The following is a 57,671-nucleotide window of genomic DNA, read 5'->3' on the forward strand; positions in this document are numbered from 1 at the left end:
AAGCTGAGGCATATCATAGAGAAATCGGAAGAATGTTAAGTCCAGAGAAAATTCAATACGTTTTTACGTATGGTAAGCTTTCAATGATGATAGCGGAAGAAGCAAAGAAGAACTATCCTAAAAATCAAGTGCAATCATTTCAAAATAAAGATGGAGTAGCAGCGAAGATTTTAGAAATAATAAATGAAAAGGATATTGTATTATTGAAAGGCTCTCGGGGAATGGCTTTAGAGGAGATTGTGCAAAGATGGATGTGAAAAATCAGAACATATTGAAAAAAAGGCTTGCGTTTTATAAAACAAAGAGATAGAATACTCTGTAAATATAAAAAGTGATGATCAGGAAAAGTACATGATGCAAGGGTCTACAGAGAGCAATCGGTTGCTGGGAAGATTGCGATACCGCATGATGGAAGGACACCTGTGAGTGTTGCTTTGAACGTGATAATTAGTAAAAGCAAACGGTACCTACCGTTATCAGGACTAAGATGGTCAGTATGACAATTTGGGTGGTACCGCGGAAAAAATCCGTCCCTATTTATAGGGGCGGATTTTTGTATTCTTTGAAAGGGGGTGAGTGACCGTGGATGATGACGATGACAACAATAATGTAAATAAATATAAAACTATTGGAGGGAAATATAATGGGTCAAATAATGAAGCGTTCACTCACGCGAGAATGTACAGAGCGTAGCGGGAAGGTTGTATTACTACAAGGATGGGTAAAAAAAATCCGTCATCTTGGCAATGTTAGTTTCTTATTATTAAGGGACCGAACGGGAGTTATTCAATGTGTATTAGAAAACGAGTTAGCTGGATATAAAGTAGATGTTGAAAGTGTCGTTCAAGTTGTTGGTGAAATAGTAGAGACAACGAAAACAGAATTAGGTGTTGAACTACTTGCACATGAAGTAAAAGTATTGAATGGTGCAGAATCACTTCCATTTGAAATAAATAAAAAGAAGCTACAAGTCGGCTTAGATCAACTGTTGAATGAGCGGGTATTATCATTAAGACATGAACGAATCGCGGCGATTTTTAAAGTGAAATCTACACTCGTTCAAAGCTTTAGTGAATTTCTAGTAGAGAACGATTTCACACGTATATTTACTCCGAAAATTGTCTCACAAGGGGCAGAAGGAGGAGCGAATGTTTTTAAGCTTCCATATTTCCAAAGAGAAGCGTATTTAGCTCAATCACCACAGTTTTATAAACAAATGATGGTAGCGGGAGGACTCGAACGTGTTTTTGAAATTGCTCCTGTGTACCGGGCTGAACATCATAACTCTTCACGACATTTAAATGAATATATATCGTTAGACGTAGAGGTTGGATTTATTCATGATTTTCATGAAGTGATGCAATTAGAAACAGATGTGTTACGCTATATGTTTAAACAAGTAGGAAAAAAATGCGAGAAAGAACTACAACTATTACAAATAACAGTACCTGTCATTGCAGAAATTCCTAAAATCACATTATCAGAGGCACAAGAAATTTTAAAAATGAAGTATCGAAAAGAATCCCCTGTAGGGGATTTAGATACAGAAGGTGAAAAGTTACTAGGGAAATATGTAAAGGAAACATATAATAGTGAATTTGTTTTCATTACGCATTATCCGAAAGAAGCGAGACCAATGTATACGATGCCGAATAAAGAGAATCCATCTATTACTGATTCATTTGACTTATTATATAAAGGATTAGAAATAACATCAGGGGCACAGAGAATTCATCATTATGATATGTTACTTGCTTCTTTTAAAGAAAAAGGGTTAAACCCAGAGAAATTTCAATCCTATTTGAATACATTTCGTTACGGATGTCCACCACATGGCGGATTCGGAATTGGATTAGAAAGAGTTGTGTATAAATTTTTAGAATTAACAAACGTACGAGAGGCGAGCGCTTTTCCGAGAGATTGTACGCGCCTTATACCATAAAAAAGAATCTTCGCGATAATCGCGAAGATTCTTTTTTACTGTTCTTTCATTTTTACATTTTGTTTGAAGAGGGAAAGATATTTTCTCTTTCTTTCTCTTTTGTCTTTTGATAATACACTTAATAAAAGTGAGTTATCGATATGAACCATTTCATTTTTTAGTGCATTTTGCATTCCGGATAACATCATGTATACAGCTAAAATAACGATAGTGAAAAATAAAACGGGACCGAATGCTATCCAAGGTAAAACATATAAAAACTGATGATTGTGACTAAGTAAAACAAGTGTACCAGCAACGTTAAATGAAATGGTTTGAAATAGTGCTAAATGCAGTAATAAAACTAAAGTTTGCAGCATTTGTTGATTAATCCAAATGAAAATTTTTGGCGTAAGAAAGGGTTTTAAATGGATCTTACAAATGTGAAAAAACCCACCTCCTAATGTTTTAGAACTTGTCACAAATTCATTTTGTAGCAATAAACGAATTTCATTACTGAAAAGTTGTACTAAATTAGGTACACTAATAAAAATCAAAACTGAAATCATATAAGAAAGCCAAAGGTGTTCTTCATCTGGAGATACAAGCATTACAGGTGATAATAAAAAAATTGCTAATAAGGTAGTAGGGACGTATTGGAATGTTTCAAATAGAATATCTAAAAAGCGTACGTATCGATAAAAGTATGCATGAAGAACACCGAATATAAGTGAAAAGACGATCCGGAAAAAACTAATAATCACTGCATAAAATATTGGCGTTTTTGCATCATAAAGAGTCCAGATTAAAACGTCATTCCCCTCTTTATCAACACCGAGAGGATGAGAAAAAGAGGGCGGTGCTGGAGCAGTACTAACTAGTTTATCGTCAATGTATTGAAAAGCAGGACCAGGTTGGATTTTTCCTGAGTCCATTTTTTCTTTAGTAATATAACTTGCAACAATAATAGTTACTAAAATAAAAAGACCGATTAAAAATCGTATATTAAAAACTACCTTTTTAAACAAGTAAATCCCTTCTTCCTGGTAAAATACGTTTTAATAGTTCAAAGGAGAGATAAAATGGAATCGTTAAAAGTAAAATGCTGATTGTAACAATTTCCGGTGTTTGATGCATAATTAAAAATTTAAACAATCCATATGAGTTAAATAAATACTCAAGTACAATCATATTGGAAATCATAAATAAAAAAATAGATTTAGCATTATAAAAAATAGATAATAGAGCGTTGATGAGTATGTGTTTATATAAAATGTAAAACGGTTTTAATCCTTTTGCGACTGCAACATTAACATAATCCTTTTGTAGCTCATCTTTATAATTTAGTAGACTGATTTTGTATAAGAAAATAATCGGCAAAATGCTTAATGTTAATATGGGTAACAAATATGTTTTTTCTTGCATTGTAGGAAAAGGTACCGTAACGAGAAAATTTGTATTTTTATAAATCCAAATGACAAATAGCTGTACACAAACGACGAAAAATAAGTCTGGCAACGCCTCTAGTACGTGCAAAATTTTAAGAATAATAGTTTGAATGTGTTTTGGAAAGTAAAATGTAAGAATTGTAAAAGTAGTAGAGAGGAGTACGGCAATAAGAAAAGCGCAAATCATAATAATTAATGTATGGTTATATGATTCTAGTAAGTATGGAAATAGGTCTCGATCCGGTGATTGAATCCCTGCATTGCTGATTTTGTAAGTAATTGTTGTAGGGTGAAATAAAGAAGAGATTACATTTAATATCGAATCTAAATAGTTATTCAAATTAAATTGTAAAGTTGGTGTTGGTTGCATTGCTAGTGAATTTGATGAATTTGGAGATTTACCAAAAAACAATTGTGGTAAAGAACAAATCGCAATAATACCAAAGATGATGAAAAATGAGCGGATAATAAAAAAACATCCATTCTTTAAATATGACATAATGTATTTTCTCCTTACAATTTATATTTGTAAATATTTTCTATAAGGCTTTATAAAAATCCTTTTCGACAAAAAAGTAATATATATCTTGACAGTAACAAATATAACCGATATACTTCATATTAATTTCAAAAGAAAATATATTCTAAATATTAAAATGTGTTGAATAGGAGTAGTAAGGTCATGTATTTGTGCAGAGAGCTATGGGTTGGTGCGACATAGTCAAATGACATCCTGAACTCGCCTAGGAGCAGTAAGGTGGAACGGAATCACATTCTTAGTAAATCTTAACGGTTAACCTTCGATATTAGGTTTGTAATCAAACGATTACTACTAAGGTGGATTCATAATGGAATCAATAAGGGTGGTACCGCGTTAAGTAAATGGCTTAGCGTCTCTTTATATAAAGAGATGCTAGGCCATTTTTTATTATATAGAGGAAGAAATGGAGGGTTTATTTGGATTGGTATATTAAATTTAATTATTTATATAAAAAGATTTAATTAGGAGGAAAATGGGATGAAACAGACGGAGCAATGGACTTCGAAATTAGGTTTTATAATGGCAGCAGCAGGATCAGCAATTGGACTTGGCGCAATATGGAAGTTTCCTTATATCGCTGGGAAGAGCGGGGGAGGAGCATTCTTTTTAATTTTTATATTATTTACTGTATTAATTGGACTACCGCTACTTATAGCTGAATTTATGATTGGACGCAGTACACAGAAACAAGCAGTTGGAGCATTTAAAAGTATTGCACCAAATACAGGATGGCACTGGATTGGACGTCTTGGCGTTGGAACTTGTTTTATATTACTTTCGTTTTATAGTGTTGTAGGTGGCTGGGTATTAATCTATTTATTCAGGGGAGTAACAGGACAGCTTATTACTCCGGGACAAAATTACAGTACATTATTCACTGAAACAATTGGAAATCCAATTTGGGCTATTCTTGGTCATTTTGCTTTTATGTTTATTACGATATGGGTTGTATCAAAAGGTGTACAAAATGGGATTGAAAAAGCAAGTAAATACATGTTACCAGCGTTGTTCGTTTTATTTGTAGCTCTTATTATTCGTTCATTAACACTTGATGATGCGATGAAAGGTGTGAAGTTTTTCTTACAACCAGATTTCTCAAAGATTACTTCAGAAAGTATTTTGTTCGCAATGGGACAATCATTCTTTGCGATTAGTATAGGGATTTCGATTATGGTTACGTATAGTTCCTATTTAAATAAAAAAGAAAGTTTACCAAAATCGGCAATAACAATTGTTGGATTGAATTTATTCGTTTCTTTATTTGCAGGACTTGCTATTTTCCCAGCAGTATTTTCATTAGGAATGGAGCCAACAGAAGGACCTGGATTACTATTTATCGTATTACCATCTGTATTTAGTCAAATTCCATTCGGTGGAGTATTCTTAACAGTATTTCTTGCGCTGTTTACATTTGCGACATTAACATCGGCATTTTCACTACTAGAAACGGTCGTTTCAGCATTAGCAAATGGTGAGCAAGACAGAAGAAATAAACTATCATGGATCATCGGTTTCTGCATTTTCCTAGTAGGTATACCATCCGCGTTATCATTTGGAGTATGGAGTGATATTACGATTTTTGGTAAGAATATTTTTGATGCAGTGGACTTCTTATCTAGTAATATATTAATGCCACTTGGAGCATTGTTTATCAGTATTTTCGTATCGTTTAAAATGGAGAAAAAGGTATTAGAAGCAGAATTTTACGTAGGTGGAAATTATGGAAAGAAAGTATTTACTTGTTGGGTATTTTTACTTCGATTTGTAGCTCCCCTTGCGATAGTCATCGTATTTTTAAATGTAATAGGGATTATTTAAGTTGAAATGTTATAATATTCAGTGAAAAAAGGAGGGCGAGGATGAAATTAAAATATGATTTTGCTGCAAAAGGAAAATTAATAAATATTAGAGGGAAAAAACTATATGTCGAAACACATGGGTCTCCTGAAAATAAACCGATTTTATACTTACACGGGGGACCGGGTGAAAGCTGTTATGATTTTTCATTTCATCAAGCGGAACGATTAAAAGATTCATTGTATTTAATTACGTTAGATCAAAGAGGAGTTTGTCGTTCAGAAGTAATTACTGAAGAAGAACCTTTTAGATTAAGTGATTTAATTGAAGACTGTGAGGAGCTAAGAAAAGTATTGCAAATTGAAAAATGGTCTGTAATTGGGCATTCTTTCGGTGGCTTTTTAGCGTTGTTATATGCGGTGACGTATCCGAATTCAATAGCGAAAATAATATTTGAAGGGCCGACTTTCGATTTTGCTCTAACAAGTAGAGCTTTGTTACAAAAGACAGGAACTTTATTAATAAAGTATGGAAAAGAAGAACATGCAAAAGAGTGCCTAGATTTAGCAGCTAGTAATGCTAGTTCAGAAGAGTTGTTAGAAGCTTATATAAGATTAAGTGGTGAGCTAGCGGAAAATAGAATGGAAATTTACAGTTATAAGGAAGATAAAACAGACGATAGTTTATATAGTTACGAAGAGTGGGAAGAATTTTCTAGTCGTTCGCAGATCCATTTTGTAAGATTAAAAGAAGAGGGAGAAATTTATAAGTCATTGTTATCAAAACTAAAAGAGGTAAAGAGCCCAATGCTTTTACTTGTAGGGCAACATGATGCAGTAACTTGTGAAAAACAAATTCTAACATTTAATCAAGATACTCAAAATGGTACGTATATCGTGTTTGAAGAGAGTGGTCATACACCACATTATGAGGAAGCAGACCGATTCGCTGAAACAGTCATTCATTTTTTGAAATAAAAAAAGAAAGGGTGCTTCTAATAATGAGAAGCACCCTTTTTAAATTTCTGGATAAGTAATTGTAATGTTAGGCCATTTGCTTTGCCAATTCTTTTTAATAACTCTTTTCTTGTACATATGTATACGTTCTTTCGTTTCAAGAAAATGAGGTGTGGGTTTCACTTGTAATGAAAGTACATCTTCTATTCCGCAAGGAGATGTTAATATGACATTGTTTTTCTCGTCTAATGTAACCCCAAGAGCAGTTGCTGTTTCAGGAAATTTAGAAATAGCATCAACAGAAGAAGAGTAAGGTAGCATTTTATTCACTACATGCATGCGAGCTTGATTTTTTACTGACCAAGGGATAGTGGCATCCATATTTGTCAGCTTCGTTTCTAATAATTGTTCATATGCCTCATCTTTCTGCATTGAATCATAATAAATAACATCAACGTCTGGTGTAGCCGTTCGTACTTCGTAGTTATGTAAAGTATCCCAAATTTTAGAACGAACAAATCCGGCGCAAACCCACCAATCAGGTAGTTGTAGTGATTTTGCCATTTGTAATACGTTCATCATCCACGGATCATTTTGTATGAAATGGATAATATCTTGCTCGGTTTTTATAGTCATTGATAAATTCCCCTCTATTTATAGAGTTAGTGGATTAATGCATTAGTTCAATAATCCATAAAATCCAATAAGCACCTGGTACAAATAAAAATTGTGCTAATAAGGTGCCGAGAAGTCTAGAAATCATTAGCCAACCATACATTTTACTCATTGCCTCAGCACCGTCCTCTGATTGAAGAGCGCGCTCTGTTAAAAGGGCGATACGTGGATCGAGTAATACTGTTAATAAAATAGTAGCAAAACCATTCACGAGACCAGATGCTGTACTTGCATTTGTTGCGTAATCTGGATTTAAAAAAGAAGCGTAAAGAGCTGAAAGGACACCCGCTGTATAAATTGCAGTTGCGAACATGTTAATAAGCATAATACGCTTTGGGATACCACCGATCCTTAGTCGATGAATCATTTCTAACTTTGGAAAGCGTACATATTTTTTTGTGCGCTTTAATTTTTGAATGTTATTTGTTTTCATCATTCGTATGAAAGAACCGTCTGTTTCAAAGTTTTGAATGACATATCCAAATAGCTTTGTCAAAGTTGGATAGAGTATAATTGCCAACAATGTACCGATAGAGGCAGATAATAGAACGAGCCGTATAATATGCTCTAAATTAATAGAAGAATCTAGTTTTGCTTCATCGACAATACCACCAATTAAAAAGGCTTGTAGTAAGTTAGATGTTCTTGAAATAAGCAGTACCATTCCTACGACAGATAAGGCAACGGCAATCTTTTTTAAACGGACACCAGCTAATCGAATACTATAAGAGCTTGTTTCAACTGCGTGGATAACAATTGTGAAAGCCATAATAAAAATTAACGTAATTGACATGTGTTTCACCAGTTTCTATGAAATTAATTGTAACTTTTTCACTTTATCATATCTTTTGTATTTTTGTAACTGAAAGTATGAGAGGTAGAAAAAGTAATTTTCTGAAAAAAATAAAAATGATATTATGGAAAGGATGTGGTTTGTTTAATAGAGGGGGAGCTTTTCTATGTATACATATTATAGTAATCGTGCAAGTGAATATGAAGCGGTGTACAATCGGGAAGATCCAGTAAGGCAGGCGGAACAAAAGATGCTTGAACAAAAATTAAAAGATATATGTATAGGAAGAAAAGTTCTTGAAGTTGCTTGCGGAACAGGGTATTGGACGAAGTATGTAACAGATGTAGCTGCACATATAACAGCGATTGATTATTCTGATGAAGTACTAGCGATAGCAAAGGAGAAAGAGCTTTCTAAGGAAAAGGTTACCTTTCAGAAAGGTGACGCTTTTAAACTAGAACAAATGAAAGACATCTTTCAAGGGGCATATGCAAACTTTTGGTTTTCACACATTAAAAAAGAAGAGATTACTAGTTTTTTAATACAGTTTCATCATGTATTAGAAAAAGGAGCGATAGTTTGTTTTGCAGATAATTTGTATAACGAAGGAATTGGCGGAGAGCTTATTCGTAAAGATGGAGATGTAAATACATATAAAATTCGTACACTCTCGACTGGTGAGAGGTATGAGATTATTAAAAACTATTATACGCAAGAAGAATTGCAATCTATTCTTGAACCATTTGCATTAGATTTAAATTTTCATATAGGTGAGTGTTTTTGGTGGGTTACATATAAAGTAAAATAAGTGGAGGAATGAAACATGTATAAAATATTTCTATTTGATTTAGATGGAACATTAACGGATCCGAAAGAAGGGATAATAAACTCTGTTCTATATGCGTTAGAAAAGATGGGAATTGAAGAAGGGAAAATAAGTGAGTTAGATTCATTTATTGGTCCACCGATTCAACAATCGTTTGCAGAGAGATATAATATGAGTGAAATAGAAATTGAGCAAGCTGTCGTTTATTTCCGGGAATATTTAAAGAAAAGCGGTCTATTAGAAAATAAAATATATGATGGGATTCCGACTCTATTGCAAGAATTAAAAGATGCAGGTAATCGTTTGTATGTAGCAACTTCAAAGCCCACTGTATTTGCGAAACAAGTAATAGAGCATTTTCAGTTAACACTTTTTTTTGAAGGGATTGTTGGGAGCAATTTAGATGGGACAAGGATAAAAAAGGAAGAAATAATTGCTCATATATTACAAACAAATGAAGAACTCAAAAAAGAAGAAGTTGTAATGATTGGAGATAGAAAGCACGATATAATAGGGGCTAATAATAATGAAATCGCTTCTATTGGTGTATTGTATGGTTATGGAAGTGAGAAAGAACTGAGTGAAGCTAGGGCGACTTATATAGTGAAAGATGTCGAAGAGTTGCAAAGCTTTTATTTAGAGAAAAGTATGGTAAACCTATAAAAAGAGAAACTAACAATCCCTTTATAACGTATGACGATGAAATCGTTTTTGTTTAAAGGGATTTTTCGTATGTAATCGAATAGTTATAATTAGACATTTTTAGCATAAAAAATTTGTTATAAAAAGAGGAGGAATGTCATGAAATAAAAGGATACGAGATGTTAGCAGAAGTTTAGTATTAAAAGATTGAATTTTCAGTTTAAAAGGAGGGGTATAATTGGAGCTAGTTATTATTTTATTAGCACTTAGTTTACTCATGTTTGTAGCATATAGAGGATTTTCTGTAATATTATTCGCACCGATTTTTGCATTATTTGCGGTATTTTTGACAGAGCCTAGTTATGTTTTACCTTTCTTTTCTAATATTTTTATGGAGAAAATGGTAGGGTTTATTAAACTATATTTTCCTGTTTTCTTGCTTGGAGCCATTTTTGGTAAAGTAGTAGAAATGTCAGGTATTGCTGATTCTATTGCAAAGACAATTATAGAGTTAGTTGGGGAAAAGCGTACAATTTTAGCCATTGTTTTAATGGGAGCTATTTTAACATATAGCGGTGTAAGTGTTTATGTAGTTGTATTCGCTGTATATCCGTTTGCAGCAAAATTGTTTCGACAAGCTGATATCCCAAAACGGTTAATTCCCGGTACAATCGTTCTTGGAGCAGTAACTTTTACAATGGATGCACTACCTGGATCACCACAAATTCAAAATGTAATACCTACAACCTTTTTTAAAACTGATATTTATGCAGCTCCGATACTTGGTATTGTAGGAGCAATTTTTGTTCTCACGTTAGGTTTACTATATTTAGAGAGTAGGCGAAAGAAGGCAAAAGCTGGAGGAGAAGGATACTTCGGCTTTAACGATGGAAAATCTGAAATGGCAGCATCTTTGCAATTAGAACAAAAAGATATGCCGATACTAAGTGGTATTGAAATCACAAGAGTACAGCAAGTAATTGCGTTTATACCACTTATTTTAGTAGGTGTAATGAATAAGGTTTTCACAATTATGATACCAAAGTGGTATCCAAATGGCTTTGATTTCTCAGCTATTGGTATGAAAGCATTTGGAAAAGTTGAATTAAGTGCGGTAGTTGGAATTTGGTCTGTAGAATTGGCACTTATTATAGGGATTTTATCAACGCTTTTATTATATTGGAAACGAGTAGTAACTGGACTCCAAGCTGGATTGAATACAAGTATTGGGGGAGCACTACTTGCAACAATGAATACAGGAGCTGAGTTTGGATTTGGTGGTGTTATTGCAGCACTTCCAGGCTTTGCAATTATGAGAGATAGCATCTCTGCAACTTTCACGAATCCATTAGTAAATGGAGCAGTAACAACTAATATTTTGTCTGGGATTACTGGGTCAGCATCAGGCGGAATGGGAATAGTTTTAAGTGCGATGGGAGATAAATTTATTGCTGCAGCAACGCAATATAACATTCCGTTAGAAGTGATGCATCGCATTGTATCAATGGCATCAGGAGGAATGGATACATTACCACATAATGGGGCGATTATTACTATTCTAACGGTAACAGGATTAACACATAAGCAGTCATATAAAGACATATTTGCTATTACAATTTTGAAAACGGTTGCTGTATTTTTAGTCATCGTGTTCTATACTTTAACAGGAATCTATTAATAAATAGTTAATAGATGAAAAGAAAAGATTTATCAGATTGATAATTTATATAATAAAATATTTATTAGAAATAGAAGGGGTGGAGTACTTGCAAGAAGTTGCTGAATTTCGTATGCCGAGGTCTGTATTATATGGGAGAAATTCGCTTGAAAAACTAGGGGAGCAATCAAAGAAGTTAGGGAAAAGGGCTTTCATAGTTAGTGATACAATTATGGAGAAATTAGGGTATGTTGAAAGATGTGTGAAGCAATTAAATGCGAAAGGGGTTACAGTTATTACGTATAATAAAGTGAACGCTGAACCTACAAATATACACGTATTAGAAGCGTTATCTATTTGTAAAGAAGGAAAATGTGATTTTATTATCGGTATTGGCGGGGGAAGTTGTATTGATGCTGCGAAAGCAGTAGCAGTGTTATATACAAATGGTGGAGAAATTGAAGAATATGTCCAAAATAGTATCGAAATAAAACATGATCCATTACCTCTTATTGCAATCCCAACAACTTCTGGTACTGGATCGGAAGTAACGAGTGTAGCTGTAATTACGAATAAAAAAACGGATGTGAAAATGATGATAAAGCATCCGAGCTTTACCCCGCAATTGGCGATAATAGACCCTATTTTGACAAGTTCAGTACCACCTCATATTACCGCAGCAACAGGAATAGATGCATTATGCCATGCGATTGAAGCTTATATTTCTAAAGTTTCACAACCACTAACAGATGTTCTCGCGCTTTCAGCTATTGAAAGTATAATGAAATATTTACGTTTTGCATATGAGGATGGGGATAATATGGAAGCAAGAGAAGCACTGATGATTGCTTCATTGCAAGCTGGAATTGCTTTTTCAAATGCTTCTGTTACATTAGTCCATGGTATGTCTCGTCCTGTAGGAGCATTATTCCATGTGCCACATGGAATATCGAATGCAATACTATTACCTACAGTTCTAGAGTTTACAAAAATGAATGCGGTAAAAAAGTTAGCTGAAGTAGGACGTAGCTTAAACAAAGATTTGTATTCGTATTCTGATGAAGAAGTGGCGAACTACACGATTGCTGAAATTCAGAAACTTTGCTTTGATCTTCGAATTCCTAATTTAAGAGAATACGGAATTGATGAAGGTGAATTTGAAAATGCTATTTCTAAAATGGCGAAAGATGCTATTGCAAGTGGTAGTCCAAGTAACAATCCACGAGTTCCATCTTATGATGAAATAAAAGAGCTATATCGAAAATGCTTTGATTATCAATATAAGATAACCACAAAGGTTATTTTCTGAATATTCTATAATTATTTCCGCGGAAATGAAAAAGAACTACTATAAATGTAATAGGTATAATTGGAGGAAGGTTATTATTTTTATAGGATTTAAACGTGATTAATTATGTATAAATTATATGATAAATCACGTTTTTAAAATGTTATTTTGAAGGAGGATATATGAAGTTAATAGGTCTTATTGGCGGAATGAGCTGGGAATCAACTACTGAGTATTACAAAATGATAAATGAAGAAATAAAAATGAGATTAGGTGGATTACATTCAGCAAAATGTCTTCTTTACAGCGTTGACTTTGAAGAAATTGAACGATATCAATCTGAAGGAGATTGGGATAAAGCGGGAGAGGTATTAGGAAATGCAGCATCTTCTTTGGAGAAGGGTGGCGCTGCTTTTATAATAATTTGTACAAACACGATGCATAAAGTTATTAAGCATATAAAAAATAGAATCCGTATTCCAATATTACATATTGCTGATGCAACAGCGAAGGAAATAAGACAACATAGAATTCAATCAGTTGGTCTACTTGGGACAAAATACACGATGGAGCAGGATTTCTATAAATTACGTATAGAAGAAAATGATATAAAAGTAATTGTACCAAAAGAAGAGGATAGAGAGAGAGTAAATAAAATAATATATAACGAATTATGCCTAGGAAAAATAACCCCACAATCAAGGGAGTATTTTAAAAATGTAATGGAAGATTTGGTGCAAAGAGGAGCAAAAGGCATTATATTAGGGTGTACAGAAATAGGACTATTAGTAAAACAGGAAGATGCATTAGTTCCTTTATTTGACACAGCCCGCATACATGCAGTTGAAGCTGTGAATATGTCTTTAGAAGATGAAGATAATTTTATTATGTAAACAATGACCGTGTAAGTGGAAAACATTCAGAAAATATTTTATAATGTAAGTGGTTACATTTAAGGGGGAATGCGGATGTTCTCAGTTCAACCAATCGCATTTGTACATAATGAAAGAAAGGAAATAGTAGATGATGAGTGGGGAGAAATAAGATCACTTATTACTTTAAGTGATTCGTATACAGAGGAAAGTATACAAGGGATCGAAGATTTTTCTCATATTGAAGTTATTTTCTATTTTCATAAAGTAACAGATGAACAAATTCAGTATTCTGCTAGACACCCTAGAAATAATAGTAATTTTCCAAAGGTAGGGATTTTTGCACAACGTGGAAAAAATCGTCCGAATCGACTAGGAGCGACAATTGTTAAAGTGATAAGAAGAGATGGAAAAACAATTGTTGTTGAAGGATTAGACGCAATCGATGGCACACCTATTTTGGATATAAAGCCTGTTATGAAAGAGTTTATACCGAGAGAAGAAATAAAACAGCCCGAATGGGCAACAGATATTATGAAGCAGTATTGGAAGGGGAATGGAGTAAAATGAGAATATATGAAGCAACAATTGCAGATTTAGATGGACTAGCATCTGTTTTTAATAACTATCGCGTATTTTATCGACAAGATTCCGATATTGAAGGAACAAAAGCATTTTTACGAAATCGAATTGAGCGAAAAGAATCAGTCATTTTTGTAGCGGTAGAAGACGGGGAATATATTGGTTTCACACAATTATATCCATCATTCTCATCTATTTCGATGAAAGAATTATGGATATTAAATGACTTATTTGTACAAGCGAAGAAACGCGGGGCAGGAACGGGTAAAAAGTTGCTGGAAGCTGCTAAAACGTTCGCATTAGAAAATGGTGCAAAAGGTTTAAAACTACAAACAGAAATTGATAATTTATCAGCACAGCGATTATATGCTGAAAATGGATATTTGAGAGATAATCGTTATTTCCATTATGAATTAACTTTTTAAACTAATCTATAAAAGCTCGGCCTACTCTTTTCGTAGGCTGAGCTTTTATTATTTTTCATACCTTTTGGCATTTAGGAAAAGAATAGTCAAAAGGAGAAAGTTATGAGGAAGAATTTAACTTGTCTTATCGTTGATTTAATATCCAATTCGTAGCATCTTCAAAGTTTTCTGCAATGTAATTCGGCTCAATATGTGCCCATTTATCTCGGTACGTATGTAAGGCGTCATATCCAGCGCCAGTTTGAACTAATATTGTCGTTGCATTTACTTTTGCACCAGCAACAATATCAGTCCAGCGATCACCAATTATAGCGCATTTTGTTAAATTAAGCCCATGTTTTTCCGCTGCTTGCAGGAGCATGCCTGTGCTTGGTTTGCGGCATTCACATCCTTCATCATGTTTATGAGGACAAAGGTAAATATCATCAAAACCAAACTCTATTAACTCTTTCGTAAAATCATTTACAGTCGCTTTTCCATCTGCGATACCCGGTTGATTCGTAAAAGAGAAAAGTTTTATATTTTGAGCTTTTAATTTTTGTAAAGATTCCTTCGTAAAAGGAAATAATGTGAAAGAGCCTGGATAATGTATTGTAGTATCACCTCCAATTGTTCCGTCACGATCAATGAAAATTGCTTCGATGTTGTTCATAGTTACAGCCCTTTCTATGTGTATGTAGTTTAAAAATGTTTTACAAATCGATATCCATTTACTTCATATCCTAATTTTTTATAAAAAGGATGAGCTTCTAATCTATTTGTACCACTAACTAGCCACGTCCCAATGCAATTATGCTTCTTTGCTAATTGTTCTGCATAATCCATTAAAACTTGTCCGATACCTTTTCGGCGTATTGTAGAATCTACGCTAATAATTGAAATCTCGCCATAACGCGTTACATCCTCTAAGTTCTCGCGTATACGAAATCCTAGTAATCCGAAAATAGTATTGTCTTCTTCGTAAACATATAAAAAATCAAAAGGACTCATTCTCACAAATTGCAAACGATTTTTCATATCCTCATGTGATATAAAAGAGCCTTTTAACTCTTTTGTAAGAGAACATAATGTATCTATATCATTTATGACTGCTTCACGAATTTGAAATGACATATGATCAACTCCATTTAAATTAAAAACTTCAAACATTAAATATTCTGTTAAAATGTGTTTTTTCCTGCTACCGAAACAAATATTTTAGAAATGCTATAATACTATATTAAGAGGGATATGTTATCATTTTCCTTGATTGTATTGTAAATGGAAAGAAGGGAAATGTATGCTAGAAGTGAATATCCGCTCAGCCGGATATGAAATTGGTGAAAAGACAGTTCATGATATTGCATTTGCAATTGAAAAAGGAGAGTTAGTTGCTCTTATTGGCGCAAATGGCGCAGGAAAGAGTACGACAATTAAATCGATACTCGGTTTACTTGTCAATATGGATGGTGAAATCTCGTTTGGTGAAAAGAAAAATCCATATGCATATGTACCAGAGCATCCGACGTATTATGAATATTTAACTTTATGGGAGCATATTGAATTGTTAATGGCTGCACGTGGAAATGAAGTAGGAAGCTGGGAGGATAAGGCAAAGGGATTATTACATACGTTCCGAATGGAAAAACATATACATGAATACATATCGAAGTTTTCAAAAGGTATGAAACAAAAATCGATGCTAATACTCGCGTTTTTAACGGAACCGGATTTTTATATTATTGATGAGCCTTTTATCGGTTTAGATCCAGTGGCAACTCGAGAATTTTTAAACTATTTATATAAAGAAAAAGAGCGGGGCGCAGGAATTTTACTTTGTACACACGTACTAGATACAGCTGAACGAATTTGCGAAAGGTTTTTACTCATTTCGCAAGGTACGTTAGTAGCAGATGGGCATTTAGAGGCGATACAATCGTTAGCAGAGATGCCAGGAAGCACACTGTTAGATTGTTTCGATGCAATTGTAAGGCGGGAGCAGCATGATTAAACAACAGTTTAATAAAAGGCTACGTCATGAATTGCAAAGAAAATGGAAGTCAATTCGTTCTGTAGCTGATTGGACAGTAGCGTTATATATTATTATTCCAGCACTTATATTTATGGGGATATATTATCGTTCACTTTGGATGAAGGAATTATCTATGGAAGAGACCGTTTATTTTGGATTAGGTTTACTCGCGTTTTACTTTGTTACATTTTCAAGAGGAGTTCGCTCATTTTTTGAGCAAGCAGATAGTTTATTTTTAATTTCGTACCCAAATCATATGCAAAGATTAATGAAGTTCGGCATGATATATACGTTTATTCGGATTGCAATAACGAACGTAATTGTAGTATTCATTATGCTACCGCTATTGATGAAAAGTATGGGAGCGACAATTATACAAATCGTACTATTTTGGATTTTCTTTACTGTTTTTCGATTTATGTTATCGTTGTTGATGAGATTCATAAATGTACGTGTAGGGAAACGATGGGTTTTATGGATTATAAAAAATGTTCTATTTTCTTTTGGATTAATTTTCTTTGGAATCAGTTTATTTTTCATTTATAAAAATCCACTGTTTTCCATACTCTTTATCGGTCTAGCAGCTTTACTTACTGTAGTCTTAGTAAAAGAAAAGATGAATTATAAAAATTACTTTTTTAAAGAAGTTGAGAAAGAAAAAGAAGAAAGTATGCGCTGGACGAGAGGGATTATGCAAGTTGGTGGACATGCGGCGAAACCGAGTAGTTCGAATAAAAAACCGTGGATGTTCCCTCATTCTAAAAAAATATTAGGTAAAAAAGCTGATTCACGCATTATTGAATCTTTTTTAAAAGAATTTTTGCGTACAAGTAGTGCTTTAATGTTTTATGTTCAAATTGTATTAATAAGTAGTGTAAGTATTATCGTGACTCCAAGGTGGATAACAGCTATTATTCTTGTATTTGCTTTACTTGCAATTGCTCACTATGCACGTGATTATTGGAATGAATTCACGAAGAAAATGTTCCTTCATTTATATTGTGACGAAGGAAAATTACTATTGTTAAGATGGAAGGTAAATCGTTATTTATTACTTCCAGCGATAATTATATACGGGACAGTTATACTTTCTCAGTTTTATTTATTGTCAGCAGTAATCATTGGAGTTATTTTCATATTATTAATTGGATGGATTGTATTTTTACCGTAAAAAAGAGCCGAATAGGCTCTTTTTTAGTCTGTGATGCATTGGTAAATAAAATATACTAAAACGAGAATACTTACGGCGGAGTACATGACATCTAAAGTCATCTGATCGCCTCCTCATTGTTGTTGTATATATAGTGTATGAAATCTTACAATGTCATATTCAAGTGAAAAATATGTGAACGTTAACAAATTTGTAAAGTGCAAAAATTACAATCATTTTGTATAATAGAAGAAACAACCGTTATATAAGATATAATGAGTGAAAGGGGAGGGAATATAAATGCCAAATTGGTTTAGAAAAACCTTAGTCGCATTAATTACCGTATTTACATTTGGTTTAGTGACGCCTCCTTCCATTTTGCTTGATAATGCAAAAGCGGACAAGCCTACTACAACTAGGCAACAAAATTTGGAGCAAACGTCCTATACATATGAAGAAACGAATGAAAGGTTAACCACCGATACTTTTGTTAACTATGCGATGCAAGAAGCTGAGAAGCAATCTATGCAAAAATTCGGCTCTAAAATTGGGCCTGTAATTGAAGATGAATTTAAAGATGTTGTATTACCTAAAATTGAAGAAGCAATCGCGGAACTTGCAAATGATGTGCCAGAAGAATCGTTACAATCATTAGCAATATCCCAAAGACCAGCTGGTGGGAATAATGAAAAGATTTTTCATGTATATGATACGAAAACAGGAAATGACTTACTGCGATTTCACGTGAGGAGAGATCATCCACCGCAAGATGGATATTATTTTAATTTCCACTATCATCGTTTTGATGATGGATACTCAGGACATCATGAACTAGGAAATATTTATTGGAATACGAATGTGCCGCCGAAATGGCTGTCTTAATGAAGAACAAGAGAAAATCTTGTTCTTTTTTTATGCTTATCCCGCTATTTGCGGGCAGTAAGACTCCCACCTCAAAATTTGGCGAATGCAAGGAAGTTAGGTGGGAGTAGGGCTGCCCGTAAACGCCCGATTGGTGTGGGCTAATAATCAGTAGGAAAAGTAGGTGTGTTATCTCACACCTACTTTTTAATTACCATTCTTCTTGGTTTAAGAGCTGTAAAGCTACTTTCAAGTCTACATCTTCTTGTATATGTTCAGGCGTCCAAGGGATATGTATATGCGGTTGTATACCAATTCCGGACATTCCTTCGCCTTTATCTATAATAGAAAGCCGTGAAGTAGGATAGCACAGAGCGAATGTATCAGCCCATTCCATTACTGCTAAATTAGAATAATCATTTACACCAGCGGTAGGGCGACCTATGACTTTCACTTTAGATGATTTTTTTGCTATTTCTACAAATGAATCGCCAGAGCTTGCGCATGTTACGTCTGTTAGTATTAATACTTTACTTGGCATTTTTCTTCCATGTATTTTTAAAGTCTGCATTTCTAATGGTAATCCAGAGGTATCAAATGTAACGAACCCTTTATTATAATTCTTTTTTAAATCTTGAATAAACATATCAGTAAATGATTTTGAAAGTTCGTCTAAAGAATTATAATCTTCTTGTTCGAAGTCTTTCATTCGTAAATGATAGTTTCGTTCTGTATGATTTATTTGCATTGTATCTGAAGAATCGAAGAGGGAGATTTCTTTATCTTCAAATAAATAAGGGAGTAATTTGAAAAACGCGTCATCACTTCCACCGAGATTCAATCGGACGTCTATAATTAAGTTCGGAAAAGAATCAAGCTCGTTTTTGTATGTATCTATTAATTTATTAACGGCTTCAGTATTTGTGAAGTCAGTCAAAGTAATTAAGAGTGTATCTTCATTATACTTTTCTAATGAATAGATAGGCGTGTAATTACTTCGTTTATACTTTTGTAAAGGAATAGTTTGGATTACTCCATCTCCATCTATAATTGTACAATTGGATGACTTCGATAAAACATAGTCCCATTTTTCACGCTCATATGTAGTCTCATTTAAATATTTTTTATATTTTATTAATTGATCAGGAATTTTTATGTTATCTAATGCAAGAATAGCTTGTCCTTTTTTTATACGTTTCTCTTGGTTAGCGGATGTAATGTATAGCCGATCTTCATATCGTTTAACTTGAAACCCGACACTAGTAAGTGGTTGTTCTTTAGAAGTCATTTTGAAAAACATATGATTATCTTTAAAGTCTAATAAGTAATTTCCTACAATTTCAGTAAACTGTACGGGTGTTAACGCTCCGCGTTCCTCTAATTGTTCAATCTTGTTTAAATATGGAGTAGGATCGTCCCAGCTCTTTTTATCAAGACATCCTGAATAATCGTGGTGAGTAATGGAAACAACTTCTTTAAAAATTTCTGTGTACACAACTTTACCTCCTTATAATTTAATTAGTTGAATAAAAGAATTCGGTGTTTTTTACCTATTATCCTTTATTTGGATGGAGAAAATTAAATGAAGTAGCAGCGTTTCTTTCCGATAATAAGGTGAAAATAAAATGTGGCCTAATCAATAGGAATCAATATTCGGATGAACACTAAACAATCTATGTTTACGATTCTAATAGATTTATCATGGAGGTTGTATATACTTCGAATGCAGAAATGTAATGAGAAACTTGACGTCTATTTTATAATAAAATAAGGGGGTGGACTATTGAAAGTCAGGCAAGGAAAATATGAAGAAATAAAGTTACGTGATAGAATTCCAGGAATGGTTGAATATATAGAGGAAACAATGTTTCCAACTGATTTTCACTATTATATTCCACCGCACTGGCATAGAAGTATTGAAATTAGCCTTGTAGTATTTGGAGAAATTATTTTGTGTGTGAATGGGCAAAAAAAGAAAGTATCCGCTGGCGAATTTATTTTTGTAAATAGTGGAGATGTTCACGAATTTGAAAAAGTTGAAAATACAAGTTGTGCAGTAATGATGTTAATTATTTCTTATGAATTTCTTAAAGAGGTAAATGAAGATTTTGATAAATATAGATTCAATATAAAAGAATCAGTCGTTCAGAAAACAAAACTCCAACAAATATTTTATGAATTAAAGGAGTTAGTCACAAAATCGGATGATTTAAGTTATATAAAAATTAACAGTTTGATGTATGAAATTGTTTATATTTTATTGCGTTACTGTAAAGATGTGGAGAATGTAGAAAATGATTTTCAACTTGGAAATAGACAAAAAGAGATGATTACATATATTTACGAACATTACGATGAAGAACTTAAACTGAAAGATGTAGCAAAACACTTTTTTGTAAGTGAAGAACATTTTTCTCGTATGTTCAAAAAAACCTTTGGATCAAATTTCACCTCTTTTTTAACAAGATACAGACTTTATAAAGCTTATAAGGATATTATTAGTAGTACAAATTCTATACAAGATATAGCAGTAAAACACGGATTTCCAAATGTAAAATCGTTTATTTCACAGTTTAAAGACAAATATGGATATACACCATTACAGTATAGGAAGAAAATCATATCAAAAAATGACAATAATTGAATCAAATATGAACAACAATAAAAAAACGTTCCATGTTACATTTGGTACATGGAACGTTTTTAATTTAATTATAGCAGATGAAGTAAGATTCAAAGGGGATTTATATAATCCAAATAAATGAAAGCGCTTAAAACGAGAGAGGATGAATACTGGATGACTAGAAAATATGACTTAGACCTTTTAGAAAAAATTCAAGAAAAACAAGAAACTATCAACGTACAGGGGGCAAAAGTCTTAGTAAAAAACATACCAGATTGTGATGAAAAAGGGGCTATGGATCCACGTCTTTATAAGGACACAAAGGTTCAAATGAATGTAATGAGGTTTATGCCTAAAAATATGATGAAAATGGATGCTTCTGAAAAATCAGTAAAGAATATGCGAAAACAATTTAATGGTATTAAAAGTGTTCCTATTGTCACTAAAGACATTAATATTATGCATAAAACTGTTAAAGCTGAAGATGGATTTGATATTCCGATAAGAATTTATAACAGCAGTTCTAAACGAGAGAATGCACCAATTTTATACTTTATTCATGGTGGCGGATTTATGGCAGGATCACCTGATGTGGTAGAAGAGCTTGTGAAATTGATAGTAGAGAAAACGGATATACTAGCCGTTTCTTTGGATTATCGATTAGCTCCGGAAAATCCTTTTCCAACTGGACATACAGATTGTTACACTACTTTAAAGTGGATTTATGAGAATGCTGACACATTAGGCGGTGATAAGAATAATATCTTTGTTGCTGGTGATAGTGCAGGAGGTAACTTAACACAGTATTGTACTACTAGAGACATGGAAGATGGTAGAAATCTCGTTAAGGGACAACTGCTTCTATATCCTACAATTAATATGTGTGATTATGAAGATGAATTTTACTCTTGGAGTATAGATAAATATGAAATTGCTCCTAAGTATAAAAAGGGATTAGAAAAAATGCTTAATATTATGCATTCAATGGTCGGAGGTATGTCAGAAGTACTTGGTACGCAAGAAATTAATTCTAAGTATTTAAGTCCATATGTTGATGTATCTTCAGACTATCCAAGTACATTTATTACGGTAGGAGAGCATGATTTTTTAATGATAGAATGTTTAGCGTATGCAGCTAAATTAACTAAAAAAGGAGTTGATACTGAAACAGTTCTTTATCGAGGGTTGGGGCACGCTTATGGAGATAACGTAGGTGTCTATCCTCAAAGTGAAGATTTAGCAATTGAGATGGGGAATTTTATATTAAAGCATAGTGGAAAGTAGGGGGGAGTGATGAAAAATAGAACAGTACTATTAATTTCCAGCTTCGCTATTTTACTATGTATCTTTGCATTTACAGACTTACAAATATCCAATAGTTTATATGAACCAACTAATAAGATTGCTCTTTTTTTACAGGCTATAGGAGAAATTCCAGCGATGCTTATTGCCTTATTTTCTAGTATGTATTTATTTAAAACTAGAAAAAATAAAGGTTCAAGAGGGTATTATCTATCTGGAGCTGGCTATGGAGTAATCATTCTTTTATTCGCTTTTATAGCGTCATTTATGCTAGTACACTATTTAGCCATTTCAAAAATTTTAATTCCAATTTTTATGATTTGCTCTATTGTAGTTTGTTATATGATTTCTAAATCATGGAGTAAATACGATGATGCAAGATTGAGAGACATTGCATTAATTGGATTACTAAGTGTAGTTATTGTATTAATTACATTTAATCTAATAAAATTAGGATGGGGTAGAGAACGTTATCGTCATATGATTTCTATTGGATCGTTTGAAGGATTTTCAAAATGGTTTGTACCTCAAGGAATTGCCGAGAGTGATGAGTTTATGTCGTTCCCTTCAGGCCATAGTGCCAATGCAGCGTTAATCATTTGGTTTAGCTTGTTACCAGAATATTTCGCTTCATTAAAAAGAAAAAAGATAGGTGTTTGGATTCTCATTCTTTTGTGGATGATAGTAGTGCCAATTAGTCGTATTATGGTAGGGGCTCATTTTGCTTCAGATGTTACAGTTGGAGTCGCTATTTCAGTAACTGTGTTTATGTGTTTGAAAAAAATTATTTGGAGGGATAAGAAAATTAAACGCACCAATAATCATGATATTCTTCCATATTCAGTAAAGCGATAATAAGAAAGTCATGCCTCAGGAAGGATTATTGTGAGATTATATAATAATTAATGGTTTGAGTAGTAATAAGTTGTTATTTGATGAATTAGCATACGAATATTCAATCAGATAATTAAATAAATAGTTTTAGATGGAATTTCTAATTATGAAAAAATAGAGGGAAGCGAAAGCTTCCCTCTATTAAATTTACTATTCAATTTTAGTGAATGTAAGGGGCTGAGTACTTAAAGTTGCAGGAACATGTAATTGAAGGGTCGGAAACTCACCCTTTACATTCATTTCATAAGCGAATAAAAGCCCCATCTTCATTTGGAACAAACTAATTGATGCAGAGAAGATGTCGTAATGATGGTGCTTTAGCTGAAATTCCGTATCCATAAATTGTACATGTAAGGAATTATCTTGTTGGAATACTTTTAGTATTCCATAAGCAGGGTGCTCAAAAGTTCCAGTATAAGCATCTAATGCATGGGAAGGGCTAGTTCCTTTTGTTGCTTCAGGAAGTGATTCAGTTGCCTCTTTCATCATTTCTTTCATTTTTTCACTATCTTCTACAGAACGATTATGCCAGTCGATAAATTCTAGTCCGAGAAGTTCGTCGTAAATATGCTTTGTAATATAAGTAGGAAGTAAAGTTTGTCCGGAGTTTGTAAGTACGACTATACCGATGTTTTCATTTGGTATGAATGATGCAAGTGCAGAGAATCCATCAATATTACCGCCGTGATGAATCAGTTTATAACCGCGATAAGCGCTAATAAACCAACCGAGTCCGTAGCTATTTAATGGTGATTCACTTGTTGATAACATTGGCTGATCCGGGATTGGCGTATGCGGTGTATACATTTCTTGGAGTAGTTCAGTAGAAATCAAATCATGATTTTCTGTTTTTCCTTTGTTTAAGTGAAGCAGAACCCATTTTGCCATATCTTCAATGGAAGAGTTAATACATCCAGCCGCTCCAACTGTATCGATATTTCGGAATGGAATGTCTTTCATTTCACCATTATCTTCAGCGTAAGGTAATGCGTAATCATCTGTATTTTGTGAGTCTGTAACAGAGAAGTTTGTATGCCTCATATTTAAAGGTTCTAATATATGTTCTGTAACGTATTGCTCCCATGTTTGATTCGTAATGTTTTCCACAATATAACTAATTGTTGCATACATTAAGTTGTTATATAAAAATGCAGTGCGGAACGGTGCATCAAGTGATAAATGTTTAATTTTTTCTACGATATCTTTACGAGATAAGGAAGAACTGTACCAAAGAGCATCGTGACGACTTACCCCAGTACGATGAGAAGCTAAATCTCGTCCTGTAGCTTGCGAGTTAGCGAGTATATCGGATAAAGAAAAGTTAGGTACGTAAGATTGGACAGGAGTATCCCAATTAAATTTTTTTTGCTGTGCTAATAAGCTTAATGAAAGTGTACCGAATGCTTTCGTTGCAGAACCAATTGCGAATCGTGTCTGCGGAGTAACAGCTTCTTTTTTCTCTATGTTTCGATAGCCAAAACCTTCTGAAATAATTACTTCACCATCTTTTATAACAGCTACAGCGGTACCTGGAACGTGTAAATCTTTCATCATTTTCTCAATCGTATGTTGTAACGTACTTAAAACAGGGGTTTTGATTTTAGACATGCTTCTAACCTCCAAATATAATTTTTATGTTCCGCACTATACTTTCTGTAATAGAAAAGTGAAAACCTTTTTAAATATTGAAAGTTAATAATTTTGTAAGAATTATTGAAAGTATTTTTATTAATTTAGATTATTAAATCCGATGTTTTTCATGTTATGATAAATCTCATATAAGATTGAAAGAAGGTTTTCCTACATATGAAACATGCTGAATATGAATACTTAAATTTATGCCGTCATGTAATGGAGCACGGCACTAAGAAAGAAGATCGTACGGGGACAGGTACTGTATCTGTATTTGGATATCAAATGCGTTTCGATCTAAGTGAAGGATTTCCTTTATTAACGACAAAGAGAGTCCCATTTCGCCTTGTAGCAAGTGAACTGCTTTGGTTTATGAAAGGTGATACAAACATTCGTTATTTATTACAACATAATAATAATATTTGGAATGAATGGGCGTTTAAGAGCTGGGTAGAAAGTGATGAGTATAATGGTCCAGATATGACAGATTTCGGTCTTCGCTCTCAACAAGATGAGGAATTTAAGAAGCAATACGATGAGCAAATGGAATTGTTTAAAAAGAACGTTTTAGAAGATGATGATTTTTCGAAGAAATATGGTTATTTAGGAGACGTATACGGAAAGCAGTGGCGTGCTTGGAAAACGACAGCTGGTGAGACACTTGATCAACTAAAAGATGTAATTGAAATGATTAAGAAAACACCAGATTCACGTCGTTTGATTGTATCTGCTTGGAATCCCGAAGATGTACCAAGCATGGCATTGCCACCTTGTCATACGCTATTCCAATTTTATGTAGCAGATGGAAAGCTTTCTTGTCAGTTATATCAAAGAAGCGGTGATATTTTCCTTGGAATTCCATTTAACATTGCAAGCTACTCTCTTCTAACACATTTAATTGCACATGAATGTGGTCTTGAAGTAGGAGAGTTTGTTCATACTATTGGTGATGCACATATTTATACAAATCATTTTGAACAAGTAGAAAAGCAGTTGGCACGTGAACCACGTCCGTTCCCTAAACTTACATTAAATCCAGATGTGAAATCTGTGTTTGATTTTGAAATGGATGATTTAACATTAGAAGGATATGATCCACATCCAGCAATTAAAGCACCAGTTGCAGTGTAATTGTAGAGGAGATGAAAAGATGATTGTTTCATTTATGGTGGCAATGGACGAAAATAGAGTGATTGGTAAAGATAATAAACTACCATGGCATTTGCCAAGTGAATTACAGTACGTGAAGAAAACGACGATGGGTCACCCGCTTATTATGGGAAGAAAGAACTATGAAGCGATCGGTAGACCGCTCCCAGGAAGACGTAATATTATCGTAACTCGCAATGAAGAGTATCATGTTGAAGGGTGTGAAGTTGCTCATTCTGTGGAAGAAGTGTTTGCGTTATGCAAAGATGAAGAAGAAATCTTTATTTTTGGAGGAGCGCAAATTTATGATTTATTCTTACCGTATGTGGAGAAATTGTATATTACAAAGATTCATCATGCGTTTGATGGAGATACATTCTTCCCAGAAATAGATATGACCGATTGGAAAGAAGTTTTTGTGGAGAAGGGTTTAACGGATGAAAAAAATCCATACACGTACTATTATCATATTTATGAGAAGCAACAATAAAAAAGATTGATGTGAGTATTCACATCAATCTTTTTATTTATATTACCAGATGTAACTTTATAGATGGGATTCAATAGTGCTATAATGAGAGCTAGCATGTATATAATGCTATAAATTTTTAGAAGTACGCCATGTAATAAAAGGAGGAGAATCGGTTGAGAAAAATATGGGGGATTCTTTTTCTTTGCTTAGCATTAATGCTAGTCGGATGCGGCAAAGAAGAAAAACCACAAGAAGCGTTTGATACATATGCAAAAGCGTGGAATAAACAAAAATTTGCAGATATGTACGGTCAATTATCAGAAAATGCAAAAAAGAATATCTCGAAAAAAGATTTCATAGAGAAATATGAAAAAATTTATGCAGGTATAGAAGTGAAAAACTTGAAAGTAGAAACAGGAGAAGTAAAAGAGGATAAAAAAGAGAATGGCCCTGTTCCTTTTAAAGTAAGTATGGATACAGTTGGCGGTAATGTCTCTTTTGGTTATGAAGCAAAAATGGTGAAAGAAAAAGATGGAGATAAAGAATCATGGAAAGTAGATTGGACTCCTGATTTTATTTTCCCAGGCATGACAAAAGATAGTAAAGTGCGTATGCAGACAACACAGCCAAAACGTGGTGAAGTTTACGATCGTAATGGAAAAGGTCTTGCGACGAATGGAAAAGCGTCTGAAATCGGAATGATTCCAGAAAAATTAGGAGATGCTGCTCCACAAACGAAAGAAGCAGTAGCGAAGTTGTTAAATATGTCTGTAGAAGAAATTGATCAAAAGCTAGCTGCTAAATGGGTAAAACCAAATTATCTTGTACCAATTGGGATATTGCCTGAAGGGGCAACGCAAAATGCGTACATTGATTTACCAGGTGTTTCAACAAGACCGGTAAATGTTCGTACATATCCGTTAGGAGAAGCGGCGGCGCATTTAACTGGTTATATCGGAAAAGTGAATGCGGAAGATTTAAAAACGCTTCAAAAGAAAGGGTATCAAGCAGATGATCCAGTGGGTAAAGCAGGATTAGAACAAGTATTAGAAGAAAAGTTACGTGGTAAAAAAGGTGGCCGCGTCTTCATGGAAGATGCACAAGGTAAGGAAATTAAAAATTTAGCGAAAACAGATGCTGTTGATGGAGAAAATGTAACTTTAACTATTGATAGTGCTGTTCAAGAAAAAATTTATAATGAAATGAAAGGAGAGGCTGGATCAAGTGCAGCAATTAATCCGAAGAGCGGAGAAACGATTGCACTTGTAAGTAGTCCAGCTTACGATCCTAACCTTATTGCGAGAGGGACATCGAAAGCTCAACGTGAAGCTTGGAATAATGACCCGAAAAAACCGATGACGAATCGATTTACACAATTATCAGTTCCAGGTTCTGTATTTAAGCCTATTACAGGTGCGATTGGTCTTGAAACAAAAACGATTGATCCGAAAGAAGAATTGAAAATTGAAGGATTGAACTGGACGAAAGATTCTTCTTGGGGCAATTATTATGTAACACGTGTAAAAGACGCAAATCCGATTGATTTTGATAAAGCAATGAAGTATTCGGATAATATTTATTTCGCACAAGAAGCTTTGAAAATCGGAAAAGATAAATTTATGACTGAAGCGAAGAAATTCGGATTTGATGAGAAATTGCCAATTGAGTACGGATTCCCTGCTTCTAAAATTGCAAATGATGGCATTAAAAATGATATTCAAATGGCAGATACAGGATACGGCCAAGGACAAGTCTTAATGACTCCACTTCATTTAGCCTTAACTTATGCACCAATTGTAAATGATGGAGCGATTCCGTCACCGTATCTAATTAAAACAGATAAACAACCAAAAGCTTGGAAAGAGAACGTGATTTCTAAAGGAAATCAAGATATATTGAAAACGGCTTTAACAAAAGTAATTAATGATCCAGATGGTACCGGGAAAATTGCGAAAATTGATGGTATGACTCTTGCTGGTAAAACAGGAACAGCAGAATTAAAAGTTTCAAAAGAGGCAGAAGGAAAAGAACTAGGTTGGTTCGCTGCGTTCGATTTAAATTCACCTGATATGGTCATTACAATGATGATTGAAGATGTAAAAGGTAGAGGTGGAAGTAATATTCCGGCTGAAAAAGTGAAACATGTTTTTCAAAAGTAAAATTTGATAAAAACTATCTCCATGAAATATGGAGGTAGTTTTTTATTTGGTCAGAATCTTAATATTTATATACAAAAACAATATGAAGCAATATAACTTATTAACTTACGAAAAAAAAGTTGCTATTTTTAATTGACATTAGTTAAAACTTTTTGTATTATACTTACATAAGGTAAGTTATTTACTTTAGAATTATAAATCTCAAATTAAAGACAAAATAGAAAAAGGGAGAGAATACAATGACAAAAGTACTATTTATTACAGCAAATCCAAATTCAGCAGAAGGTTCTTTCGGTATGGCAGTAGGAGAAGCTTTCATCGAAGCATATAAAAACGAACATCCACAAGACGAAGTTGTAACAATTGATTTATTCAATACAACAGTACCAGCTATTGATGCAGACGTATTTGCTGCTTGGGGTAAATTCGCAGCAGGTGAAGGATTCGAAACTTTAAGTGAAGTTCAACAACAAAAAGTTGCAGCAATGAACAATAACTTAGAAACATTTATGCATGCAGATCGTTATGTATTCGTAACTCCAATGTGGAACTTTAGCTATCCACCAGTAGTAAAAGCGTACTTAGATAACGTAGCAATCGCAGGTAAAACATTCAAATATACTGAAAATGGTCCAGTTGGCTTATTAGAAGGCAAAAAAGCGCTTCACATTCAAGCTACAGGTGGCGTGTATTCTGAAGGAGCATACGCAGCTGTAGACTTCGGTCGCAATCACTTGAAAACAGTATTAGGATTCATCGGTGTAAATGATACTGAATATATTGCAGTTGAAGGTATGAATGCAAATCCTGAAAAAGCACAAGATATTAAAGAAGCAGCGATTGCAAATGCACGTGAATTAGCAAAACGTTTCTAATATAGAAAACTTCAAAAATGTCCAAACACTTGCTGTTTGGACATTTTTTCTTCTTTTTCCTTCGTTTGTCTAGTATAATGAAGGTCGGAATGATAATAGGTGGGGGTTCTGTATGATTCAAACGTTTTTTAAAATCTTTTATTTAATTTTAATCGTAATTGCGATTACACCAAGATTGTGGCGTATTAAAAGAAAAGCAAATACGATGTCACCGCAAGAAAAAGATAGTGTTGTGTATAAAACAACAAACTGGTTTGGTAAGAAAATGGTACGTGTTGCTGGGTCGACTGTAGAAGTAAAAGGACTTGAAAATGTTCCGAAAGACAAGCCTGTACTTGTTGTAAGTAATCATCAAAGTAATATGGATATTCCTGTTTTACTAGGTTACTTAAATAAGCCAATTGGATTCGTTTCTAAAGCGGAAATTAAAAAATTTCCGGTTGTACCAACTTGGATGGAACTAATGAATTGTGTATTCATGGACCGTAGCGATCGTCGTCAATCTCTTAAAGCAATTAAAGATGGAATTGAGCTATTAAAGAACGGGCATTCTATCGTGATTTTTCCAGAGGGAACGAGAAGTAAGGGCGGCGAAATCGGTGAGTTTAAAGCAGGGAGTTTCCACCTTGCTGTAAAATCTGGCGTAGCTATCTTACCAGTAACTTTAGATGGTACATATAAGATGTTTGAGGCAAATGGAAACCGTATGAAACCAGCTCATGCGACATTAACAATTTCTAAGCCGATTACACCTGAAGAATATGCAAGTATGGATGCTAAAGAGTTAACAGAGCATACAAAAGATATAATTGCATCTCAATTACATAAGTAATAAAAAAAGTTTCAGCTTAAACAAGCTGAAACTTTTTTTATGCTGCGGGTAAGACATAAAAGAGTACGCAGAAAAACATCATTGTACTACCACCTAATACGAAGAGATGCCAAATGGCATGATTGAACGGAAGCTTTTCCCAAAGGAAGAATATAGCTCCGACAGAATATAAAATACCGCCTATTAAAAGTAGTGAGAAGCCGTGACCAGTTAAATTTTCATAAAGGGGTTTAATGGCAACGATCATGAGCCAACCCATAATGATATAACATAATGTTGATGTTTTAATAAAGCGACGAACAAAGAAAATTTTGAAGATAATGCCACCAATCGCAAGGGTCCAAATAATTGCGAGTAACGTCCAACCGAGCGGGCCACGCAGTGTAATGAGTAGAAATGGTGTATACGTGCCTGCGATTAATAAATATATGGCGGAGTGATCTAAAATGGTAAATAACTTTTCTACTTTTGGATGATGAATACTATGTAACAGTGTAGAAAATAAGTACAGCAGGAACATGCTTACGCCATAAACGGTAAAGCCAACAACAGCAGATGCTGTACCATGTTTGGAAGCGTGAATAATTAATATGATTAAGGCAGGGATGCTTAAAATGGCACCGATACCATGGGTAACTGCATTAGCAATCTCTTCTTTTACAAATTGGGTCATTCTTGTGATTTTTTGTGTCATAATGTAAATCCCTTTCCTTGTAATGAGATAAGATATATTTTTCTTAACCATATCATATACAAAAGGATTAGAAAATGATATTTGTATAATTGATTATATTTTTGAATTTTTTTGACAAAAGATAGCGGATACATTGACGTTTACAAAATTTTTTGACAAAATGAACTTATGGAATAGTAGGACAAGGAATCTACTTATGAAGGGGATGGGGAAATGTTTTCAAATATTGGCTTTCCAGGGTTAATTTTAATTTTAGTAGCAGTGTTAATTTTATTCGGCCCTAAAAAGTTACCGGAAATTGGGAAAGCTTTAGGGGAAACGTTAAAAGAATTTAAAAAATCAACAAAAGAATTGACTGATGAGGCATTTCAAGAGAAGGAAAAGAAGTAAATAAAAGAATATGATGAAATTTTCTTGGAATGGACAAATAAAGTGTGGTGAACGAGATGGAAGATCGGGAAATGAGCGTAGTAGAACATATTGTTGAGCTTCGCAAACGAGTAATATATACAGTAATATCATTCGTATTATTTTTAATTATCGGATTTACTTTTACGAAGGATATTTATTTTTGGCTTGTAAAAGATTTACCAATGAAATTAACTGTTCTCGGTCCAAGTGATGTGTTATGGATTTTTTTCTCGATTGCTACAGTAGTTGCTATCGTTTGTACAATTCCTTTTGCAGCGATACAAATTTGGTTATTTGTAAAACCAGGTTTACATCCAAATGAACAAAAAATGACATTAATGTATATACCGGTATTGTCTATATTATTTATAGCAGGCCTATCTTTCGGTTATTTTATCGTCATGCCATTTCTATTTCATTTTTTAACGACAATTGGTAATGAAATGTTTAATACGATGTTTACTACAGAAAAGTATTTTCATTTTGTACTTAATTTAACAGTTCCGTTTGCTGTTATATTTGAATTACCTGTAGTTGTTATGTTTTTAACGAGCATAGGTCTTCTAACGGCAGAATTTCTTCAAAAAATAAGAAGATATGCTTATGTAGTGTTGATTATAATTGCATCGTGTATATCGCCGCCTGATTTTTTATCACATAGTTTAGTAGCGGTACCGCTTATTTGTATTTATGAAATTAGTATCGCTTTATCAAAGATTGTTAGTAAGCGAAAACAGAAAAAAGAAGAAGAAATACAGTCGAAAAGTGCCTCGTTATAAAGGCACTTTTTTATTTATCCCGATTGGTGTGGGCTGAAAATCAGTAGGGTATGGACAAAACCCCCATTGATTAAAGTTTCACTTTATTTGTTATACTCTAGCTATAATCGTATACAATATATAGAAGAAAAAAATTATAGAATCTCCAAAATTTAGACAAACTTTTCACTTTTATAAGTTTATACTGGAGTTATCTAGCTATTTACGGATAATAAGACTCCCGTCTCAAGGGATATATAGGACAGGGTCCGGATTAGGTGGAGATGAATGGAGCCTAAAGCTTCTAACCGTAGGGACTACGGGGTTCGCCTATAGATACTTTAGTATTCGTAGGAAACCTTCACTTTAAATAACGTGTCAAGGCGAAAAGTGGAGGAAGTTCAAAAATCCAACGAAAAAGAGGATTGATATTGTGATTACGAAAAGTTTTTATTTCACTCATTCAACAGGGAATTGTATTAAAATATTTGAAATCCCTGTCCTACAAGCACAACATCCATTAGCGTTTCTAATTCAGTCTCGTCTTCAGTTATTTATTGCGAAAATTCAAAAACATAAAAACCCAAGATTTTCGTACTCTTTCCGTGAATATTTACAAAGTTGTTTGAAGTGGAATGATTATTCAAATGTATATAAAACAAATACTCTTGAAAAGAATGCATAATACACAGCAGGGACAGAGTTAGGTAAGCTCTGTCTTTTTTTATTTTAGGTATAAAAATATAATTAATTTGGTGAAAATTGTTCGAAATTGTTGAAAGCAATGGGAATGCTAGTATAATAACAAGGAGAGCGTATTGGAAAGGGAAGAAGTATAATATGCAAAAAATTAAAATTGTAACAGATTCAACTGCAGATTTATCTCAAGAAGTGATTAAGAAGTATGATATTCATGTTTTACCATTATCTATTTCTGTAAATGGACAAACATACTTAGATCGCGTTGATTTACAACCAGATGAATTTATTGAGGAAATGGCGAAATCAGAAGAATTACCAAAAACATCACAACCAGCTATGGGTACATTTGTAGAAATGTATGAAAAGTTGGGAGAAGATGGAAGTGAAGTACTTTCCATCCATATGACAGGTGGAATGAGTGGTACTGTTTCAACAGCAAATAGTGCTGCATCAATGACAGATACTAAAGTAACAGTCGTTGATTCTCAGTTCATTAGCCATGCGTTAGCATATCAAGTAATTGAAGCTGCAAAAATGGCAAAAGAAGAGCGCTCGTTAGAAGATATTTTAAAACGTATTGATGAAGTGAGGAAGAATACTCGTTTATATGTAGTCGTAGATACATTAGAGAATTTAGTGAAAGGTGGACGTATCGGTAAAGGGAAAGCGTTTATCGGTTCTTTACTGAACATCAAACCGATTGCAAACCTTGAAGGTGGAGCATACAATCCAGTGACAAAAGTTCGTAGTCAAGGGCAAGTTGTTAAAACTTTAGCTAAATTATTTGAGCAAGATACTGCTGGGAAAGTTGTAAAAGCTGTTGCAATTCCACATGCAAAAGCACTTCCTTTAGCAGAAAGTGTAAAATCAACTGTTGAAAAAGTAAATGGATTCACTCAATCAGAGATTTTTTATACAACACCAGTCATTAGTACTCATACAGGACCAGGAGCAATTGGTTTTATGTATTTAGCAGAATAATAAAAAAAGCTACTTGAAATATATTTTCAAGTAGCTTTTTTATGTGTATATGAAATAAGAAATGAGAAGGGCAATACAGGCGCTTCCGCTAATGATATAGCGAGTCTGTAAATAATTTTTCATAGAAAACACCCTTTTCGATTTTCTATAGTATATGATAAATTATTCGAAAAAGTAGTTTTGTTATACATGAGAGGTTTCAGTAATTTTTTCTGGCTCTTTCTCTAGTATAGTAGGGCTATAAGTGAAAGTTTGGCCCAAAAAAAGAACATGTAGTTGTTCCCACGGTAGCATTCGTAAATTCCAGTTATTGCGAAGTCGTGTTACAGCCTCCCTTGGAGTTTCATCTGCTAGCGCAAAAGTACCGTAATGCATTGGAATAAAATGCGTAGCGTTTATATCTAAATAGGCTTGCACAGCTTCTTCCGGTGAAACATGGGATACTTTCATAAACCATTCTGGTTCATAGGCACCAATTGGCATGAGTGCAATATCAATTGAAAAACGTTTGCCGATTTCTTTAAAACCTTTGAAATAACCGCTATCACCGCAAAAATAAATGGTTTCTGAAGTAATCTTATTATCGATAATCCATCCTCCCCAGTGAGAGGTATTCATATCAAATAAGGATCTTCTCGTCCAGTGCTGGGCAGGTACGAAGTGAAAAGCGACTTCATCAATTGTTATACTGTCCCACCAGCTGTATTCTTTTACATTGGTGAATTTTTTACGAGTAAATAATTTTTTTAATCCAATTGGCACAAGGTATAAAACATCATTATTCAGTTGACGAAGAGATGAAAAGTCTAAATGGTCATAATGGCCGTGTGAAATAAGAACAATATCAATTTTAGGTAGTTCATCTAAAGCGAGACCTGGCTGTGTAAGTCTTGGAACTAGCTTTAATTTATTTGCCCATACTGGATCTGTTAAAATGTTTAAGCCGTTCATTTGAATTAGAAAAGTAGAGTGACCGATCCATGTGACAGTCGTTTTTTTAAAGTTATTTTGCAGAAATTTACTTTGTTTAACAGGTGATTGTTCTACTAGAAAAGAAAAATCTTTTTTGTTTTGTTTTCTCTCTTTACGCCAGCGTAAGAAGGAGTGAATTGATTTTTTTGTACTCACATTATCCATATTTTCATAGCGCTTTGCCATGAACATCACCTCTTTTAAAATCGTTGTAGTTGTATTGTACCGAAATGTTGTAAAGGGAAACAGTGTGTAAAATGGATTAATGTTTAAGGAATTGTAAAAAAATTGATAATTACCTTTACAAAATTTAACCCGATTGGTGAGGGCTAATAATCAGCGGAGGATGAAAAACCCCCACTGATTAAAGTTTCACTTTAAAATGGATTCTTGTTTGTAAATAAAGTATAGAGAAATAATAGTAGTTAACAATAGAACTTTTGTCTAGTAATTCGCTTAATAATAAGAAGTAACATACGTAAAATCGTACGATTTCGTGAACAAATGAAGTAAACAATTTTCTCATAGTGTTTACTTAGGTTATGATATACATAACCTACATAAATTAAGGGAAGAGAAAAGAGGTTTAATAATGAAGCGTTATCAAAAGTTAATTGGTCTTATGGTTGTTTTTTGTCTTTTTGTACTAGCTGGATGCAGTGGCTCAGGATCGAAACTCCGTAAACCATTAAACTGGGATTTAGAAACTTTCCAATTCACAAACCAAGAAGGAAAGCAGTTTGGTACAAAAGATTTAAAAGGAAAAGTATGGGTTGCAGATTTCATGTTTACAAACTGTCAAACAGTTTGCCCACCAATGACTGCTAATATGGCGAAATTACAGAAGATGGCGAAGGAAGAGAAGTTAGACGTTCAGTTTGTATCGTTTAGCGTAGATCCTGACCTAGATAAACCGGAAAATTTGAAAGCATTCATTCAAAAGTTCACAGAAGATACAAGTAACTGGAACTTATTAACAGGATATTCTTTGGAGGATATTACAAAATTTTCAAAAGATAATTTCCAATCGCTTGTAGATAAACCAGAGAATGGGCAAGTTATTCATGGAACATCATTTTTCTTAGTCGATCAAAATGGAAAAGTAATGAAAAAATATAGTGGTATTAGTAATACGCCATACGAAGATATTATACGTGATATGAAGCGATTAGTGGATTAAAAAGAAGGGTGCTTAGCACCCTTCTTTTTTGTCTTTTAGTCTATGGATAATATATCATGTTGTTGCGGAAGTTTTGGTGCACGAATTTCTAACACACCGTTTTGATAAGAAGCTTTCGCTGTTTTTTTATTAATTAAATATGGTAACTTAATAATTCTTGACGCTTCTGAACTGGAACGTTCTCGGCGATAATAGTTATGAGATGTTTGTTCTTCTGTCTCTTCAAGTATATCTTCTTTCACAGAGACTTTTAAGTATTCGCTTTGTATTTCAATTTGAATTTGTTCTTTTTGAATACCTGGTAGTTCGGCTGTAACGACGAGTTCGTCACCAACTTCGTATAAATCTACAGGGAATGTTAATAAACGGTTTCCTTTTTGGAAAAAATGATTTAAATCAGCAATTACATTACGAAGAGGTGTTTGTTCGAAAAAATCATCAATTTGCTTTAAATAATTACGAACAGGTGGGCGAGAAGAATCTTTTTTTTCTTCACTCATGGTATTACCTCCTAGAAATCAATTTGCAATATCATATGACAAAAGCGGAGAAAGGTGTGTGCCTAGTTTTCATGTTTTCATAAAAAATTGTTAAAAATGTGAAATGGAGTGATTTTTTTATAGTTTTTGGTCGCCATATTCAGTTGATTATGCTAGTATAAATAAGGTTGATATAGTAGTATAGAGACAGAATGAAAACCGAAAGAGGGTAAGAAGTATGTGTGGTTTTGTAGGATGTTTATGTGAAAACCCTAGAGGGTTTTCAGAAACAGAAAAACATCAATTTGAAAATATGAACACGATGATTTTCCACCGTGGTCCAGATGACGAAGGATATTTTCGTGATGAACATGTACAATTTGGCTTCCGCCGTTTAAGTATCATTGACTTAGAGGCAGGACATCAGCCACTAACTTATGAAAATGATCGATATGTAATTATTTTTAATGGTGAAATTTATAACTATGTAGAATTACGTGAAATGTTACTTGAAAAAGGTGCAACTTTTGCAACACAATCTGATACAGAGGTTATCATTGCATTGTATGCACATATGAAAGAAAAATGTGTAGACTACCTTCGTGGTATGTTTGCATTTATGATTTGGGATCGTGAAGAAAAGAAACTTTTCGGTGCACGTGACCACTTTGGTATTAAACCTTTATACATCGCACAACAAGGTGATACTACATTCTTCGCATCTGAGAAGAAAAGTATTATGCATGTAATGGAAGATAAAGGGGTAAACCCAACTTCATTACAACATTACTTTACGTACCAATATGGTCCAGAGCCAGAAACATTAACAATTGATGTTAATAAAATTGAGCCTGGTCATTACTTCGTAAAAGAAATCGGAAAAGAGATGGAAATTCATCGCTACTGGAAACCTTATTTCAATGCTTCAAGTGCAACGAAAGAGGAGCATATCCAAGCGATTCGTGATGTATTATATGATTCTGTAAAAGTGCATATGCGTAGTGATGTACCAGTAGGTTCTTTCTTATCTGGTGGTATCGATTCATCGATTATTGCTTCTATCGCAAGAGAAATGAATCCAAATCTTTTAACGTTCTCTGTTGGCTTTGAGCAACGCGGTTTCAGTGAAGTTGATGTTGCGAAAGAAACTGCTGAGAAATTAGGAGTTAAAAACCATAACGTATTCATTTCAGCGCAAGAATTTATGGATGAGTTCCCAAAAATTATTTGGCATATGGATGATCCTTTAGCGGATCCAGCAGCTGTACCATTGTATTTCGTTGCTAAAGAAGCGCGTAAACATGTAACGGTTGTACTTTCGGGTGAAGGTGCGGACGAGCTGTTTGGCGGCTATAACATTTATCGCGAGCCAAACTCTTTAAAAATGTTCTCTTACATTCCTAGCCCAGGAAAGAGCGTTCTAAAGGCACTAAGTGGTGCCCTTAAAGAAGGATTTAAAGGGAAAAGCTTCTTAGAGCGTGGATGTACGTCAATTGAAGAGCGTTACTATGGAAATGCGAAAATCTTCCGTGAAGAAGAGAAAGCTGAATTAATGAAGTATTACGATGAAAGTGTTAACTATATGGATATCACGAAACCATTGTATAACGAAATTAAAGATTATGATGATGTAAGTAAAATGCAGTACATTGACATGTTCACATGGTTACGCGGCGATATTTTATTAAAAGCGGATAAAATGACGATGGCAAATTCATTAGAACTTCGTGTACCGTTCTTAGATAAAGAAGTATTTGATGTTGCATCTAAAATTCCGACAGAATTTAAAATTGCAAACGGAACAACGAAAGCTATTTTACGTGAAGCGGCACGTGGAATTGTTCCAGATCACGTATTAGATCGTAAAAAGCTTGGATTCCCAGTACCAATTCGTCACTGGTTAAAAGATGAAATGCACGATTGGGCTGTAAATATTATTAACGAAAGCAAAACTGAGCATTTAATCGACAAACAGTATGTATTAAACTTACTGGAAGCACATTGTGCAGATAAAGGCGATTATAGCCGTAAAATTTGGACTGTACTTGCGTTTATGGTATGGCATCAAATTTATGTTGAGCATAAATACGATACGAATAAATTCCATGAAGAAACAAAACGTGCGTATAGCTTAGTTTAATTAGAAAAACCTTAAGATCGCATTTGGTCTTAAGGTTTTTTTCATAAATAGCACTTTTAATTGATACAATAATAGTAAAAGGATGTACAACATATGATTACGTTTGAGAAAGTAAATATAGAAAATGAAAGCGTTGTTAAAGAAATGTTTCGCTCGCACAGTTTAAGTGTGGAAAAGGTTCAGTACTGTGTAAAAGTTGATGATACATATATCGGTGTAATAGATTATAGTGTCCAAGAAGAGAGTGCTATTTTATCTCAGCTAATTATCCATTTTGATTATCAAGGTTATGGATATGGAACGAATACGTATTTTACATTTGAAGAAATGATGAAACATAGAAATGTGAAAGAGATAAAAGTATTACAAGAGAAATTAACAGAACGAGCTAAGTCTTTCATAGAGGGATCTGGTTTTATTGAGGAAAATGGAGTATATATAAAGCAAATGTAACGAATATTTATTACGTGATGAAATGAATAAAAGGCAGGTGAACGTATGACAATGACTTCTGGGCTTGTATTAGTTGGAGGGTGTTTTATAGTAGCGGAACTATGCCAGATGTTTATTCGAAAAAGAATGTATAAGAAGAGAAGACCGTATGAATTACAATTTATCCCCGTGTTTTTAATTTTGTTTTGTATGCTATTTGTATTACAAAACATAACTCATTTTCCACCTCTTTTGAACATCTTTTTGAAGTTTGGTTTGCTATATAGCGGCGTTGGGATAGTTCTTTTATTTATTTTATTTTGCATACGTTACATCCACTATCAATCGTACATATTCATTTTAAATTGGTTAAAGCAAAGCGATAAAAACCGCCTTACATAAGGCGGTTTTTATTTGTATTTGTAACGGAACTTGTACAAGTAACATAAAATAGGACGAGTAGAAATATAAGCTTATTACATTAAAGAAAGGAACGAAAAAGTTATATGAAGCTGGTTATAGATGCAGGGCACGGTGGATATGATTCGGGGGCTGTTGGTAATGGTTTAGTGGAAAAAGAGTTAACACTTCAAATTGCTAGACGTGTTCGAGATATTTTAACTGCAAATTACCCAATTACTATTAAAATGACACGTGATAGTGATGTGTTTATCTCTTTATCAGAACGTGCTAATATTGCTAATTCCTATGGCGCAGACTATTTTATCTCATTTCATATTAATAGTGGTGGTGGCACTGGTTTTGAAAGTTATATACACAATGCGTTATCTAATAGTAGTTCGGCATATGCCAAGCAACAAAAAATTCATGCGGCAGTTAATCCTGTATTAACAAAATACGGCCTTCGTGATCGAGGAGCCAAAAAAGTAAATTATGCAGTACTTAGAGAGACTGCAATGGATGCAGTATTAACAGAAACTGCTTTTATTGATACAACGTTTGATGCGAATTTATTGAAAAATCCACAATTTATTGAAGATCTAAGTCAAGCATATGCAAACGGAATAGCAGCTGCTTTGGGAGTAGCTCCAAATCCGAATCCTCCAAATCCACAACCCCAAACCCACAGCCGACACCACAAACGAAGGGGATTGCTTATATCCTTGGGAAAAATGTAAATTTAAGAAGTGGTTCATCAACGTCTTCTTCAGTTATTCGTCAACTAAATTCGCCAGAATCTTATGTCGTATATTAGGAAAGTAACGGATGGTTAGATTTAGGGAATGGACAATGGGTGTATAATGACCCATCATATATTAAATATAATCAATATTGAAAGTGAAATTGAGTAATCATCCATCTTATTAGTGAGATGATAAGATGGAGGGTTTTGTATGTAGTATGGTCCGGAATAACAATTCCTTTTTTATTTAATTAAATACAGAAAATTCCTTCTTTTGATTGCGTATAAGTTGTACAATAAAACCAATCATGGAATAAAGGAGTGGGAATGAATGAAAGCTACTCATAAAGATTGGATTTTGTTTAACGGGAGAATTGTAAATACGAAGGAAGAACAGCCAATGGTTGCGTTAGAAGAGCGAGGGCTCCAATTTGGTGATGGGATATATGAGGTATTCAGGCTATACGATGGGAAGCCTCATTTATTAGACTTACATTTGGAACGCTTTTTTAAATCTATGAAGGAAATTAAAATTGTTCCACCTTTTACAAAGGAAGAGCTAGTCGAGGAACTTCATCAAATGATTGAAAAAAATCAATTTCAAGAGGATGGGAATGTGTACCTTCAAATATCACGAGGGGCTCAAGTACGAAATCATGTGTATGAACAAGATCTACAACCGACATATTTTGCGAATATCGTTTCGTTTCCAAGACCAATTGCTACAATGGAAACAGGAATAAAAGTAACGGTGGAAGAGGATATACGGTGGAAGTTTTGTCATATAAAATCTTTAAACCTTCTTCCTAATATTATGATTAAAAATAAAATAAACGAGCAAGGGTATCAAGAAGCGATATTAGTACGTGATGGAATTGTAACAGAAGGGTGTCATTCGAATTTCTTTATGGTGAAAAATAATAAGTTGATTACACATCCGGCTGATAATTTCATTCTACATGGTATTACTCGTTACTATGTTATTACATTAGCGAAAGTTTTACATATTGAAGTAGAAGAGCGTGAATTCTCATTACAAGAAGTATACGAGGCTGACGAATGCTTCTTTACAGCGACACCTCTTGAGATATTCCCGGTTGTTCAAATTGGTGATGAGCAGTTTGGAAGTGGAGAGAGAGGTAATATTACAAAAAAATTACAAGCAGCTTATGAAGAAAGCATTGTCTCTTTTAAAGTAACAAATTAAGTATTAGGAAAAGAAGCTGGTATTCTTCCAGCTTTTTTTCATGATATAATTCAAGTGTAGGACAAGTTTTGAAAACGCTGTAAAAGGGGATTTAATATATGAATTATGAAGATTTTAAGGAAGTAATTCACGGAAGACGTAGTGTTAGAAAGTTTACAGAACAAGAAGTAGCTATTAGTGATATAAAAGAAATTATTGATTGTGCTAGATATGCACCAAGTGATACTAACTCGCAGACGTGGGAGTTCTTGGTCATCATGAATCGAGATAAAATTAAAGAGATTGAACAAATGACATGGGATTCGTTACATAAACTTGCGGCAAAAGCGACAGAAAGTGGAGAAGAAAAAGCAGGTAAATTATTAACACGTTCATTTGGACCTTATGCAACTGCCTTTTCTGAAGCGCCAGTATTAATCGTATGCTTGGCAACACCATACGAGTCAAAGTTTCGTGAAAAGATATTTGATCCAATTGCTTTCGTTCCTGATTCAGTGTGGGAAGAGGAAGGGATTAAGAGTAGCTGTCTAGCAGCACAAAATTTAATGTTGGCTGCACATGCGAGGGGACTTGGTACTTGTCCAATGACAGGACCTGTATTATTAGCTCAAGATGGACTGCGACAATATTTACAAATTGAGCCTGAAAAACAAATTAATATGGTAATTTCACTTGGTTATCCGAAAGATAAGCCGAAGAAACTTTCGCGAAAAGAAGTAGATGCGATTACAACATTTATTTTTTAAATGCTACGTAGAAAAGACATTGAAAGAACAATGTCTTTTTATTTTGAACGGATATTTTTCTGGTGAATTGGGCTAAAATGATGGATAAGATGGAATTTCTATTTATTTCTTAAAAAAAAATAATGTTCTTAAAATGAAAGTATGGTACAGTAATCGTGAGCAAGCTAATATTTGTTCATGAAAGTGTTAAAAACTTTTTTTAAAATCAAGAAGTTATTTTTGTATAATAAATTATAACGAAATAACAGGGGGGATGAATTTTGAAGAAATTCATAATCGCTGGATTGTCTGTATTGTTATTAGTAGGCTGTGGTGCTCCAAAGGAAAAAGAGGATGCACAGTCAAATCAGGAAGAACAAGTTGTAAATGCAAGTGATGAGAATATGGTCGTATTTCCAGAAGGCGCAATTCCAGTTGGAGAAGGAAAAGTAAAAGTAATTACACCAGATGGTACTTCTGAAAATGGCAATATACCAACTGTATTCATAAAAAAGGATACTTTAATTCAGCAAGTTGAATTAGAACTTTCTAATTTTCAAAATGATAAAGAAACATTTGTATTTGTAGATCAAATGTTTGCAGATAAACATCAAGTTACTAGTACAACACAGACAACAGTACAATTAAAAGAAAAGATGCTTGAGACAGGTAGTCATACGATTACCGCAGTTCAGTTTGAAAACAATGACCCGAAAGGAAAAGTCATTAGCTTTAATCAAGCGACGTTTGAAACGAAGCCTGCGTCTTAATATGGATAAAAAGTACATTACTTAAAGTGGTAGTGTACTTTTTAGTTTATAACGATTCCCGGTAAATTATTGAAGTATACTCGTGTATTACGTCGTAGAGAATAATCGGCTTCTCTTCCCAGTACGAATGATAGTAAAATATTATTTGCTATAACTGCATGGGAAGAGGGAAGTAATGTGAAGATATTAATTTGAATCATTTTACTTTGTATCCCTGTATCAATAGCCTGGTTTATTATACAAGAACTTGTTCAGGTAATGTTGAAGACCTACTAATGGGAAATACATGTTTTATAATTGTTTTTATTTTTTATGAGAAATTAGGATTGAAATAAATTCCCATAAGAAAGATGTAGGATTTTAGTTAAAAATGTCGAATGAAATATATAATGTCGTAATAACATATTTTCTATTGTTTATTGTGAAACAAAAGAAGGGGAGATATCAGTAATGAAGCGAGCGCTTGTAAACATTGATTATACATATGATTTCGTAGCTGAAAAAGGTGCTTTAACTTGTGGAAAACCAGGTCAAGAAATTGAACGAGAACTTGTTAATATAACGAAGCAATTCATCGAAAATGGAGATTACGTAGTATTTGCAATCGATAAACATGAAGAAAATGATGTATATCATCCTGAAGCGAAATTGTTTCCACCACATAATATAAAGGATACAAATGGAAGAGGCTTATTTGGTGAAATACAAGATATATATGAAAAATATAAAACCGCAGAGAATGTATACTATATGGACAAAACACGTTACAGTGCTTTTGCAGGAACGGATTTAGAGATGAAGCTAAGAGAAAGAGGAATAGAGGAAGTACATCTTGTAGGTGTATGTACAGACATTTGCGTTCTTCATACAGCAGTAGATGCTTATAATAAAGGGTTCCAAATTGTTGTTTATGAAAAGGCAGTAGCATCATTTAATGAACAAGGACATGCATTTGCACTTGGACATTTTAAGTCTTGTTTAAATGCAGAAGTGAAGTAAAAAAGAGGCCTGTAAAAAGGTCTCTTTTTGACGTTTAAATAGAGACGACTTGTTGCTGAATTAGTTTCTTTATGAACGGACTAATGTTTTCTGGTAGTTGGTTTAAATCAAAAGTTTGATAAGTGGCGTTTTAAAATAAAGTCGTAATGTTTATAAAAAATTCCACTGTTATCTCCTTTAAGGGGATTAAAAAGGGTATATTTATAGTAAAAAGGAAAAGGACATCTGAAATTGAAAGATTGATTAAGGAACCGTGAATTAAAGTGGCATATTATTGAAGATAAACTGGGAATGAAAATCAAAATCAAAATACATAAGCTAAGAAAGTGATATTTAAAATCAGGATAACAGATGTTCCTAGAAAAAATTTGAGATGATTAAAAAGAATTAACAATAAATCAGCTCTGTATGAAATTTTCATTTTTAAGGAAGTGGACGGATGAGTTTATTAACTTTTACTGAGGAATTTTTTAATTATGTAAGGGAGTTTTTGCTTTTAAGATTTATATTATTTGCTTTGATTCTTATGATTTTTTCTTTTGTCATAAACCGTATTATTGATTGGTTTTTTAGGAAGTCAAGCTTTTTGGATGAAGAAGTAGAACAGACGATTCAAAGTGTAATTCGATCAATTGTTAGATATGGAATTGTAGTCAGCCTTATTATTTATCTAATTAGTCAATTTGTAGATATAAAAGGTATTCTTGCGGGTGCAGGGATTGCCGGAGTTGTCATCGGTTTTGCTGCACAACAGATGCTAAAAGATGTTATATTAGGGTTCGCAAGATTAACGGACAAAGAGTTTCGCGTCGGCGATTTTGTTACTTTTAACGGAACAAGTTCAGGAACTATTGAGGAAATCAGTATTCGCTTTATGCAAATTCGTGAATGGTCAGGAAAACTTCTTACCATCCCACATGGAGAGATTAGAACGATACAAAATTTTAATAAAGGCTGGATGCGGGTTATTGAACGGATTACGGTAAGTTATCAGGAAGATCCTACAAGAATAAAGGAATTGTTAGAAGAAGTATGTGTTAACTGCAATGAAAAATTGGGACAAAGCCTACATAGAGTAGGGAATGAGGCTGTTGAACCATTTAAATATATTGGTGTTACAGACTTAAATCCAAACCTTAAATATGTTGGGTACGAATTTTGTATTATAGGTTTGATTAAACCTGAAGATTACTTTGAAACTTCCAGGCAAGTAAGGTTTGAACTAATGTCTTTATTCCATAAGAATCAAGTGCAAATGCCAGCAGCGAACATGTACGTTCATACCGAAAAATTACAGGGAATCCATGGGAATCAGCTTCACCAGACTGGTAAAGAAAACTAGTTGGTTGGAGATCCTAGGTCAATTCATGAAGCGTGATTAGAAATTAAGGGTACAATTCGGGTTTTTAGGCCGATAGATTTCGATGAGCTTTAGGGGGCATAATACCTCCCGAAAAATTGACCTCAGCACTTGGGCACAATTCTGCAACAAGAATTGTGCTCTTTTGTTATTTGTAGAATTTAGAAATTTCTTAATGTTATAATGGTAGTTGGTGATGAGAATGAACTTTGACGAAAAAGATATGCAACGTTTAGAAGCATTAAAAAAAATTGCTGAATTACTAAATGAAGCAACAAATTTGCAGGAAATGTTAGAAAAAGTTTTACATACATTATTACAAGTTATGAATTTACAAACAGGGTGGATATTTTTTATTGATGAAAAAGGGACACATCGTATGCTTGTAGACCAAAACTTACCGCCAGCTCTTACGTGGCAAGAAAAAAAGCCGATGTGTGAAGGTGACTGTTGGTGCGTAGAACGTTTTGTGAATAGGAGATTGGAAAAAGCGACAAATATTATTGAATGTAAACGTATTGAAGATGCGATTGAATGTAATTGGGGTGAGACAGAAGACATTACACACCACGCGACAATTCCTTTACGTTCTGGATCAGAGAAATTCGGTCTATTAAATGTGGCCTCGCCTCATAAAACACATTTTTCAGAGGAAGAATTAGCGTTATTAGAATCGATCGCATTTCAAATTGGAACAACGATACAACGTATTCAGTTAGTTGAGAAAGAACGAAAATATGTAGTTGTAGCTGAAAGAAATCGGCTTGCACGTGACCTACATGACTCAGTTAAACAATTGCTATTTTCTATTATGCTAACAGCTAAAGGCACTCTTAATATGACGAAAGATGGAGAGCTTCAGGAGATGTTGAGTTATATTGGAGAATTATCGCAAGAAGCATTACAAGAGATGACGTTATTAATTTGGCAATTACGTCCTGAAGGGTTAGAAAAAGGTTTAGTAGAAGCGATTCAAAATTATGGAAAGCTATTAGGAATTCAAGTGGAAGTTCGAATTGATGGGATGGTTTCAATTGGAGATGAAATAGAAGAAGTTTTATGGCGTATTAGTCAAGAAGCGCTACATAATTGTAAAAAACATGCTTCATGTGAAAAAATATGTGTTCATTTAAAAGTAGAAAATAATAATTTATATTTTTACATAGAAGATGATGGAATCGGATTTGTGCAGGAACAAGTAAGAGAGTCAGCACTTGGCTTGAAAAATATGAGGGAACGCATTCAGTTAATGAGAGGATCATTTCGAATAAAAACAGAGCCGGAAAAGGGGACGAAAATAGAAATTCAATTACCGGTTTGAAAGGGAGAAGTCTGGTGAAGATTAAATTGCTACTAGTAGAAGATCATCATATCGTTCGAAGGGGACTCGTATTTTTTTTGAAATCGAGAGAGGAATTTGAAATAATTGGAGAAGCAGAAAATGGTGAAGAGGCACTAATATTTGTTCAAAAAGAAAAGCCAGATCTAGTATTAATGGATTTATCAATGCCTAAAATGGACGGTATTGAAGCGACAAAACGTATAAAACAATATGATAAGACAATAAAAATTCTTATGTTAAGTAGTTTTTCAGAACAAGATTATGTTTTACCAGCATTAGAAGCTGGGGCAGATGGTTATCAATTAAAAGAAGTGCAGCCAGAGCAACTTGTTGCGTCAATTATTGCGGTATATCAAGGGAATACGAATTTTCATCCGAAAGTAACACCTGCGCTATTAGGACGTCCGGCAGTCAAGAAAGAAAAAGAGAATCCTTTTTCGATGTTAACGAAAAGGGAGCAAGAAGTACTTCGTGAAATTGCGAAAGGAAGAAGTAACAAGGAGATTGCTGCAGAGCTTCATATTACAGAACAGACTGTGAAAACACATGTTTCTAACGTATTGGCTAAATTGGAAGTAGATGACCGCACACAAGCTGCTTTATATGCGGTGAAACATGGAGCTAATTAGGAGGGACATATGAAAGAAAAGGCTGTGCTACAGAGTTATATGTCAAGTTTAGTTGAGGCTAGTTATTTTAATGGTACAGTACTTATTGCAAAGAATGATGAAATATTATTAAGCGAAGCATTTGGAACAGCGAATTTCACATATAATATTCCTCATACTATTGATACAAAATTTCGAATTGGATCATTAACAAAAGCGTTTACTTGTACAGCAATATTACAACTAGAGGAACGAGGTTTACTTTCAGTAGTAGATTCGATTACAAAATATATAAAGGGTTTCTCTTATGGAGAGGATGTTTCAATTCACCACCTTTTAACTCACACATCGGGTATTTCAAATTTTACAAGTTGGCCTAATTATTGGTCGGATATGATGAGGAAGCCTATATCTAAAGAAGACATGGTGCAACTATTAAAGACGTATCCATTAGAGTTTAAACCAGGTGAGAAATATAGTTATACAAACTCTGGTTATATTTTATTAACAATAATAATTGAGAAGATTACTGGTTTATCATATAAAGAATATATACATAAATATATATGTCAACCACTTCAAATGCATAATACCGGATGTGAGGATGAGAGTAGAGAGATAGTAAAGTCTTTATCAACAGGATATACGATATATGGAGATGTAATTCAAACTGAATATATTGATATGTCTATCCCGTTAGGGGCATACGGAATGTATTCGACAGTTAAAGATTTATTTAAATGGCATAAAGCGTTGCGACGTAGTGAGGTGATTTCAGATGCTTCACGTCAAAAAATGTTTACTGCATATTTGAATCATTATGGTTATGGTTGGGCAATTACACAAGAGCGAGAAGGAAATACTTCCGCTAGCCATTTTGGTGATATAAATGGTTTTGTGAATTATATGATTCGATATGAAAAAGATAATATTTGTATTATTGTACTAAGTAATATAAATATTACACCAGTCATAGAGATTGCAAAAAATATAGCTGAAATTATAAATGGGGAAGAGGTTCAGATGCCTCTACCTATAAAGAAGTTTGAGCGGAATTTTGCAAACAAGTTAGAATGTGTGGGGAAGTATGTAACAGAAAACAATGAAGTAATTCAAATTATAGAAACGAAAAATAAACTCTATGTTATAGTTCCGAAACGTTATGGTGTATTGTATAAACTTGAGCTTCACTTCTGTTCTTTGCGAGATGAATTTGCAACATTCCGAACGACATACGTAGATGAAAAGATAGAAATAAATACAAAAACAGGATTATTACGTTACAAAGATGTTATGGGAAAATGTATAAAAGCTAATAAAATAAGTAGTGATTCCAAATAAAGGTTTTTCTTCTTTCGATTATTAGGTACAATATAGCTACTATGGAAGGGGAAGATACGTTATGCCTGGTATAAAAAGTGGGATTGGAAAGATTCAGGCTTCGTTAAATGGTTTATCACCGAAATTGCGAAGTATTGCCGAACATATTTTGAAACATCCACAAGATGTTGTACATAAATCTATTACGGAATTAGCTGAGGTTACGAATAGTTCAGAAGCAACGATATTTCGATTATGCAAACACCTTGGTTTTCAAGGATTTCAAGATTTAAAGATTTAAAGATTTAAAGATCACATTAGCTCGTGAGATTGTACATACACCGATGCAAAATATTCATGAGGAAGTATCGGTAGAAGATAATATGGTCACTGTTGCTAAAAAAGTTTTTCATTCATATATTACAAGGCTACAAGATACATTACATTTATTAAATGATAACGCACTGGAACAAGCAGTAAGTGAGCTGAATGAAGCGAAACGAATTGAGTTTTATGGAAATGGTGGATCTGGTATTATTGCGATGGATGCTTACCATAAGTTTATGAGAACAGGTATTTCTTGTATTGCTCATACGGATTCTCATTTTCAAATTATGGGGGCGGGCTTGCTGACAAAAGAAGCAGTTGTCATTGCAATTTCTCATTCGGGCAGTAATAAAGGATTACTTGAAGCGTTAGAAGTAGCAAAAACAAAAGGAGCACGTATTATTGCGATTACGAGCTATCAAAAGTCGGCATTAAGTCAACTTGCTGAAATAACGTTATATACTTCGACGCGTGAGACGGAGTTCCGTACAGAAGCGAGCTCATCACGATTAGCACAGTTAAGTTTATTAGATACTTTGTATGTGGGATTGTCGTTGCAGCGACAAGAGGAAACACTGCAAAATTTACAAAGCATACGTGAAACAATTTCGATGAAGCGAATATAAAAAGATCTTCAAATGAAGAGCTTTTTATATTGGTGAATAGTCAGTTGATATATCCTCTAGATCTACTTGTAATAATTGCACGTAGAAATATGCCACATGTTTATCTATAGCTTTTCCTTTAATTTTATCGGTGATATCACATCACAATTAATCTAAGAAAAGTAAATACCCCAAGATGAACTACAAAAAATTTATTTAAAATATTTTTCTTATAGTCATAATCTCCCATCTTTAAAACCATTCATTTTTTCTAACCTTTATATACTTCGCATTTAAAATCAAAAGAATAGCCTGCTAAATCCCAATGTGGATATGATAAAATTCTGAATGGAAATTTCAGTTTTTTTCTTTAAATACATCAAAAACGACTTATGTAATAATTCAAATATTGTTCAATATTTCAAAATGCATCTATAAAATTACATGTTATGATGAACATGTAATGATGATTGAACACTTAAATTTGGTACAATAATTAGCCAAAACAGTGAGGGCAGGAGTTGTGAGATGAACTCATTAAAACTCTAAAACACTAAAGGGGAGATCACATATGAAAGCAGTAGTGGTTAATAAAAACAGCAAAGCAAACATTGAAGTTATTGAAAAAGAATTACGTCCGTTACGCTCAGGTGAAGCGTTAGTAGATGTAGAGTATTGTGGAGTTTGCCACACTGACTTACACGTTGCGAATCATGATTTTGGTAACACGGATGGCCGCATCCTTGGTCATGAGGGTGTAGGTATTGTTACTAAAATTGCTGATGATGTTACTTCACTTAAGGTTGGTGACCGTGTAAGTATTGCATGGATGTTCCAATCTTGTGGACGTTGTGAATATTGTGTAACTGGTAGAGAAACATTCTGTCGTGAAGTTAAGAATGCTGGTTATACAGTAGATGGTGGTATGGCTGAACAATGTATTGTTACAGCTGATTATGCGGTGAAAGTACCAGAGGGATTAGATCCTGCTCAAGCATCATCAATTACATGTGCAGGTGTAACTACATATAAAGCTATTAAAGTATCAGACATTAAACCTGGTCAGCCTATTGTAATCTATGGTTGTGGTGGATTAGGTAACTTAGCTATCCAATATGCTAAGAACGTATTTGGTGCAAAGGTAATTGCAGTAGATATCAATGACGATAAATTAGCCTTAGCAAAAGAGGTTGGTGCTGATATGACTATCAATCCAATTTCTCAAGGTTCTGCTGATAAGATTGTTCAAGAGGAGTTTGGTGGTGCTTATGCTGCTGTAGTAACAGCCGTTTCTAAAGTAGCATTCAACTCAGCAGTTGATGCAGTACGTGCTTGTGGTAAAGTCGTTGCAGTAGGTTTACCAGTAGAAACTATGGATTTAAACATTCCGCGACTTGTACTAGATGGAATTGAAGTAGTTGGTTCTCTAGTGGGTACTCGTAAGGACTTAGAAGAGGCATTTATGTTCGGTGCAGAAGGAAAAGTAGTGCCGGTTGTTCAAACTTGTTCTCTTGATAAAGTACAAAATGTATTCGAAGAAATGGAACAAGGTAGAATTCAAGGACGTATGGTAATCGATTTTAAACAGCACAATAGTGATTGCAAATAATTCACTTTAAATATAAAAAGCATGAGTCTAGCAAAGGATATTTAAAAAAGTTAGACGGCATAAAGAAGATGATCCCTGTATTCAATAGGGATCATCTTCTTTATATTCCACTAATATCAGTGCTGAATAATGATTAAAGGTTCAATTTATTTGCAAACGAAAAAGAATCTTTATTTTTAACAAATTTTTTATGATCTGGAACGGAGTGAATTGCTACCGCTTGCGAATCTCTTGCTTTCAGTGCATCTTGAATTCCGATTGTCATAAGCTTAATAAATAGAATAGTAATAAAGAATGAAACGAGAGTATAAAAAATAATCCACCATGAAAGATTCATTTCATAACGATTTAATCCAATAAGGCCTGCCCAATCATTAGATAGAGAAACAGGTTTGAGCACTCCGTCATAGAGTTCCCGCATTTGTATCCCGCCAATTACAATGTCAAGCAACGCTAAATGGATAACGAGTATGAGTGTTTGAACGATATGTTCCATAAATAACACAAATAAGCGATCAAGTAATAAGACTCGTAAGTGTTTTTTGATAATATGAAAACGGCTAGCCCCCAGTAATTGTGAACTTAAAATGTAATCTCGTTTCATAAATTCATCAACCTCTGAGGATATATATAAAGAAAGTGTAGGCAGAGCGACGAAAATAAGTACGAGTACTTGATAAAACGCAAATGAAATATTTGGATCTAATCTATCAGCATTTGATGTGATTACAATATTAACGGGCGTGATGAGTATAAATGCGATAAATAGAGTTGGGATATAATAAAAAACTTCTGAGCATGCCTGGAAAAATCTCTTGAATTTTGGAGCGTATAAACTTAAGAGGATTCCTATACATGTTCCGCATAAAATTCGAAAGAAGCTAATTGCCACAGCTAATAAGATGGTGAATTTTGCTCCTTCTACAATTTGTAAGAAAACAGACTCTCCAAAACGATCAGATCCAAAAGGCGGCATTAACGATGGCGGAAAGGGGGCCTTTCCAAGTAATTCGTTATTGTCATTGTAAAGTAACTGAGGAGGTTTTGGGATGTTATCTTTAAAGAACCAACTATAAATAAAACTGGCTGAAACAAGTATGAATAGATAAGTAAAGCCGATTAAAAATCGTTTTGATTTCCAAATAGATTTCATAATGCTGCTCCTTTCAATTGCTTTTGCCATCTATTCATCATGAATGAGATTATTTGAAAAATGGCATAAAACGGTAAAATAATCATAACAAGTATGATAAATGCAGCTGGAGGTGAAATAAACGCCTTCTTAAATAAAAATTGAATAATGCCTTCCATATTAAAAACAAATTCTAAAATGAATAAGTTAGAAAGTAAGAAAACAAAAATCGTTTTTAAATGGTGAAAGAAGTGGATAGATATATTTTTGAATAAATGGATGCATAGTATATAACTTGATGAAAGTCCTTTTCCATATGCAACCTCTACGTAATGTTTTCCATGTTCTTCTTTTATGTATAACACCATCATCCGAAACATTTGTAATGTAGGTAAGACTGCTAAAGATAAAATAGGGAGTAAATAAGCTCGATTTTCATTAAAAGAAATAATGGTGACAGGAGATTCCCCGAATTTCTGAAGTACCCATATGAAAAATATTTGCAAACAAATCATCATCATCATATCTGGGATAGCTTCTAATATGAACACAATTCGGTTTATCCATTTTTTTATATAATCTTTTGCTAAAAAATAAAAAAATGCCATACTAGATGATAGAAAGAGCGCAAGAAAAAAGGCTATAAATAATACAGTAAATGAATATAGGTAAGGTTCTAAAACCGTTGGAAATAATGGTGTCTTTTTGAAATGACCAAATTTCGGGTCTGATCCTATAACCACTAATGATTCAGGTGAGAAAACCTGTTTTAACATAGTAACGATCTGATTAAAAAAATGAGTTGGTTGAAAAGTGAATCCCTGTTGAGTGATAAATAAATAAGGTAAATTTAGTAATAGTAAGAGTGATAAAAGAATTGATGAAAGTTTTATTGTGAATTGAGATATTTTATTTAACATTAAATCCCTCCGACATCTTTTTACAACATTATACAATAAAGTTCATATTTTGTTTTGATTTTTCAGAAAAATATAAATGCTATTAGATTTTATAGTATGGAACATATATTTACAAGGTAAAAAAAGTGATAGTAGGGATCCACGCCCTATGTCCATCAAGCTAAGAAAACGAAAATTATTATCTTTAGGTGGAGGGGTTACAAAAATACGCTATTCTTTCTGTTGAATCATAGGAAAGGATGGCGTTTTTGTATGTCTATTTCTGTATCCAATGAATTACAATTATTTGCTCACGAGATTCAAAGCTTTCTATCTCCAAATATCTTACGAGATCTTGCGAGAGATGTTGTATGGAATGATGCAAGCAATTGCTGAAGGATTTGAAGTGTTAGATAAAAGTGATTTTGATTTTAATTATGAAGATGTTGCGAAAGTGTGGGCAAATGGATCAGTTATCCGTGGTTGGTTAATGGACTTAACTGAAAAAGCATTTGCAGATGACCTGAAACTTGATGGTATTAAAGGTGTAATGAACTCTTCAGGAGAAGGGAAATGGACTGTTGAAACTGTGCTTGAACTACAAGCAGCGGCACCAGTTATCGCAATGTCATTATTTATGCGCTACCGTTCTCAAGAAGATGATATATTCCATGGGAAAGTTGTTTCAGCTCTTCGTAATCAATTCGGTGGACATGAGGTTGTTAAAAAATAGGGAATGGTTTTAATGAAGAAACTTGTGCTTATGTACAAGTTTCTTTTATATTTTATCATTTTAGCCAAGAAGACTCCTTCCTCAAGGAACGCGAAGTGAGTAGGTGGGAGATGAATTGGCTTCGGACAAGGGATGGCAGGAAGCCATCTTAATTGTTCGACATACATAAAGTGTTACTTCACTACCTATCGAATGTATGTTTGTTGTATAATAGAAGCATATCGAAATGGAGGTGAAATGAATGATGATCAATAAAGCATATAAATTTCGTATCTATCCAAATAAAGCACAAGCGACCCTAATCAATAAAACGATTGGCTGTTCTCGTTTTGTATTCAATCATTTCCTATCTCTATGGGATAATGCATACAAAGAAACTGGAAAAGGTTTGACATATGGTACATGCTCTGCCAAACTTCCTGCCATGAAGAAAGAGTTTGTTTGGCTAAAAGAAGTGGATAGTATTGCGATTCAGTCGTCTGTTCGCAACCTTGCGGATGCTTATACACGATTTTTCAAAAAACAAAACAGTGCCCCGCGTTTCAAATCTAAGAAGAACAACGTGCAATCTTATACCACAAAACAAACAAATGAAAATATTGCCGTTGTAGGAAACAAAATGAAGTTGCCAAAACTAGGTCTTGTTCGATTTGCCAAAAGTCGTGAAGTAAAGGGACGTATTTTAAATGCTACGGTTAGACGGAACCCTTCTGGTAGATACTTTGTGTCATTGTTAGTTGAAACAGAAGTGCAAGAACTTCCGAAAACAAATTCTTACATTGGAATGGATGTGGGACTAAAAGATTTCGCCATTTTGTCAGATGGAACACCCTATAAAAATCCGAAGTTTTTTCGATCGTTAGAGGAGAAGTTGGCAAAAGCACAGCGTGTTCTTTCTAGAAGAATGAAAGAATCTTCTCGCTGGAATAAACAGCGAGTAAAGGTAGCTAGAATTCATGAATACATGGCAAATGCTAGAAAAGATTACTTGGACAAAATCTCGACTGAAATCATCAAAAACCACGATGTTATTGGTATAGAGGATTTGCAAGTATCGAATATGTTAAAGAATCATAAGTTAGCAAAGGCGATTAGTGAGGTATCATGGTCACAATTTCGAACCATGTTGGAATATAAAGCAAAATGGTATGGCAAACAAATCATTGTCGTATCGAAAACATTTGCTTCAAGCCAATTATGTTCTTGTTGTGGATATCAAAACAAAGACGTTAAAAATCTAAACCTACGTAAATGGGACTGCCCTTCTTGCCTGACACACCATGATAGGGATATTAACGCAAGTATCAATCTAAAGAATGAAGCGATAAGGCTTCTAACCGCAAGGACTGTGGAGCTAGCCTAATAAATTAGAGTTCGATAGAACTCTTTACTTAGGAATCCCCCACTTCTAAACGAAGTGAAAGTGGGGGTAGTTCAAAAAACATAGTTTAAGATATTCCTAATTTAAAAATACCAATCAACACACGTTTTTGGGCCGCATATGATAGCTTCAACGTTCATCGATTGAACAATGTATTCTATATTTTCGTCTTTAGCTAATAACAAAGTTGTAAAGGATTCATACATACTCATAAATGCATAATCCTTGTTTTCGTCAGTAATAATTAACTCATTATAGCTAAGGTCCCAAATATCTAAGGGGGTAGTATCATTTACCTGTAATAATCCGTTGTTATCAAGGATTGGTTCAGAGAAATATAGATTTTTTGCACCTTTAGAACCGAGGAGCTTAAGTAAAGTATTTAATAAAAATATAGACGTATGATCTTCTGTTGGATAATAAAGATCTTGTTTAAAGTTTGAATTTAGCTTTTCAGCTAAGTCCTCTCTTTTATATTCTTCTGTAAAGACACTAATGGAGGTTAACAAGGCTATAGCTAGTTCTGCGTATGAATTTAATCCACTATGAGATATAATTTCCTTCCAAGAAACGGATTTCCCATCATGAATGATTTTTTCAACACTTGGATATATGTGTTGATAGTGTCTTTTTCTCACTGACTTTTCCCACCCTGAAGGCATTTGGACAAAAGGGTGAAGCAATATCGCTGCAGATTTAAAGTTGCTTGGTAGTTGTTCTAAAATTGTTGAGTTGTCATCTAGCCAAATGTAATCCAACAAAATAAAACCTCCTCTCAAACAATGAAATATAATGAGTTCCATGTTAAGTACTACATGTTCCATTTTATACTGATTGTATCAAATATAAAGTGAAGCATCAAAGATGTCCCAACATAAAAATAAGAATAAATAAAATGAAGTTTTCATAAATAGTAAAAGGCTGATTATGTCATGAGTATAGTTAAGCGACGGTGTTACATACGAAAAGAGCGTGTTAATAAAATATGAGGTGGTCAAATGGTAAATGAGAAGGAGAACAATGAAAGAACAGACAAAAAATTATGCCTTTGTATGATTGTGAAAAATGAATCGAGGATAATGGAGAGGTGTTTAAATGCAACAAAATCCATTGTAGACTTTGTTTCTATTTGTGATACCGGATCGACAGATAATACACCTGAAATTATTGAGAATTGGTGTAAAGAAAGTAGGATACCAGGGACGGTCCATCATGAACCATTCAAAAACTTTGGCTATAATAGAAGTTTAGCAGTTTCGTTAGCTCAAAAAACATATTCAGAAGCAGATTATTTATTAATACTTGATGCGGACATGATTTTAGAAGTTGAATCAACTTTTGATAAAAGTAGTTTAACTGAAGATCATTATCTTACACTGCAATATGATATTCATATTAAATATTGGCTTACACGTCTTTTAAAGGCTTCTTTACCGTGGAAATCGGTAGGAGTTACTCATGAGTACTGGGATATTGATCGTTCTAAAGTTGGAGCGGATTACAATATAAGAGTAGCTAGGTTAGATACTCTTATCGTTAATGATCCTGGAGATGGTGGAAGTAAAAGTGATAAATTTGAAAGAGATGAGAGATTGTTGTTACAAGGGATAAATGATCCAGAAACGACTCCAGATTTGCACATAAGATATTTATTTTATTTAGCTCAAACTTATTATCATTTAAATCAATTTGAAGATTCGATTAAGTGGTATAAAAAAAGAGTGGAAGCAGGAGGATGGACTGAAGAGGTATTCTATTCGCTATTGCGAATAGGATTTTGTTATGAATATTTAGCGAAGGGTTCATCATACAAACAACGTGAATTAATAGATAGTGAGGAAAAAGAACATGCCAAGGAGCAAGAAGAACAATATTTAGCGTTAGCTATTTTTTATTTTCAAAAAGCATGGGAATACAGACCAACTCGAGCCGAACCTTTATACCAGCTTGCAAAATTGTATCGACTACGATCACAAAATAATATCGCTTTGATGTATGCACTACAAGGGAAAGAAATTCCTTTTCCAACAGAGGATCTTTTATTTGTAGATTACCATGTATATGATTACTTATTTGACTATGAAATTTCTATAAGTGGTTACTATATACCTCATAAAAAACATTTAGGTGCACAATCACAAAAGTATCTTGAATCGAAAAAAGAAGAGTTACCAGTGCATATAGCGAGTATGGTAGAGAATAATGCGAAATTTTATTAAATAAATTTTGGATTAAAGGAGTAGTGGAGTAATCATGGAATTAATACGATGGGCGATTGAACTAGGGGAAGCGATGCATGGTAATACGTCAGAAGAATTAATCCCACTATTAGATTATTATTACGATCGTGATCATTTAAAAGCGTATTTTATCGCAAA

At 33.8% G+C, this 57,671-nt stretch carries 57 protein-coding genes, 4 pseudogenes and 2 other annotated features (2 of these 63 cut by a window edge); of the genes and pseudogenes, 46 read left to right on the forward strand and 15 right to left on the reverse strand.

Annotation, left to right across the window (positions count from 1 at the left end; translation table 11 throughout):
- Nucleotides 1–257, forward strand: partial view of a UDP-N-acetylmuramoyl-tripeptide--D-alanyl-D-alanine ligase gene (locus MR109_RS13395; protein ID WP_242272360.1) — the final stretch only. It extends 1,111 nt beyond the left edge of the window; only the last 257 of its 1,368 coding nucleotides appear in the window; its start codon lies beyond the left edge, outside the window; its stop codon occupies nucleotides 255–257.
- Nucleotides 258–325: 68 nt separating this feature from the next.
- Nucleotides 326–538 (forward strand) — a binding site (T-box leader).
- A 105-nt stretch (nucleotides 539–643) separates the two neighbouring features.
- Complete coding sequence (gene aspS / locus MR109_RS13400; RefSeq protein WP_242272361.1) at nucleotides 644–1,942, forward strand: aspartate--tRNA(Asn) ligase; 1,299 nt, start codon at nucleotides 644–646, stop codon at nucleotides 1,940–1,942.
- A 35-nt stretch (nucleotides 1,943–1,977) separates the two neighbouring features.
- Here aspS and MR109_RS13405 read toward each other — a convergent pair whose 3' ends face one another.
- Both MR109_RS13405 and MR109_RS13410 read right to left on the reverse strand, forming a co-directional pair.
- Nucleotides 1,978–2,949 carry a peptide ABC transporter permease gene (locus MR109_RS13405; RefSeq protein ID WP_242272363.1) on the reverse strand — a complete coding sequence of 324 codons (972 nt, stop codon included), beginning with the start codon at nucleotides 2,947–2,949 and terminating at the stop codon, nucleotides 1,978–1,980.
- Complete coding sequence (locus MR109_RS13410; RefSeq protein ID WP_242272365.1) at nucleotides 2,942–3,868, reverse strand: ABC transporter permease subunit; 927 nt, start codon at nucleotides 3,866–3,868, stop codon at nucleotides 2,942–2,944. Before MR109_RS13410 ends, MR109_RS13405 begins: the two co-directional genes overlap by 8 nt.
- A gap of 153 nt (nucleotides 3,869–4,021) precedes the next feature.
- Nucleotides 4,022–4,270, forward strand: a binding site (T-box leader).
- Between the two features lie 117 nt (nucleotides 4,271–4,387).
- Here MR109_RS13410 and MR109_RS13415 point away from each other — a divergent pair.
- Together MR109_RS13415 and MR109_RS13420 are read left to right on the forward strand one after the other, a co-directional pair.
- Entirely contained in the window at nucleotides 4,388–5,728 is a 1,341-nt protein-coding gene (locus MR109_RS13415; RefSeq protein WP_242272367.1) for a sodium-dependent transporter, read from the forward strand.
- Nucleotides 5,729–5,769: 41 nt separating this feature from the next.
- Nucleotides 5,770–6,684, forward strand: a complete 915-nt coding sequence (locus tag MR109_RS13420; RefSeq protein WP_242272369.1) for an alpha/beta fold hydrolase — start codon at nucleotides 5,770–5,772, stop codon at nucleotides 6,682–6,684.
- 39 nt (nucleotides 6,685–6,723) lie between these two features.
- Here the strand turns inward: MR109_RS13420 and MR109_RS13425 are convergent, their stop codons facing one another.
- Together MR109_RS13425 and MR109_RS13430 are read right to left on the reverse strand one after the other, a co-directional pair.
- Complete coding sequence (locus MR109_RS13425) at nucleotides 6,724–7,299, reverse strand: nucleotidyltransferase family protein (protein WP_242272371.1); 576 nt, start codon at nucleotides 7,297–7,299, stop codon at nucleotides 6,724–6,726.
- 34 nt (nucleotides 7,300–7,333) lie between these two features.
- Nucleotides 7,334–8,131, reverse strand: coding sequence for a lipid II flippase Amj family protein (locus MR109_RS13430; protein WP_178940096.1), 798 nt, complete (start codon nucleotides 8,129–8,131; stop codon nucleotides 7,334–7,336).
- Nucleotides 8,132–8,297: 166 nt separating this feature from the next.
- Between MR109_RS13430 and MR109_RS13435 the strand changes: the two genes are divergently transcribed.
- From MR109_RS13435 to MR109_RS13465, 7 genes are all read left to right on the forward strand, one after another.
- Nucleotides 8,298–8,939: a class I SAM-dependent methyltransferase gene (locus MR109_RS13435; RefSeq protein WP_242272374.1), complete on the forward strand. Its 642-nt coding sequence runs from the start codon at nucleotides 8,298–8,300 to the stop codon at nucleotides 8,937–8,939.
- Between the two features lie 15 nt (nucleotides 8,940–8,954).
- Nucleotides 8,955–9,620 (forward strand): HAD family hydrolase, encoded by a 666-nt coding sequence (locus MR109_RS13440; protein ID WP_242272376.1) that lies wholly within the window; start codon nucleotides 8,955–8,957, stop codon nucleotides 9,618–9,620.
- Between the two features lie 217 nt (nucleotides 9,621–9,837).
- Nucleotides 9,838–11,277: a GntP family permease gene (locus tag MR109_RS13445; RefSeq protein WP_242272378.1), complete on the forward strand. Its 1,440-nt coding sequence runs from the start codon at nucleotides 9,838–9,840 to the stop codon at nucleotides 11,275–11,277.
- 88 nt (nucleotides 11,278–11,365) lie between these two features.
- Nucleotides 11,366–12,565 (forward strand): iron-containing alcohol dehydrogenase, encoded by a 1,200-nt coding sequence (locus tag MR109_RS13450; protein ID WP_242272380.1) that lies wholly within the window; start codon nucleotides 11,366–11,368, stop codon nucleotides 12,563–12,565.
- 161 nt (nucleotides 12,566–12,726) lie between these two features.
- Entirely contained in the window at nucleotides 12,727–13,437 is a 711-nt protein-coding gene (locus MR109_RS13455; protein WP_242272381.1) for an aspartate/glutamate racemase family protein, read from the forward strand.
- A gap of 75 nt (nucleotides 13,438–13,512) precedes the next feature.
- Nucleotides 13,513–13,986, forward strand: coding sequence for an SAM-dependent methyltransferase (locus MR109_RS13460; protein ID WP_002171749.1), 474 nt, complete (start codon nucleotides 13,513–13,515; stop codon nucleotides 13,984–13,986).
- Nucleotides 13,983–14,423 (forward strand): GNAT family N-acetyltransferase, encoded by a 441-nt coding sequence (locus MR109_RS13465; RefSeq protein WP_002171750.1) that lies wholly within the window; start codon nucleotides 13,983–13,985, stop codon nucleotides 14,421–14,423. The genes MR109_RS13460 and MR109_RS13465 overlap by 4 nt, the downstream gene beginning before the upstream one ends.
- A gap of 124 nt (nucleotides 14,424–14,547) precedes the next feature.
- Here the strand turns inward: MR109_RS13465 and MR109_RS13470 are convergent, their stop codons facing one another.
- Both MR109_RS13470 and MR109_RS13475 read right to left on the reverse strand, forming a co-directional pair.
- On the reverse strand, nucleotides 14,548–15,075 hold the full coding sequence (locus tag MR109_RS13470) for an HAD-IIIA family hydrolase (RefSeq protein WP_242272382.1): 528 nt from the start codon (nucleotides 15,073–15,075) through the stop codon (nucleotides 14,548–14,550).
- 29 nt (nucleotides 15,076–15,104) lie between these two features.
- Complete coding sequence (locus MR109_RS13475; RefSeq protein WP_025149375.1) at nucleotides 15,105–15,536, reverse strand: GNAT family N-acetyltransferase; 432 nt, start codon at nucleotides 15,534–15,536, stop codon at nucleotides 15,105–15,107.
- 166 nt (nucleotides 15,537–15,702) lie between these two features.
- On the opposite strand from MR109_RS13475, the gene MR109_RS13480 reads away from it, so the two are divergent.
- From MR109_RS13480 to MR109_RS13490, 3 genes are all read left to right on the forward strand, one after another.
- Nucleotides 15,703–16,413: an ABC transporter ATP-binding protein gene (locus MR109_RS13480; RefSeq protein ID WP_048372404.1), complete on the forward strand. Its 711-nt coding sequence runs from the start codon at nucleotides 15,703–15,705 to the stop codon at nucleotides 16,411–16,413.
- On the forward strand, nucleotides 16,406–17,605 hold the full coding sequence (locus MR109_RS13485; RefSeq protein WP_242272383.1) for an ABC transporter permease: 1,200 nt from the start codon (nucleotides 16,406–16,408) through the stop codon (nucleotides 17,603–17,605). The genes MR109_RS13480 and MR109_RS13485 overlap by 8 nt, the downstream gene beginning before the upstream one ends.
- Before the next feature lie 279 nt (nucleotides 17,606–17,884).
- Nucleotides 17,885–18,466, forward strand: coding sequence for a YpjP family protein (locus tag MR109_RS13490; protein WP_002171756.1), 582 nt, complete (start codon nucleotides 17,885–17,887; stop codon nucleotides 18,464–18,466).
- 190 nt (nucleotides 18,467–18,656) lie between these two features.
- Here MR109_RS13490 and MR109_RS13495 read toward each other — a convergent pair whose 3' ends face one another.
- Entirely contained in the window at nucleotides 18,657–19,940 is a 1,284-nt protein-coding gene (locus MR109_RS13495) for a S41 family peptidase (protein ID WP_242272384.1), read from the reverse strand.
- 288 nt (nucleotides 19,941–20,228) lie between these two features.
- On the opposite strand from MR109_RS13495, the gene MR109_RS13500 reads away from it, so the two are divergent.
- The 3 genes from MR109_RS13500 (at nucleotide 20,229) to MR109_RS13510 (ending at nucleotide 23,225) form a co-directional block, all read left to right on the forward strand.
- On the forward strand, nucleotides 20,229–21,089 hold the full coding sequence (locus tag MR109_RS13500) for an AraC family transcriptional regulator (protein ID WP_242272385.1): 861 nt from the start codon (nucleotides 20,229–20,231) through the stop codon (nucleotides 21,087–21,089).
- A gap of 153 nt (nucleotides 21,090–21,242) precedes the next feature.
- Entirely contained in the window at nucleotides 21,243–22,352 is a 1,110-nt protein-coding gene (locus tag MR109_RS13505; RefSeq protein ID WP_242272386.1) for an alpha/beta hydrolase, read from the forward strand.
- A 9-nt stretch (nucleotides 22,353–22,361) separates the two neighbouring features.
- Nucleotides 22,362–23,225 (forward strand): phosphatase PAP2 family protein, encoded by an 864-nt coding sequence (locus MR109_RS13510; protein ID WP_242272387.1) that lies wholly within the window; start codon nucleotides 22,362–22,364, stop codon nucleotides 23,223–23,225.
- 189 nt (nucleotides 23,226–23,414) lie between these two features.
- Here MR109_RS13510 and MR109_RS13515 read toward each other — a convergent pair whose 3' ends face one another.
- Nucleotides 23,415–24,872, reverse strand: a complete 1,458-nt coding sequence (locus MR109_RS13515; protein ID WP_242272389.1) for a serine hydrolase — start codon at nucleotides 24,870–24,872, stop codon at nucleotides 23,415–23,417.
- Between the two features lie 198 nt (nucleotides 24,873–25,070).
- On the opposite strand from MR109_RS13515, the gene MR109_RS13520 reads away from it, so the two are divergent.
- The 5 genes from MR109_RS13520 to MR109_RS13540 all read left to right on the forward strand — a co-directional run bounded on the left by MR109_RS13520 (nucleotide 25,071) and on the right by MR109_RS13540 (nucleotide 30,383).
- Complete coding sequence (locus MR109_RS13520; RefSeq protein WP_002171762.1) at nucleotides 25,071–26,027, forward strand: thymidylate synthase; 957 nt, start codon at nucleotides 25,071–25,073, stop codon at nucleotides 26,025–26,027.
- Nucleotides 26,028–26,046: 19 nt separating this feature from the next.
- Entirely contained in the window at nucleotides 26,047–26,535 is a 489-nt protein-coding gene (locus MR109_RS13525) for a dihydrofolate reductase (protein WP_048372387.1), read from the forward strand.
- A gap of 155 nt (nucleotides 26,536–26,690) precedes the next feature.
- Nucleotides 26,691–28,676 carry a penicillin-binding protein 3 gene (pbpC, locus tag MR109_RS13530; RefSeq protein WP_242272393.1) on the forward strand — a complete coding sequence of 662 codons (1,986 nt, stop codon included), beginning with the start codon at nucleotides 26,691–26,693 and terminating at the stop codon, nucleotides 28,674–28,676.
- Between the two features lie 239 nt (nucleotides 28,677–28,915).
- On the forward strand, nucleotides 28,916–29,551 hold the full coding sequence (locus tag MR109_RS13535) for an FMN-dependent NADH-azoreductase (protein WP_242272395.1): 636 nt from the start codon (nucleotides 28,916–28,918) through the stop codon (nucleotides 29,549–29,551).
- 112 nt (nucleotides 29,552–29,663) lie between these two features.
- Nucleotides 29,664–30,383 (forward strand): lysophospholipid acyltransferase family protein, encoded by a 720-nt coding sequence (locus MR109_RS13540; protein WP_048372380.1) that lies wholly within the window; start codon nucleotides 29,664–29,666, stop codon nucleotides 30,381–30,383.
- A gap of 37 nt (nucleotides 30,384–30,420) precedes the next feature.
- On the opposite strand, the gene trhA is transcribed toward MR109_RS13540, so the two are convergent.
- Nucleotides 30,421–31,077 carry a PAQR family membrane homeostasis protein TrhA gene (gene trhA, locus MR109_RS13545; RefSeq protein ID WP_002171767.1) on the reverse strand — a complete coding sequence of 219 codons (657 nt, stop codon included), beginning with the start codon at nucleotides 31,075–31,077 and terminating at the stop codon, nucleotides 30,421–30,423.
- A 213-nt stretch (nucleotides 31,078–31,290) separates the two neighbouring features.
- Here trhA and MR109_RS13550 point away from each other — a divergent pair, with 213 nt between their 5' ends.
- From MR109_RS13550 to MR109_RS13565, 4 genes are all read left to right on the forward strand, one after another.
- Entirely contained in the window at nucleotides 31,291–31,467 is a 177-nt protein-coding gene (locus MR109_RS13550) for a twin-arginine translocase TatA/TatE family subunit (RefSeq protein ID WP_002141629.1), read from the forward strand.
- A gap of 56 nt (nucleotides 31,468–31,523) precedes the next feature.
- A complete protein-coding gene (gene tatC / locus MR109_RS13555; RefSeq protein ID WP_033718922.1) occupies nucleotides 31,524–32,267 on the forward strand; it encodes a twin-arginine translocase subunit TatC in 744 nt (247 codons plus the stop codon).
- Nucleotides 32,268–32,679: 412 nt separating this feature from the next.
- Nucleotides 32,680–32,931 (forward strand): DUF2535 family protein, encoded by a 252-nt coding sequence (locus tag MR109_RS13560; protein ID WP_002171769.1) that lies wholly within the window; start codon nucleotides 32,680–32,682, stop codon nucleotides 32,929–32,931.
- Nucleotides 32,932–33,086: 155 nt separating this feature from the next.
- The gene (locus tag MR109_RS13565) at nucleotides 33,087–33,929 is read left to right on the forward strand and encodes a DegV family protein (protein WP_048372377.1); all 843 of its coding nucleotides are present in this window, start codon (nucleotides 33,087–33,089) and stop codon (nucleotides 33,927–33,929) included.
- 183 nt (nucleotides 33,930–34,112) lie between these two features.
- Here MR109_RS13565 and MR109_RS13570 read toward each other — a convergent pair whose 3' ends face one another.
- On the reverse strand, nucleotides 34,113–35,087 hold the full coding sequence (locus MR109_RS13570; protein ID WP_098306874.1) for an MBL fold metallo-hydrolase: 975 nt from the start codon (nucleotides 35,085–35,087) through the stop codon (nucleotides 34,113–34,115).
- A gap of 406 nt (nucleotides 35,088–35,493) precedes the next feature.
- Here MR109_RS13570 and MR109_RS13575 point away from each other — a divergent pair, with 406 nt between their 5' ends.
- On the forward strand, nucleotides 35,494–36,081 hold the full coding sequence (locus MR109_RS13575) for an SCO family protein (protein WP_098306872.1): 588 nt from the start codon (nucleotides 35,494–35,496) through the stop codon (nucleotides 36,079–36,081).
- Nucleotides 36,082–36,116: 35 nt separating this feature from the next.
- Here the strand turns inward: MR109_RS13575 and MR109_RS13580 are convergent, their stop codons facing one another.
- Nucleotides 36,117–36,581, reverse strand: a complete 465-nt coding sequence (locus MR109_RS13580) for an Hsp20/alpha crystallin family protein (protein ID WP_002171773.1) — start codon at nucleotides 36,579–36,581, stop codon at nucleotides 36,117–36,119.
- A 217-nt stretch (nucleotides 36,582–36,798) separates the two neighbouring features.
- Between MR109_RS13580 and asnB the strand changes: the two genes are divergently transcribed.
- The 8 genes and pseudogenes from asnB to MR109_RS13620 all read left to right on the forward strand — a co-directional run bounded on the left by asnB (nucleotide 36,799) and on the right by MR109_RS13620 (nucleotide 43,977).
- Nucleotides 36,799–38,700: an asparagine synthase (glutamine-hydrolyzing) gene (gene asnB, locus MR109_RS13585; RefSeq protein WP_242272398.1), complete on the forward strand. Its 1,902-nt coding sequence runs from the start codon at nucleotides 36,799–36,801 to the stop codon at nucleotides 38,698–38,700.
- 93 nt (nucleotides 38,701–38,793) lie between these two features.
- Entirely contained in the window at nucleotides 38,794–39,153 is a 360-nt protein-coding gene (locus MR109_RS13590) for a GNAT family N-acetyltransferase (protein WP_048372370.1), read from the forward strand.
- A 45-nt stretch (nucleotides 39,154–39,198) separates the two neighbouring features.
- Nucleotides 39,199–39,534: a hypothetical protein gene (locus MR109_RS13595; RefSeq protein WP_082182996.1), complete on the forward strand. Its 336-nt coding sequence runs from the start codon at nucleotides 39,199–39,201 to the stop codon at nucleotides 39,532–39,534.
- 104 nt (nucleotides 39,535–39,638) lie between these two features.
- Nucleotides 39,639–40,417: pseudogene (locus MR109_RS13600) on the forward strand (N-acetylmuramoyl-L-alanine amidase); the annotation flags it as partial.
- A 190-nt stretch (nucleotides 40,418–40,607) separates the two neighbouring features.
- The gene (dat, locus tag MR109_RS13605; RefSeq protein ID WP_071719948.1) at nucleotides 40,608–41,483 is read left to right on the forward strand and encodes a D-amino-acid transaminase; all 876 of its coding nucleotides are present in this window, start codon (nucleotides 40,608–40,610) and stop codon (nucleotides 41,481–41,483) included.
- A gap of 98 nt (nucleotides 41,484–41,581) precedes the next feature.
- Nucleotides 41,582–42,229, forward strand: coding sequence for a nitroreductase family protein (locus MR109_RS13610; RefSeq protein WP_242272399.1), 648 nt, complete (start codon nucleotides 41,582–41,584; stop codon nucleotides 42,227–42,229).
- Nucleotides 42,230–42,489: 260 nt separating this feature from the next.
- On the forward strand, nucleotides 42,490–42,978 hold the full coding sequence (locus MR109_RS13615; protein WP_002171780.1) for a putative periplasmic lipoprotein: 489 nt from the start codon (nucleotides 42,490–42,492) through the stop codon (nucleotides 42,976–42,978).
- A 450-nt stretch (nucleotides 42,979–43,428) separates the two neighbouring features.
- Entirely contained in the window at nucleotides 43,429–43,977 is a 549-nt protein-coding gene (locus MR109_RS13620; RefSeq protein ID WP_242272402.1) for a cysteine hydrolase family protein, read from the forward strand.
- A gap of 34 nt (nucleotides 43,978–44,011) precedes the next feature.
- Here the strand turns inward: MR109_RS13620 and MR109_RS30210 are convergent.
- Nucleotides 44,012–44,095: pseudogene (locus MR109_RS30210) on the reverse strand (NUDIX hydrolase); the annotation flags it as partial.
- 321 nt (nucleotides 44,096–44,416) lie between these two features.
- Between MR109_RS30210 and MR109_RS13625 the strand changes: the two are divergent.
- The 6 genes and pseudogenes from MR109_RS13625 to adhP all read left to right on the forward strand — a co-directional run bounded on the left by MR109_RS13625 (nucleotide 44,417) and on the right by adhP (nucleotide 51,148).
- Complete coding sequence (locus tag MR109_RS13625) at nucleotides 44,417–45,319, forward strand: mechanosensitive ion channel family protein (RefSeq protein WP_071719945.1); 903 nt, start codon at nucleotides 44,417–44,419, stop codon at nucleotides 45,317–45,319.
- A 220-nt stretch (nucleotides 45,320–45,539) separates the two neighbouring features.
- Entirely contained in the window at nucleotides 45,540–46,658 is a 1,119-nt protein-coding gene (locus MR109_RS13630; protein WP_472926441.1) for a GAF domain-containing sensor histidine kinase, read from the forward strand.
- A gap of 14 nt (nucleotides 46,659–46,672) precedes the next feature.
- A complete protein-coding gene (locus tag MR109_RS13635) occupies nucleotides 46,673–47,308 on the forward strand; it encodes a response regulator (RefSeq protein WP_071719943.1) in 636 nt (211 codons plus the stop codon).
- A 9-nt stretch (nucleotides 47,309–47,317) separates the two neighbouring features.
- Nucleotides 47,318–48,628, forward strand: a complete 1,311-nt coding sequence (locus MR109_RS13640) for a serine hydrolase domain-containing protein (protein ID WP_242272404.1) — start codon at nucleotides 47,318–47,320, stop codon at nucleotides 48,626–48,628.
- Between the two features lie 61 nt (nucleotides 48,629–48,689).
- Nucleotides 48,690–49,560: pseudogene (locus MR109_RS13645) on the forward strand (MurR/RpiR family transcriptional regulator).
- 550 nt (nucleotides 49,561–50,110) lie between these two features.
- Nucleotides 50,111–51,148 (forward strand): alcohol dehydrogenase AdhP, encoded by a 1,038-nt coding sequence (gene adhP, locus MR109_RS13650; protein ID WP_242272406.1) that lies wholly within the window; start codon nucleotides 50,111–50,113, stop codon nucleotides 51,146–51,148.
- Nucleotides 51,149–51,281: 133 nt separating this feature from the next.
- Here the strand turns inward: adhP and MR109_RS13655 are convergent, their stop codons facing one another.
- Together MR109_RS13655 and MR109_RS13660 are read right to left on the reverse strand one after the other, a co-directional pair.
- The gene (locus tag MR109_RS13655) at nucleotides 51,282–52,301 is read right to left on the reverse strand and encodes an ABC transporter permease (protein ID WP_242272408.1); all 1,020 of its coding nucleotides are present in this window, start codon (nucleotides 52,299–52,301) and stop codon (nucleotides 51,282–51,284) included.
- A complete protein-coding gene (locus MR109_RS13660) occupies nucleotides 52,298–53,200 on the reverse strand; it encodes an ABC transporter permease subunit (protein WP_242272410.1) in 903 nt (300 codons plus the stop codon). Before MR109_RS13660 ends, MR109_RS13655 begins: the two co-directional genes overlap by 4 nt.
- A 252-nt stretch (nucleotides 53,201–53,452) precedes the next feature.
- Here MR109_RS13660 and MR109_RS30060 point away from each other — a divergent pair, with 252 nt between their 5' ends.
- The 3 genes and pseudogenes from MR109_RS30060 (at nucleotide 53,453) to tnpB (ending at nucleotide 55,275) form a co-directional block, all read left to right on the forward strand.
- Nucleotides 53,453–53,575 carry a hypothetical protein gene (locus MR109_RS30060; RefSeq protein WP_265621569.1) on the forward strand — a complete coding sequence of 41 codons (123 nt, stop codon included), beginning with the start codon at nucleotides 53,453–53,455 and terminating at the stop codon, nucleotides 53,573–53,575.
- Nucleotides 53,550–53,912: pseudogene (locus tag MR109_RS13665) on the forward strand (phosphogluconate dehydrogenase (NAD(+)-dependent, decarboxylating)); the annotation flags it as partial. The gene MR109_RS30060 and the pseudogene MR109_RS13665, both read left to right, overlap by 26 nt.
- Before the next feature lie 241 nt (nucleotides 53,913–54,153).
- The gene (gene tnpB / locus MR109_RS13670) at nucleotides 54,154–55,275 is read left to right on the forward strand and encodes an IS200/IS605 family element RNA-guided endonuclease TnpB (RefSeq protein ID WP_002171788.1); all 1,122 of its coding nucleotides are present in this window, start codon (nucleotides 54,154–54,156) and stop codon (nucleotides 55,273–55,275) included.
- A 101-nt stretch (nucleotides 55,276–55,376) separates the two neighbouring features.
- Here the strand turns inward: tnpB and MR109_RS13675 are convergent, their stop codons facing one another.
- Nucleotides 55,377–56,051: a DUF2711 family protein gene (locus MR109_RS13675; RefSeq protein WP_308197277.1), complete on the reverse strand. Its 675-nt coding sequence runs from the start codon at nucleotides 56,049–56,051 to the stop codon at nucleotides 55,377–55,379.
- A 240-nt stretch (nucleotides 56,052–56,291) separates the two neighbouring features.
- On the opposite strand from MR109_RS13675, the gene MR109_RS13680 reads away from it, so the two are divergent.
- Complete coding sequence (locus tag MR109_RS13680; RefSeq protein ID WP_242272417.1) at nucleotides 56,292–57,512, forward strand: tetratricopeptide repeat-containing glycosyltransferase; 1,221 nt, start codon at nucleotides 56,292–56,294, stop codon at nucleotides 57,510–57,512.
- A 34-nt stretch (nucleotides 57,513–57,546) separates the two neighbouring features.
- Nucleotides 57,547–57,671 carry the 5' end (the start) of a glycosyltransferase family 1 protein gene (locus MR109_RS13685; RefSeq protein ID WP_242272420.1) on the forward strand. The gene runs 1,030 nt beyond the window's last position, so 125 of the gene's 1,155 nt are visible here — the first part of the coding sequence; it begins with the start codon at nucleotides 57,547–57,549; its stop codon lies off the right edge, out of view.

It is taken from the genome of Bacillus cereus group sp. BfR-BA-01310, assembly GCF_022664325.1.
Classification (GTDB): domain Bacteria; phylum Bacillota; class Bacilli; order Bacillales; family Bacillaceae_G; genus Bacillus_A; species Bacillus_A paramycoides.

Excerpts from the sequence above, each read along its gene's own strand:
- aspS (WP_242272361.1), top strand. The coding sequence starts at position 644 with ATGGGTCAAATAATGAAGCGTTCACTCACGCGAGAATGTACAGAGCGT.
- MR109_RS13410 (WP_242272365.1), bottom strand. The coding sequence starts at position 3,868 with ATGTCATATTTAAAGAATGGATGTTTTTTTATTATCCGCTCATTTTTC.
- MR109_RS13415 (WP_242272367.1), top strand. The coding sequence starts at position 4,388 with ATGAAACAGACGGAGCAATGGACTTCGAAATTAGGTTTTATAATGGCA.
- MR109_RS13420 (WP_242272369.1), top strand. The coding sequence starts at position 5,770 with ATGAAATTAAAATATGATTTTGCTGCAAAAGGAAAATTAATAAATATT.
- MR109_RS13425 (WP_242272371.1), bottom strand. The coding sequence starts at position 7,299 with ATGACTATAAAAACCGAGCAAGATATTATCCATTTCATACAAAATGAT.
- MR109_RS13430 (WP_178940096.1), bottom strand. The coding sequence starts at position 8,131 with ATGTCAATTACGTTAATTTTTATTATGGCTTTCACAATTGTTATCCAC.
- MR109_RS13435 (WP_242272374.1), top strand. The coding sequence starts at position 8,298 with ATGTATACATATTATAGTAATCGTGCAAGTGAATATGAAGCGGTGTAC.
- MR109_RS13440 (WP_242272376.1), top strand. The coding sequence starts at position 8,955 with ATGTATAAAATATTTCTATTTGATTTAGATGGAACATTAACGGATCCG.
- MR109_RS13455 (WP_242272381.1), top strand. The coding sequence starts at position 12,727 with ATGAAGTTAATAGGTCTTATTGGCGGAATGAGCTGGGAATCAACTACT.
- MR109_RS13460 (WP_002171749.1), top strand. The coding sequence starts at position 13,513 with ATGTTCTCAGTTCAACCAATCGCATTTGTACATAATGAAAGAAAGGAA.
- MR109_RS13465 (WP_002171750.1), top strand. The coding sequence starts at position 13,983 with ATGAGAATATATGAAGCAACAATTGCAGATTTAGATGGACTAGCATCT.
- MR109_RS13470 (WP_242272382.1), bottom strand. The coding sequence starts at position 15,075 with ATGAACAACATCGAAGCAATTTTCATTGATCGTGACGGAACAATTGGA.
- MR109_RS13475 (WP_025149375.1), bottom strand. The coding sequence starts at position 15,536 with ATGTCATTTCAAATTCGTGAAGCAGTCATAAATGATATAGATACATTA.
- MR109_RS13480 (WP_048372404.1), top strand. The coding sequence starts at position 15,703 with ATGCTAGAAGTGAATATCCGCTCAGCCGGATATGAAATTGGTGAAAAG.
- MR109_RS13485 (WP_242272383.1), top strand. The coding sequence starts at position 16,406 with ATGATTAAACAACAGTTTAATAAAAGGCTACGTCATGAATTGCAAAGA.
- MR109_RS13490 (WP_002171756.1), top strand. The coding sequence starts at position 17,885 with ATGCCAAATTGGTTTAGAAAAACCTTAGTCGCATTAATTACCGTATTT.
- MR109_RS13505 (WP_242272386.1), top strand. The coding sequence starts at position 21,243 with ATGACTAGAAAATATGACTTAGACCTTTTAGAAAAAATTCAAGAAAAA.
- MR109_RS13510 (WP_242272387.1), top strand. The coding sequence starts at position 22,362 with ATGAAAAATAGAACAGTACTATTAATTTCCAGCTTCGCTATTTTACTA.
- MR109_RS13515 (WP_242272389.1), bottom strand. The coding sequence starts at position 24,872 with ATGTCTAAAATCAAAACCCCTGTTTTAAGTACGTTACAACATACGATT.
- MR109_RS13520 (WP_002171762.1), top strand. The coding sequence starts at position 25,071 with ATGAAACATGCTGAATATGAATACTTAAATTTATGCCGTCATGTAATG.
- MR109_RS13525 (WP_048372387.1), top strand. The coding sequence starts at position 26,047 with ATGATTGTTTCATTTATGGTGGCAATGGACGAAAATAGAGTGATTGGT.
- MR109_RS13535 (WP_242272395.1), top strand. The coding sequence starts at position 28,916 with ATGACAAAAGTACTATTTATTACAGCAAATCCAAATTCAGCAGAAGGT.
- MR109_RS13540 (WP_048372380.1), top strand. The coding sequence starts at position 29,664 with ATGATTCAAACGTTTTTTAAAATCTTTTATTTAATTTTAATCGTAATT.
- trhA (WP_002171767.1), bottom strand. The coding sequence starts at position 31,077 with ATGACACAAAAAATCACAAGAATGACCCAATTTGTAAAAGAAGAGATT.
- MR109_RS13550 (WP_002141629.1), top strand. The coding sequence starts at position 31,291 with ATGTTTTCAAATATTGGCTTTCCAGGGTTAATTTTAATTTTAGTAGCA.
- tatC (WP_033718922.1), top strand. The coding sequence starts at position 31,524 with ATGGAAGATCGGGAAATGAGCGTAGTAGAACATATTGTTGAGCTTCGC.
- MR109_RS13565 (WP_048372377.1), top strand. The coding sequence starts at position 33,087 with ATGCAAAAAATTAAAATTGTAACAGATTCAACTGCAGATTTATCTCAA.
- MR109_RS13570 (WP_098306874.1), bottom strand. The coding sequence starts at position 35,087 with ATGGCAAAGCGCTATGAAAATATGGATAATGTGAGTACAAAAAAATCA.
- MR109_RS13575 (WP_098306872.1), top strand. The coding sequence starts at position 35,494 with ATGAAGCGTTATCAAAAGTTAATTGGTCTTATGGTTGTTTTTTGTCTT.
- MR109_RS13580 (WP_002171773.1), bottom strand. The coding sequence starts at position 36,581 with ATGAGTGAAGAAAAAAAAGATTCTTCTCGCCCACCTGTTCGTAATTAT.
- asnB (WP_242272398.1), top strand. The coding sequence starts at position 36,799 with ATGTGTGGTTTTGTAGGATGTTTATGTGAAAACCCTAGAGGGTTTTCA.
- MR109_RS13590 (WP_048372370.1), top strand. The coding sequence starts at position 38,794 with ATGATTACGTTTGAGAAAGTAAATATAGAAAATGAAAGCGTTGTTAAA.
- MR109_RS13595 (WP_082182996.1), top strand. The coding sequence starts at position 39,199 with ATGACAATGACTTCTGGGCTTGTATTAGTTGGAGGGTGTTTTATAGTA.
- dat (WP_071719948.1), top strand. The coding sequence starts at position 40,608 with ATGAAAGCTACTCATAAAGATTGGATTTTGTTTAACGGGAGAATTGTA.
- MR109_RS13610 (WP_242272399.1), top strand. The coding sequence starts at position 41,582 with ATGAATTATGAAGATTTTAAGGAAGTAATTCACGGAAGACGTAGTGTT.
- MR109_RS13620 (WP_242272402.1), top strand. The coding sequence starts at position 43,429 with ATGAAGCGAGCGCTTGTAAACATTGATTATACATATGATTTCGTAGCT.
- MR109_RS13625 (WP_071719945.1), top strand. The coding sequence starts at position 44,417 with ATGAGTTTATTAACTTTTACTGAGGAATTTTTTAATTATGTAAGGGAG.
- MR109_RS13630 (WP_472926441.1), top strand. The coding sequence starts at position 45,540 with ATGAACTTTGACGAAAAAGATATGCAACGTTTAGAAGCATTAAAAAAA.
- MR109_RS13640 (WP_242272404.1), top strand. The coding sequence starts at position 47,318 with ATGAAAGAAAAGGCTGTGCTACAGAGTTATATGTCAAGTTTAGTTGAG.
- adhP (WP_242272406.1), top strand. The coding sequence starts at position 50,111 with ATGAAAGCAGTAGTGGTTAATAAAAACAGCAAAGCAAACATTGAAGTT.
- MR109_RS13655 (WP_242272408.1), bottom strand. The coding sequence starts at position 52,301 with ATGAAATCTATTTGGAAATCAAAACGATTTTTAATCGGCTTTACTTAT.
- MR109_RS13660 (WP_242272410.1), bottom strand. The coding sequence starts at position 53,200 with ATGTTAAATAAAATATCTCAATTCACAATAAAACTTTCATCAATTCTT.
- MR109_RS30060 (WP_265621569.1), top strand. The coding sequence starts at position 53,453 with ATGTCTATTTCTGTATCCAATGAATTACAATTATTTGCTCACGAGATT.
- tnpB (WP_002171788.1), top strand. The coding sequence starts at position 54,154 with ATGATGATCAATAAAGCATATAAATTTCGTATCTATCCAAATAAAGCA.
- MR109_RS13680 (WP_242272417.1), top strand. The coding sequence starts at position 56,292 with ATGGTAAATGAGAAGGAGAACAATGAAAGAACAGACAAAAAATTATGC.